This window comes from Microcoleus sp. Z1_B2 (genome assembly GCF_036700325.1).
Taxonomy (GTDB): Bacteria; Cyanobacteriota; Cyanobacteriia; order Cyanobacteriales; family Microcoleaceae; genus Microcoleus.
In genome coordinates this window covers 187,463-228,187 of the sequence record NZ_JAUBOQ010000003.1, presented here as the reverse complement: position 1 = coordinate 228,187, position 40,725 = coordinate 187,463, and the positions used below count along the sequence as shown (strand labels likewise).

Sequence of the window (40,725 nt, the reverse complement as noted above, 5' to 3'; positions counted from 1 at the left end):
GATTTTCGATTTTCGATTTTGGATTGATTCCACGGATAAATCACGTGGCGGATACCACATGAAGAAATTCTTGGTCATCACCTTGGTTTTTTTACGACCATACACTAGCTTAAAACCCTCAGTCTCGGTTAAAAAAGCCGGTTTCTTGGTTCTGAGTGCGTCCCCGACTAAATCTTTGAGAAATCGGAGGGGTAATTGTTTAGTCCCCTAGACAAATCCCTAAACCGCGGGCCGTTTTAACCAGAGTACCATCGAAGTCTACAGGTCTGTATTTGGCGATCGCATCTTCCAGAGGAACGCTCACAACTTCCCGCTTTTGCCAAGATACCATGCAGTCGTATTTCTCTTCGGCAATTAAATCAACTGCTGCGACGCCAAAAGCAGAAGCAATTAACCTTTCTAGCGATGAAGGAGTTCCTCCGCGTTGAATATGCCCCAAAACAGTGACGCGAGTTTCTGCACCGCTGCAGTCAGAAATTGTATCAGCTAAATACTGACCAATTCCGCCTAATCGACTTTGACCTAAGCGATTTGTTTGCATTACTAACTCGCCTTCTTCAGTGCGAACTGCCTCCGCTACTATAATTAAACAGTAGTTTTTTCCCCGGTCTTGGCGTTCTTGGATTTGGGCACAGATTTTGGAAATTGTGTAAGGGATTTCTGGAATCAAAATTATATCAGCTCCTCCAGAAATTCCGGCACTGATCGCAATATGTCCAGCGTCGCGTCCCATGACTTCGACAATCATGACGCGACTGTGACTTGCGGCAGTAAAATGCAAGCGATCGAGTGCTTCAGTGGCAATATTTACCGCAGTATCAAAACCGATAGAACGCTCGGTAATTCCAACATCATTATCAATAGTTTTAGGAATCGCAACTAAATTCAAATTACCTTGTTGAGCAATCTTCCTGAGAATGGCAAGACTACCGTCGCCACCAATCCCAATTAAAGCATCCAAACCTAATTGATGATAGCCTTCGATAATGTCGTCAGAACGATCGCGTAGAGTGCCATCAGGCATCGGGAAAGCAAAAGGGTCGCCCTTATTTGTCGTGCCTAGCATCGTACCGCCAATGGTGAGCCACGAGTCTACTTTCTCAATATCCAAAGGAATTGCTGCAGGGGGACGACTCATCAATCCGTTGGTGGCTTGACGAATCCCCATCACTTTCCAATTGTAAGTTCCCGTTGCGCGGTAGACAACGGCTCGAATAACTGCGTTTAAGCCGGCACAGTCACCCCCGCTGGTGAGGATACCGATACATTTTTGTTCTCCCATAATTGCCCGACTTTTGTTCATCAGAACATGAGTTGATATTTTTAGATCCCGATCGTCCAATCCTGATTTTCGACGTAAATAGGTAGGCGAAAATAAACTTTACTCTGTAACAGAATGTAAAGCTATCATAACTTTTGTGATTGCTTTGATAAGATATCGCTCCTTTGGGGAGCGTTTCACTCGTTTTTGACTACTTATGTATTTTCAAGCTTCATCGACCTAATTGAGTGCCTCATCTCTGAAGCATTCCACAAGTTCGATCGCCAACTAAGTAGCATCGCCAATCACCGTCTCCAACAAAACATCAATTTTACTTGGGATTGAGGCGTTTAGAAACTTGGTTAATTATACCGCTGAGAATAGCACCACCCATAAGAATTCCCAGGGCGGGATTAAATACGGGCTGCCAGAGACTGTACCACAAATCAAAACCGAGATTCACCCCGGTCGATCGACCCGCTACTGCGATCACAAACCACCCAAAAATGGCAAAGACGAAAAACACATCAGCTACTAAAATCAAGTTGAGAAAGTTAAGAAATTTATCTTTCATTGTCGAGGGTTCCTTTTGAGTGTATATGTGTCAAGTTTTGGCAAGCGGTTGGTAGTCGAGCGGATTGATAGCTGCAACTGGCGATCGAATAAAGATAAAATATCATTCAATTGTTTTCGCGCACAGGCTGTCAAAATATGGTTCGCTATACACTTCCTCAAAGCCCCGAAATTATTTTAACTGTCAAGGGGAAAGATTCAGCCAAAGCCCGGGAAGAAGCGATGGATCGGCTGATGGATCTCATGGATGAGGGCAAGCTGCCTACGGAACTCGTGGAGGGATTTGGGCCCAAGCAGTTTGTTGAAGTTAAGGATATCGAAGATGCTGCGTCTGACGGCGAGGATGCGATTACTGAAGCCGTCCAGATTTTGAGCAATTTGGCAAGTCTCAAATTGAAAGTGATGGAATCCCGCGAAGAAGCACTCAAAATCCGGGCTGCGATCGACATTTTGTTTACAGATGAAGCTGTGACTGCCGAGGAAATCGCCAGCCTCAAAGACGGTTTCAAGGTTCTCAAAAACTTCGCTCAAGCTAACGTTCGCTATCGAGATGCTAGGAGTAAAGCCGAGTCAGCCCGTGCAATTCTCGACGAAGCTTTGCAATCTGTCGAACCGGAAAACAAGGCGCACAAATCCGCGAAATAGTAGCAGGTTACATGGAAACTCACATCTTGCACCATTCTCAAGAACAGGCCGTCCAGCTTGTTCCACAAGAAAATTTACTATAGCAATCCCAAATCATTTGTGTAATTTTTGTAGGGGCAAACCCCCCGTGGTTGCCCCATGAGGCAGGGTAGGCACTCTTAGCACTACCCCTACATCTTTTTACTCCTGCAAGGATTGCTATATATATTGTGGAACAGGCCGAAAAGCCTGTTCCTAAAAAGCTGATTGACAATGGTGCAACATCTGAGTTAAAACCTATTTCTGTCATTACGATCAGAAACGAAGAAATAGCAAACCTCGGCGATTGCTTCGTTTCTTTATTCAAACATACAATATTCGGACATACAATAACTCGGCTGCAAGACATACTACAGCGGATTCCAGGTTTATAAAGTACACCCCAGAAACCGGGTTTCTTCTGGATTTCTCGCCAAAAACCGGTTTTATTCAAGAAACCCGGTTTCTCTGTACTTCACTTACCTGGAAAGTGCTGTATTAACTTTATCCACATTGAAATCTGGAAAAAATTGTGAACCAACAACAAACAGGAATTCTCAGAAACTCGATGTCAGGCAGCTTGCTGCTGGCTAAAGACTTAGGTTTTCAACCAAGAACTGTGATTGATGTCGGTGCCGCCTTGGGAACTTTTAATCTTTACGAAACTTTCCCCGATGCGCGACATTTGCTAATTGAGCCAATCGCCGAAAATGAACCTTATCTGGCCAAAATTTGCCGCAAACTCAAAAGTGCAGAATACATTATTGCAGCAGCTACCAAAGAATCGGGAGTTTTCACCCTCAACGTCAGTCCCGGTATGGTGCATTCTTCACTTTCTGAAAATCTCGTTACTGACAGCAGCAATCCTTATGTGAGAAACATACCAGCCATTACCTTGGATGGAATATGCAGGGAAAGAAACTTGCCAGGCCCGTATTTAATTAAAGTTGATGTAGACGGACAGGAATTAGATGTTTTAGCAGGAGCAACTGAGATTTTGCAGCAAACTGAATATGTAATTGTAGAAGTTACATTGTTCGGTCAGATGTATGATGTAATGAGTTTTATGAACTCCCAAGGATTCGCAGCTTATGATATTGTTGATTTGTCCTATCGCCCGATTGATAAGGCGTTGTGGCAAGTTGATATGGCTTTTGTTAAAGAATCGGGTCAATTTAGAAGAGAGAAAGGTTTCGCGACAGGAGAGCAGGATCTCGAAGCACTTAACTCGCATCTCAAAGCTTATCGGGAAAGTTTCATCAAACACATTGACACTCATTACAGCGACCCAGTAGAGCCGGAACCGCAGGTCAATCAAGCTGTTTTGGGCGAAGATTATGTCATAATTTAATCAGCTATTGTGCATTTAAACTGCATACTTGGGGCAGCGTCGGAGCAACGTCCCACAAGAGTTTGATTATTTGTTGACCTGCAATTTAAATACTGATCTAGCTTATGATGTCCAGTAGAATACCCCCTATAGGTTCGTAGTGAGGAATTCAATCTATGAGGAATAAAGTCCTCACTACAAACCCAAGCTTACAAACTTAAAAAAGGCAGGTTTACTACTTCCCCGGTCATTTCTCCTACCTGCACTTTCAGCCCTTCGCCCCCCGCTTTTGTGCGGATGTAAGCCAGACCAAAAAAGCCAGATTCAGTTTCCGTAAAACTGGTGAGTTTGCCGACTTTTTCTTCTCCGATTGTGACTGCTGTTCCGGGTTCAACAGCACCGCTCAACTGCACGCCCCAAAGTTCTTGTTTGACTCCTTTGTAGGTGTTCAACCGGGCAATTGTTTCTTGACCGATGTAGCAACCTTTGTCATAGGTAATCGTGTGTAAAAGGCGGGCTTCTAAGGGGTTGTAATCGTCTGTGAGTTCAAAATCGGGGGCGGGGCGTCCTTGTTCGATTCGCAGTTGTTCCCAAACTCGATCGCCCATCGGTACGGCCCCAGCTTTGACTAATTCCTGCCACAAGTTGGCGGCATCGCAAGCTTGGGCAATTAACGTGTATCCGGGAGTTGCTAAACCGCTACCAACCGCAACTCGAACCCCCCCTTCGTAAGGGGGGGAAAGAGGGGGGTTTTTTATCAATTTGTGAGTAGCGTAAGGTTGATTTTCGAGTTCGGTAACTCCGATTTTTTCTAATAGTTGAGTGCTTTCCGGGCCGAGGAGACTGAAAGCAACAGTTGTATCGGTTAAATCTGTTAACTCGACTCGATCCATTGGGAAAATATAGCGATCGAGCAATTCCAGTAGTTGGCGGCGGCGGTTGGGCGAAACTAACAGCAGTACGGCATCTTCTGTAGCGTAAGCGGTGGCGAGGTCGATCGTCCGGGCGGTGGATGTGACGAAAACGGTGTCGCAACCTTGACCGGGTTTGAGTATATTGAAGTTATTCGTACTTTGATTGTGCAAGAACCGGAGGCGATCGCTGTCTGAGATTTGAATGCGTCCCCAGTGAGTGCGATCGTACAAAGCTACACCTTGTTTCGTTGCTGCGATCGCTTCTGCGTCGTTACCAAAACTGACTGGGACAATTTCTTTGGTTGTTAACTCTGCAAAAGTAGCACCGGTGGCTGCTTGAATGTCGTGCAATTGCTGAATCATAAGATTTTGTTGACTGTTAACTGTTGACTGATAACTGATGACTGTTGACTGTTGACTATTAACTACTACTTTCCTGTCAACTGACAACTGACAACTGACTATTTGTCCAAATTAGCGAATATTTCTTGGATTAATTGGCTGGCTTTAGCATCAAGACGATTCCAATCTACATCGCCAGTCTCACCATCAATCAAGCTAGTATCAATTACAACTTCTTGGCTTTGGATTTGACTGTGGGCGGGCTGGTAGTTGACAAAGCAGACTCGATAGCAAAGTTCCCAAATATCGACACATCTTTGCTCGCCTTGAAGCTCTAAAAGTAGTTGATAGCCAGGAATGGGAATCTGGACTTCTTGATAAGTACCCGTCCAAACTGACTCCTCTAATTGTTTGCGGATGTTGTCGATCACTCGGATCATCGCTGGCTGCATGAGCAGTTCAGCTTGCTGCCACGCGATCGGGCTAGTTATTTTAGGCTTCATATACAAGGTTCTAAAAAAGAAAATCAATAAATTAATTTTCTAGCATTGGGTGCCAACTTTTGAGACATCCGCCCCAGAATGTTAAATTTAGTTGTCACCCAATTCAACAGTCAACCCCCAAGAGCAACAGCAACAGCCGTTCTCGGCTTGACGGCTAAAAACGGCTGAAACTTTTGATATTGAGTTATCGGATGGGTAATGTAGGATTTGAACCTACGGCATCCTGCGTGTAAAGCAGGCGCTCTACCACTGAGCTAATCACCCAATTGCACTCACAAGGATTTATCATATCACAGTAACTCAGAAAGATCAAGTAAAAAAAATCCTAAACTTTAAATGCCCTCTGGCCGCACCCACGATCAAATAACCATGTGGAGTTTGCCCTTGGTGGCAGCCCTCACCTTTGGCCAGACGAGCAGCAGCAACCTGACTTTGCTCGTTTCCGGCAGTTTCTTATTCGGCGGGCTGATGTTTGGCCCCGACTTGGATATCTACTCCTGCCAGTATCAGCGCTGGGGATGGTTCAAACCAATTTGGCTCCCGTACCAAAAAAGCCTGCGCCACCGCTCTTTTTTGTCCCACGGCCCTCTGATCGGCACTGCTTTGCGAATCCTGTACCTCGCTATCTGGATCGCGGTTCTCGGAGTGTTGGGATTGGCAATTGCCGAAAAAGTCGGAAACTTCGGCTGGAATTGGCAGGATGTGGTTTTGAGTTACGGGCGATCGATCTGGGAACACCACATCGAAATTTTAGCCGTTTACATCGGTCTAGAATTGGGCGCTATGAGCCACTATCTGAGCGATTGGGGCGGCTCGGCTTACAAAAGATTAAAAAAGAAAGGATTGAGCGGGTTGCGGCCTCCTGGGACAATTAAGAGGCGCAAACGCCAACCTACCCGCCGCACTTCCAGCAAATCTAAAAGGTAAATTCCGATGTCTAATTCCCACAATCGATCGCTCACAGCACTCGAAGAACTTATAGAAGTTGTAGCTAAATTGCGATCGCCCGACGGCGGATGTCCTTGGGATTTAGCTCAAACTCCCCAAACTCTAATTCCTCACATAATCGAAGAAGCTTATGAAACCGCCGATGCGATTCGCAAAGGAGATAAAGATGCGATCGTCGAAGAATTGGGCGACTTACTGTTACAGGTAATTCTGCAAGCTCAAATTGCCAGCGAATCCAATCAGTTTACCTTCGCCGAAATAGCTGCGGGCATTACAGAAAAACTAATTCGGCGACATCCCCACGTCTTTGGCGATGTCGAAATCAACAGCGTCGATGAAGTCAACGAAAACTGGGAAAAAATCAAAGCAGCAGAAAAAGGCACAACATCGGAAAAGCCGCCAACTTTAGCCTCGAAAATGAGCCGTTATGCCAGCACTTTGCCGCCAATAGCCGCCGGGATGAAAATCTCCCAAAAAGCTGCGGAAGTGAGTTTTGATTGGGACAGTGTAGACGGCGTTTGGGATAAATTTCACGAAGAAATGGCAGAATTTGAGCACGCTCTCAAACACGAGGATCAGGCAGCGCAGCAGTCAGAATTGGGAGATATTATGTTTGTGTTGATTCAATTAGCTCGCTGGTACGATTTAGATCCGTCGGCTGCTTTGCAAGGAACAAACGATCGTTTCGTGCAGCGGTTTGCGAAGGTAGAGGCTGCGTGCGATCGACCTTTGTCAGATTATGCCCCAGAAGAGTTAGAATCTCTGTGGCAGCAAGCTAAAGCTTTAATTGCTAAACAAAAGGGCGATGCGTAATATCAAATCCGTGGGTATCAGAATGATTAATCTCTCTCTTCTCTAACTCTGCGCCCTCTGCGCCCTCTGCGGTTAAAAACTCCCAATCTAACTAATTTTCTTTAATCAGACATCAAAAATCAACTACTCGTAGAGCTTCGCGTCATTGTACGGCGGATGTTCGCACGCGATGTAAAGCGCATTTGTCGGTTCCAGGGCTTCCCCAGTCACCGGATCGATCGGCTTGAGGACAAAGCATAACAGAGAGAGCGATCGCCAATCCAAATTATCCAGCTTCCCACGTTCGTAACGGTTGACTGTTGCGGCACTGATACCCACATCTTTGGGTACGGGTTGATTTGTAGCTGTGAACAGCGCCTCTTCATATCCCTTGGTTTTGAACTCTGTTTCGCTGACAGACCAGCCTGTTGTCTGTCTTGCTGCTTTTAAAATCTTCCCCAAACGCATCCGCCCCGTTTCAGTGAAGCGAACGGGACGCAATTCCTGCTCTTTGTCTACCACAGCTTTGTTAGAGAGTCCTGACATTTTTCCCACCTACGTTAACTCTCAAACTAGCACAGCATCAATGATTGAGGGTTGCACGAGCAACATCTGAGCTGAAGAAGTTTAAATTAATTTCATTGCACTTGTGCAATAAGAGTCTGATATAGTAATATGTAATTGACTCTAAACCGAACTTGCCTCTCAACCCCTGAGTATACAGCCATGACACCACTGTTTCGCCGCATCCAACCCTCGAAAAAGCTCCGCATCACCGTCAGGTCGTAGGCGTAAGCCGGGGCGTAGCCATCGCCCAACTGCTCAAAATCAGCCAAAATCAAATTAAGCGAGTCGAATCCTGGGCTTTCGTGGTTTTCGTGCACCGGCGGGACAGAGGCGGACAATTTCTCAGCTACCGGAAGCTGGAAGAATGGCAAAATGCGATCGCCCATCACATCCAAACCTGCCCCACTCTTGGAGAACTCTCGCAGCTCAAAACATCTATTCACTACGACAGCCGGAAATTCAAAAAACAATGTCTCCCAAAAACACTTGACTTTTTAAATCAAATGTGCATTGAAAGACAAGACATTCTCGAAATCTGGGAAAGCTCAAACTGCATTGCTTCCTAGCAGAAATTAGGCAGATTTCCTTGCCCAAAACAGAAGCGAAACATTTGCGAGCAATTGCGAGATCGAATCACCCCAAAAATCACCCGCGAATGCTCCGCCACATTCATGAAAGCGATCGCCAAAGCAATTAAGACATTGCCTGAGCAATATAATCAAAATAAGGAGCTGCTTCCTTAGCATCATCCTGATTGAGCAAAGCCAAAGAAGCTTCCTTCAAACAGCGGATAGCTTCGACCATGCCAGGAACAGGAACGCCCAGAGAATTATACATTTCCCGAACGCCAATCAAACCGATGCTTTCGATCGGCTCCTTGTCACCCGCCAAGATACCGTAGGTAATCAGGCGCAAGTACCAGCCGTAGTCGCGCAGACACAAAGCCCGTTCGCGTTGGCCGTAAGCATTGCCCCCAGGAGAGATAAAATCAGGTCGTTTTTTCCAGAGTTTTTTACTAGCTTCTTCAACAATTTTCTTCTCACTGTCAGACAGCGCAGTAGCAATACGCACCCGCTGTTCTCCGGTTTTAAAGAAATCATTGATACTTTGGAGTTCGCCGGTACTGGGATAACGAAGTTCGTCGTCGGCTTGGAGAATAAATTGGCTAACTACGCTCATTGTTATTCAAATTTGAGGATAACATTAATAAACATTCCCATCTTTTAGCGACGGGATTCTTGGTTCGCAGACTTGCCTTGCTCCTAACATTTATCAATCCTAGAAGTAGAGGGTAAATCTCCCCAAGCGTTATGCTTGATGTTCAAGCCAGTTTCCTTGTGTTCCAGGGTACTGCGGGAAAAACTCAAAAATTGCGAGTGAGAGTTTGGATGTCAGCAGACAGTTGGACTGTTTAACGAGTTTTTGCTACATCGCCCCAACAGCATATCGCACCGACGGGATCGAGGCAACTCGCGGCAAGCTCGACTCCCCGGTTGAAGCTTGGCTTTAGCAGCAAGACGTTCAGCAGCAGGAAGACAGCCTGCAATTGAGCTTGAGTGCGACGGCTTACGCCCCGCTTCTTCGCTACGACTTATCTCAGGAAAGAGAGAGCGATATTGCATTACCATATTAAATCCTACCACGACTACTTGTGACCAAATCTAAATTCCCCACCCCAAACTCGACGAAATTGGCAAACCCTTGCCAGCAAGGTCAACTGATTGAGATAGAGATTACCGACTTGACAGACACCGGCGACGGAGTTGGTCGTTTTGGTGAGTTAGTAGTGTTTGTGCCCGATACCGTGACGGGCGATCGAGTCCTTGTGCGCCTCGTCCAAGTCAAATCCACCTATGCTACAGGCAAGCTGGACACACTTCTCGAAACCTCCGAACACCGCATCCGAGCTAACTGCATTGTCGCCGACAAGTGCGGCGGCTGTCAGTGGCAGCACGTAGACTATCAATATCAGCTTGCAGCCAAGCAAAATCAAATCATTCAAGCCTTAGAAAGGATTGGCGGATTTAGCAATTTGCAAGTCGATGAAATTTTAACGGGAAAAATCGAGGGATTTCCCCAATTTTTGGGATACCGCAACAAAGCGACTTATCCCGTGGCAATATCTGCGACAGGTCAAGTTCAAGCGGGTTACTATCAAAAAAGCACGCACAAATTAGTCAATCTCAATCAGTGTCCGGTGCAAGACCCGCGCCTCAATCCTTTGTTAAAAGAAGTCAAAGAAGACATCCACTGGCGGGATTGGCAAGTTTACGACGAAAAGAAACATACAGGAGAATTGCGTCATTTGTCCTTGCGGATCGGACGGCGCACCGGCGAGATGCTGCTAACTTTAATAGTTCGCACTGGAGACTTGCCGGGAATCGAAGAGCAAGCATCAGAATGGCTGAAACAATATCCTCAACTGGCAGGGGTTTGTTTGAATATAAATCCCGCTCAAACTAATGTGATTTTTGGAACTGAAACTCGCTGCATTGCGGGTCGTTCTTATCTGCGAGAAAGCTTTGCTGGGATGAATTTTCAGCTAAGAGCAGATACTTTTTTTCAGGTAAATACAGAGGCGGCTGAAGCGTTGTTAGAGGTGATGGTAGGGGAATTGAATTTGCAGGGAAATGAGGTTTTGATTGACGCTTACTGCGGAATTGGTACTTTTACTTTACCCTTGGCAAAACAAGTAAAAATAGCGATAGGTTTAGAAGTGCAACCGGCGGCGATCGAACAAGCCAAATTAAATGCTGAGTTAAATGACGTGAGAAATGTCGATTTTCAGGTGGGAACTGTAGAGAGTTTGCTGCCTTCCTTGGGATTGACACCGGATATTGTGCTGCTAGATCCGCCGAGGAAAGGGTGCGATCGCGCGGTTTTGGAAGCTATCAAGGAAATTAAACCAAATCGTATTGTTTATGTTAGCTGCAAGCCGGCTACTTTGGCTCGCGACCTGAAGATTTTGTGCGAAAATGGGGATTATAAGTTAGCGCGAGTGCAGCCGGCGGATTTCTTTCCTCAGACTTCTCATGTTGAGTGTGCGGCGTTTTTGGTGCGGTAGGTAGGTGGACATGATGGCATTTATGTATGTTCATCTTGTATCAAGAAAGAGGTAGATTGCGATTTATCATTGGGTGGGGGCGGGTTTATGAGATTGTCGATTACAGGCAATTATTGTTGGTGAACCCGCCCCTACAGCATCAAAAACACTTTTCAACCGAAGCTAACAGGCACGATATAAAAGGTTGATTCGCGATCGAATAATTGGCGATCGCGTAGGGGCGGGTTTTACCCACCATAACTGCCTCATACCAATAACCTAGTAAACCCGCCCCGACTTAGGCTATAATCAAACAAAATTGTACAATTTGCTTCCTTTTCAACTTAACTACTTAGCGATTTTAGTTTGGATACCATTATGCTATCAATTGAGCAACTGATGAAAGAAGCTTTATCTTTGCCAAATGCGTTGAGAGCGCAGTTAGCAGAGATGCTAGTTGAGAGTCTTGAATTTGATATAGACGGAACAGTTCAAAAGTTGTGGACTGTGGAAGCTAAGCAGCGTCGCGACGAAATCCGAAGCGGTATGGTTGAGCCAATTCCAGGAGAAGAAGCGTTAGCTCAGATTAGGCAGATTATAGCACAATGAGGTACGTTTTTCACCCGGCAGCATTAACTGAATATGCTCAAGCTGTCCAATTTTATACAGAGCGTCGAGTTGAATTAGCGCAAGCTTTTATTAATGCCGTTGAAGATGCTATCTTCCGTCTTGTCGAATCTCCAACTCGTTCGCCGATAGTTGATGAAGATATTCGCCGTTGCCTAACGCGAAAGTTTCCTTATGGAATTCTCTACACCATAGAGGATGATTTTATTTTAATTGTGGCAGTAATGCACTGCAATCGAGAACCAGGATACTGGAAAGAGCGAGTTACAGAGAAACCACCAGATTAAGAGGTGATTGTGGAATGGATCGATTAGCTAAATATCGGCAAATTGTTCGCACTTTCCTGATGGAATATAGCAAGACTAAACCTATCAATGGCGACAGTGAAATCCAGGTATTGTTTGACACCGAACATGACCATTATCAGATAGTAGATTTAGGTTGGGACGGTCACAATCGGATTTATAGTTGCCCGATCCACTTAGATATTAGAGATGGGAAAGTCTGGATTCAACGCAATCAAACCGATGAACTGATTGCTGAGGAGTTAGTGCTGATGGGTGTGGCGCGGGAGGATATTGTTTTGGGGCTTCAGCCTCCCTATGCAAGGCAGTTTACGAGCTATGGTGTCGCTTAGGCTGTGGCGATCGCACTTATAATGTCTTGTCACAAGGGCGATCGCTTTTAGGGAATGAAAGGGCGATCGCTTTGTTTAATTATTTTCATTTTTGTTGACTGTTATAATACTATTTATGCTAAGCTCCTGTAGAGATAGATCCAAAAAGCAATGACATCAGCTTTAATTTATCCTCATATCGAGAAAGTAGCGGGTCAACCCGCACGGTTGCAGCGGATACCCCGCGTGCGGGTTGCTCAGATTGTGATGGATTATCTAGCTTACGGTTGGTCAGTGGAAGAAATGTGCCGCCAGCATCCTTATTTGATGCAGTCGGAGGCTCATGCAGCAATGGCTTATTACTTTGACTTTCAAGCTGAAATTGAGCAGGAGATTCGGACGGAATGGGAGCAGGTACAACAGGAAAAATCTCTGCTTTCGCCTTCACCATTTTTCGTGAGAATGCGAGCTAAGGGGTTGTTGTAAGTGGCATTGGAACTCATTGCTTTAGCATCAGAATCCGATGAATGGATGAATGCTGTTGAGTACATTCCTTTTTAGGGCGATCGCTTTTTGGGAATGAAAGGGCGATCGCATTTGCTACCTCTACTTCATCAGGCTCGTTGTAAAGCAAGAAATAGAATAATGTGGTAAATAACATGAATAATATATAGTGAGTTCTGAATTTGCGACATCTGCTAATTTTGGCTTGCTCCCAGCGTAAACGGTCGGATGCTGATCCCGTAACGACGTAAACCGCGCGCAATATTAGAGTCAATATGTTCGTCTAAATGAAAACGAATTTGCTGACTCACCTCTAATTGCCCTCAATTTTTCTTGTAACGGAGATGGTAAACTATTACGCTTTAATTCTTTCACAATAGCTCGACTTTCAGCAGTGTGACGATCGATTTCTTCTCGACGATCGTAATAATAGGTCATTGCAGCATGAACTGAGGCAAGTGGTAAGTCATACTTGCCGGCAATTTCTTCTATAGAAATTCCCATTTTCAGATACATTTCGGCGATGTGTGCTACAGCAATTCGATGGCCAGCAATGCGTGGCTTACCGCCAAGTACCCCAGGCGTAATTTCGATATGTTCTGTGATGACGGATTCCTTAGACATTATAGTTAAAGGCTATTAATTGGTAATTTTTAAGCTCTTTAATATTAGCACAAATAGTCACAGTTACAGGAAATAGTAGGGTGCGTTAGACATTAATTCTTTCGATTTCAACAAGTTTTTCGGATCTGACGCACCCTACGAACAGTATTTCGATCGCCCTCAGTGCCAACTAGATGCAAACTAGATCCAGTCCGGCCTGAATCGGGGGGAGTCCAGAAGTATAGAATAGAGGTTGCGGAACCGGCACACCGCCCGATCGCTCGCCCCCAGCAATTTGTTACCCTAAAAATAGAATCTCCCCTCCCTCAACTCCCTCCCATGAACAACGCTTCTCCCCTGATTCAAACCGTGACTCCAGAACGCTGGGCCGGGTTTAGTATGGACTTTATAGGGGCGGGTTACACGGGTTTGTTGGTCAAAAACGGCCGCGCCGTGCGTACCCTGAAATCCGGGCGGCATTTCAGCTTCGCCCTTCCCCTGCTGGAACAGTGTCAAATTGTCATCGTAGACACCAAACTCCGCAATTTGGATGTACAGTCGCACGGAGATTTTTTGTCTAAGGATCGGTTTTTAATTGATGCCACTCTGACTGTTATTTATCAAGTTATAGATCCGAAACGAGTAGCTTTGGAATTGTCCGATCCTCTAGCTGTTTTAGCAAGTGCAGTTAAGGATTGTATGGGATTAGCGATCGGGCAAATACCCCTACAACAGCTTATTAGTCAAGGACGGCTGTTGCTGCGCCAAAATTTGCTCGATCGCGTCCAAGATTTTTATACTCTAGGTTTTAACTTAGAAGACGTGCGAATTGGCGATGTCAGCTTTCCCGAAACCAACGGAGTTATTCGCCAAGTTGAGGGAATGAGTGCCCGACAGGAAGCAGAAAATGCCGCAGCCCTGCAAATGAGAATTGCCGAAGCAGGCCGTCCGATTGTTCCTCAATCTCCCGTACAGCAGTTAAACTTAATTTCAGGTAATTCTCCTGCGAGTCTTCCAGCTTCCGACACAGCAGCAGGGTTCGATCGCGATTTACAACAACTAACACAACAACTTGCTCAAAACAGCCTCCCTGCGGGGAGAAATCCTCCCCAACTTGCACCCACGGTACTCGCAAGCAGCGATCGCAAAACAACCGCATATTTAATCTACAAACTTTCTGGAGAAGCGATCGCCCTAACGGCCAATCCCTTTACAATTGGACGCGAACCAACCAACACTTTAGTATTACAAGATCCGCAAAGTTCGCGCTATCACGCTCAAATCCGCCGGGCCACTGACGAACTTGGCAAACAGCGGTATCAGCTTGTCGATAGCGGCAGTTCCAACGGCACTTTTGTAGGGGGGCAGAGGCTGGCTGCTAACGAGCCTTTTTGGCTGCCAAATGGCTGCGAAATTGCGATCGGCGACCAAAAATGGATATTTCAAAATTCGTGAGTGAGAGAGATGAAGATGTTTTTAAACAGCAGATAAACACAAATGAATCCCATCAGCGTTTATCTGTGTTTATCTGTGTTTATCTGCTGACATCTGCGGTTAAAAATCCCAATTTGAGTAACTTGCTTTAATCACGATATACAACTAATATCATGTCCGGTCGATTACCATGATTGCTGTAGGGGCGGGTTCACCAATAATATTTGCCAAAAACCGACAATCTCAAAAACCCGCCCCGGCCTGTGTATTATGCGCGATCGATCGGACATGATATAATAGATGAAGATGCTTTTAAACAGCAGATAAACACAGATAAATTCCATCGGCTTTTATCAGTCAGGTTTCTGTAGGGGCGTTGTCACGAGTCCCCGCCCTTCCCACACAGCTTGACCGAAAGCATCCAGGATACAAGCCCCCGCATTCATCCGTCCAGAAATAAAAAACCTGTATCCGATAAAGGAGCCCCGAATTTATCTCGCGCAAGTCAATGCTTCAATTCTAAAATCTAAAATCTAAAATCTAAAATCTAAAATCGATTGACACCTTCTCCCGCCCCAATTCCCTATACTCCCAGGTAGAAGTCTCTTGCCAACCCTAGGGGGGATATCTCCACAAGCATTTCGAGCGAGAATTTGTCAAGATTGAAAATATAAGTAGAGGACAACCCCATGAGCTTTTCTATACAATCTGTTTACAACTGGTATCGCGACACCCTCCGCAACCCCAAGTACCGCTGGTGGATTATTCTGGGAACCCTGGCATATCTGGTAAGCCCGATCGACATAGCCCCAGACTTTCTCCCCGTCATCGGACAAATTGACGACGTGGCAATTGCAGTCTTGCTGATTTCCGAAGTGTCGCAAATGGCGATCGACTACTTTAAATCCCGCCAAACAGAGACAGCTTCAGCATCCGAAGCCACCGGTGCCCCTTATTCTGAAGCCAAAGGCAGCACCGTTGACGTAGATGCAGTTTCTGTAAAATAATTTTTCCAAAAATAATCGAGCGCTACAACCCCGACTTCTTCAAGAAATCGGGGTTTTTGTTTTTTAAATGGCAACTGCTCAGATCGTGCTCCAAAGCTGGTAATTTTAACTATGGTCAATCTGTGTTAACAACAAATTTTTATAGATGAAGTTTAGCTACATAGTACGAAGACTTAATTTAGCCACCAGTCGCACCCTCACAGCGTCGGTTGCTACCGATCCAGAAATTACAGGCGCGGCCCCAGTTGATGAAGCTGCACCGGGCACAATCAGTTACATAGAAGGTGCTAAATTTGCCGTTCATACAGCCACTACAAATGCTTCGGCTTTAATTTTACCCTTAGATGAAAGCCTCCAAGCTCAATGTACCGATCGCAACATCGCTTGGATTGCCGCACCAGATCCGCGATTGCTGTTTGCTGAAACGATCGCCATTTTCTATCAACCGTTTCGCCCAGCATCCGAAATTCATCCCTCAGCCGTCGTTCACCCCTCAGCAGAAATTGGTGAAAATGTCTATATCGGCCCCCACGTCGTTATTCAAGCAAAAGTCAAAATTGGCAGCAACGTTTGCATTCATCCAAATGTCGTAATTTACCCAGATGCGGAAATTGGCGAAGGCACTGTTTTACACGCTAATTGTGTCATTCACGAACGTACTCGCATCGGGGCAAATTGCGTGATTCACAGCGGTGCGGCGATCGGTTCCGAAGGTTTTGGGTTCGTGCCGACAGCCACAGGATGGGTGAAAATGGAGCAGTCTGGCTGCACTGTATTAGAAGAGGGCGTTGAGGTTGGCTGCAACAGCACGATCGACAGGCCCGCTGTCGGAGAAACCCGCATCGGCCAAAATACAAAAATCGACAATTTAGTACAGGTAGGTCATGGCTGTCAAGTCGGGAAAAATTGCGCGTTTGCCGCTCACGTTGGCATGGCTGGCGGAGTAAAAATTGGCAACAATGTAATTTTGGCAGGTCAAGTAGGAATTGCTAATCAAGCCAAAATCGGAGATGGGGCGATCGCCACTGCTAAAGCCGGAATTCACAGCGACGTGCCCGCAGGTGCGATCGTGACGGGTGTTCCAGCAATTCCCCACAAACTATTTCTGAAAGCCGCAGCCGTCTACAACCGCTTGCCGGAAATGTACCAATCTTTGAGGCAAATTCAGCGCAAGCTCGATCGGTAGTCAATTGGCAGTTGGCAGTAGTCAGTTGGCAGTTGGCAGTAGTCATTAGTCATTAGTCATTAGTCATTAGTTAACAGTTAACAGTCAACAGCCAACAGTATTATAGTTGCAACCTATTAAATGTGGAATAGTATAAACAACCTGCAATTGATGTCGCCGTCAATACCAGCAATTGTCAAAATAATCTTCTTTTTCTCGACTTGGATGGTTGTGTGGCTTCCCGCAGCGATTGTGCTGGCGATCGCCCTTAAATGGCATCCGCCCCAACCCTTGGGAAACAAAAAACTACCTTTACTAGCTTCCCTCTACGTGATTGTCCCCTTCATTTTATGGGCGACAAGTTGGATCGAAAATACATCTTTTGTTAACTGGGGTTGGGATTGGCAACCCGCAACTTTGATGTCATTAATGCGGGGATTAGGATTAGGAATAATCAGCTTAGTAATTTTATTCGGCCTGCAATTAACCGCAGGCTGGATCGAGCTAAAAAAAAGCGAAACTTCCACCGAAACAGGCGAAAAAATTAATTTGTGGACTTTAATTTTTACCCCTGCTAGTCTGCTGACTCTGTTATTAGCACTGTGGATTAGCGCCACAGAAGAGTTAATCTTTCGCGGCTGCTTGCAAACAATCCTCCAGGAAGATTACTCAATGCTAATCGCAGCAGCGATCGCCAGTTTCATTTTTGCGATCGCCCACCTAATTTGGGCAGCCAAAGAAACTCTACCGCAACTGCCCGGATTGTGGCTGATGGGGATGGTTTTAACACTAGCCCGCATCGCCGACAATGGCAGTCTAGGATTGGCGATCGGCATTCACGCAGCTTGGATTTGGGGTATAACTACCGTAGATACAGAAGGCGCAATTAAACCTACTTCTACCGTACCAGAATGGATTACAGGAATAGCAGCAAAACCCCTAGCCGGTGCAGCCGGAATTCTGCTACTGCTAGCAACAGCAGCCGTAGTTTTGTTAATTTAAATAAGACTTACCCTAAAAAATCCGGTTTCTTATAAAAGATTGGCTCTCCTGGATTTGTGGTAGAAATGATAGTATAGCAATCCTAAATCCTGTGTGAATTTCTTACTCTCTCCCCTTACCAAGGGGAGGGTTGGGGTGGGGTTAAAAAATTTATGACTCCTGCAAGGATTGCTATATAAGCGTCTTCCTCATCCGGGATATGGGGCCCGCACCACGAGCATTTTTATTTTGCTGAGCACCATAAACTCAGGAGATTTGGATTATGAGATCAATTCCGGTTGCACTCCTCATAATAGTTGACTGTTGACTGTTAACTGTTAACTCTGGATCGCAAAACTCAATGATGCTTGAGTGTTGAATGTTGACTCGATTTTACGCCCGACGATCAAGCGCGGATTTGATATGATATCTACTCTCTTGAATCAAATATTCAAAGGACGCGATGGCGGTGGTGGCATTGGCGGTTTAGCGATCGCCAGAGACTTAGAATAGCGAGCCTCTAAAACACCAGTTCTAAACTGAGCCACTTTTTCTCCCTTCCTGTGAAATACTATCACATTAACCCGACTACTGTAAATAGTGAGATAGCGCTGTTTGACAATGAAGGCAAGAATAATAAAGACAACACCGATAAAAATACTGAGAGTCGGAATTCCTACCCAAAACAGCCACCAAGTACAACCCTCTCCTGTTTCAATCGCTCTAACATCCTCAATCGGAATAAACACTTCTTTTGTTTCTAACCCGAAAAAAGATTCCGAGCTGATTTGTAACATTTCGCCGGCCAATTTAACCGTAATTGTGCCATTACTTTGAACTGGAACAATCCCCACAATTTGACCAGGTGTACCGCTGATTTGGATGAGTTGATTAGATTTCATACTTATTGTCTATTGGCGGTTCGGAAAAGCTATTAGATCGCCTCCTTTTAGGATTTAGCACGTCCGAAAAATTGTATAACAACAACCTCGACCTATTTGTTGACTCAAACTTGCTCTACCTATCGCCACAAGTACCACTAAAACCTCCTGCGTATAATAGGAAAGCTGATGCCCATAGCTGTAAGGTAAATCTAACTTTCTGGCAACAGGTTTTAAGACATCTGCTGCTTCATCTTTATTAACTTGATGTCCCTTGAGTTGATTGTACAAATACTCCACTACTTCACAAGTAATGTTTTTTGTAAATACGATTGTAGGTCTTTGAGCCTTAATCACATCTACTCGATAGTTTGAGCCTTCACGGTAGACGAGGTGGCAGTTGCGTAATCTAACCTCTCCAATCAATTCGCTCTCCATCTGTTCCTCCTATTTGATTCTCTAAGCAATTAGCAGCGATTTATCTTGGGCAATTTACAAATAAAATTGCTCATCTCATATTTACTAAAACCCAAACTCTTCCCCAAGTCTCCGCCTCAAATCTCCAGATATTGGTAATTGGCGGATTTCTTTGCAAATTGCAGCATGAGATTCTCCATTTTGAATGCGCTGCCTGTAAATTCCAATTAACAGCGCTTCAAGACCGTATTTAGATAACATTTCTGTCGCTAAACCGATGATGCCCAGCAAAGCAATGCCACCGAACATTCCTGCTGGCCCACCTAACATTGCCAAAGCCGTCGTAATCGCGGCCGCTCCTGCAAAACCTGTAGTTGCCATCACAATTATAAGTAAAATTACAGGCAATCCTAGTCCAGCAGCTTTCCTAACAAACTCGTCCATAATGTCGCTCCTAGTCTGTATATAGAGGAATTAAAAATCAGAGATTTTTGTTTTTTTGCCTTAACTTCCCTTTAACAAAAGCCTTCAATGAAACAAGCCCAAAAATTTATTTACTCATTTCATGAATTTTTACTAATTTATTGAAGTATTTGGTAGGTGTTTAAGTTTGGTCTCTAGTCTCTTACCTCCTTCCACTCCAAAAACTTGATAGACAAATCATTGTTACTACGATCGCCTAGTTGAAGAGCATTATCCATAATTCTCCTGAATTCATAACCCTGATTGGGGGTTAATACACCGCCAAGCCCAACAGTCAAAAATTCGACTACAGCTCCGTCTCGTTTATCGATAAATTGGACGCTGATAGACTGAACTTTAGCCGTCTTACTTTGCTTGTTGGTCAACCGCCCTACAAGAAATCGCTGAGTTCCTGTATTTTCCATCGCTAATCCAGTTAACTCCAGTCCATTCACAAGCTGAACCCTAAAAGGGTCTGGCTTCCGCGGGTTTTCAGGTGGTTTGGGAAATCGACAAAGCCGATCGAGAGATTCATACTGTTTTCTTTCAGAATTCAACTGAAAACACCCCGGATATTCTTGGGCGATCGCCCTCGGAAACAGATTGAAAACAGACAGAAGCGCGATCGTAGGTAAAGCGGTTATCAACTTGACGCACCTAAACATGGCCTTTTACTCTCCAATCAGCAACGATGCTCGTAAGTTGTTTTAGTCCAGCAGTTTTCACAGGTAAATCTGGTTTCGACATCTACTGATTAACCAGGGTCAAACCCAAAAATTATGCAAAGCTGAGGGGGAAACTGTATTCAGGTTCGCTGAACTCAGAAAGCTCTCCGGCTGCGCCGACTTTCTGAAACATCCACCGCGCCTAACTGAGATTAATGTATCAACTATAGTTCTAGTTTGTCAAGCTAATGCTCAAAAAAAACTCATTAAGTGAGATGACGCTCTCAAAAGTCGATTGCAAAACGCTCTAGCCCCTTTAATGGCAGCTTAAACAAGCTCTAAACCTCTACCAATCAAGTATCCCGATCGAGCAACTGCTCCAAATTTCAGCCGATCGCCCCTCAATTATTCTGTTGTCTATCTCCTTTACCTACTTCTAAATGAGAAAAAAGCCCATATAATCAAGTTACAGCCCAGAAGTCTTAGCTTGCCCCACCCCTCAGTTCTTCTGTTGTCTATCTCGTTTATCGCGTGATAAGTGAGAAAAAAGCCCATATAATCAAGTTACAGCCCAGAAACCTCTGTTTCTACTGCCAAAATTCCTGTGTTCGCTGATTTCGCGCGATCGCCCCCTCCTTTCCCAGCTATCTTTGAGTAGAACCGCCAGCTTTGTAATACCTGTATTCAACGTAGTATGAAACTTCCCGAAGATTTTTTAATAACTTTAGCCACTAAAGTTGGCATTTCCGAAAACGAATTTGAAGTCTTATCAAGAGCAATCAAAGGCGAATCCATGTCTGATATTTCAGACCAGCTTCGCGTTCGCAAAGATGCCTTACAAAAACGCCTGGGAGAAGTGTATAAAAAATTTGAAGTTCAAGGTGCTGGGCCTGGAAAATTAGCCAAACTCCAGCAAATTCTCGTAACTGAATACCAGAAACAAGTTTCCACTAACCGTCACGATGCCACAAGCGACCGCGAAGTTGCTCCAACCGTAGAGAATACCCGCTTTCAAGACACAACTATCCCTCAATTCTCACCGCGTATTGATTGGGGAGAAGTCCCAGCTAAAGAACCTTTTTACGGACGCAATTCCGAAATAGAAACTCTCCAAAAATGGATAGTAACAAACCGTTGTCGAGTAGTCACAATTTGTGGCATGGGAGGGATTGGCAAAACAGCATTAGCTACCCAAACTCTACAACAAATTCAAGGGGAATTTCAAACCATAATATGGCGAAATATCGCCACCTCTGCCCCCCTTGAAAAACTCTTGCCAGAGCTATTGCAATTCCTATCTCATCATTCACAAATCGACCTTCCCAAACCCAGCAACTCACTTATCTCCCAATTAATAGAATATTTGCGTTTAACCCGCTGTTTATTAGTTTTCGATGAAGTCGAAACTATCCTCGAAAGCGGAAAGGTACTAGGACAATACCGCCCAGGATACGAAAGTTACCGGGAACTCTTCCAACAAATAGCACAAACCCCTCACCAAAGTTGCCTGCTTCTCATCAGTTGGACTCCCCCTATAGAAATCGATAATTTAGCAGAAGAAACCTTACATTGTCGAGCTTTAGAACTGAGTGAGTTACCAGAAAAGGATGCCAAACAAATCATTTTATCCGCCCCCCAAGTTTCTACTTCAGAGAGTAATTTACTATCAGAACTCATTTACCTATATGGCGGCAATCCCCTCCTTTTAAAAATAGCTGTCACTCACGCTCAAGATATGTTAGCGGGCAATTTAGCACAACTCATCAAAAAAACTCCCTCGGTTATTGAGGGCATTGTCCGAGATTATTTTGAGGAAAAATTTCAGGATTTTCATGAATTAGAAGTAAAAGTATTGTCTTGTTTGGCGAGCAATAAACCCGCCACCCTTAGCGAGTTGCAATCCAGTCTCCTATTTGCTGAAGACTTATCAGAATTGAAACGGGCTGTAGAAATTCTAATTGAGCGATCGCTCCTGCAAGCCCTCACCGAGTCTGGGGAAGAACGCCTGACAGTCAGCCCGCAGGCTAGGCGATTTGTCACCCATCAATTAATTGCTAAATACCTGAATCAAATTGGTTACAAGAAATACTTAGAGAGTGAGTTACAGACGGCAAAATGTTATTTAACACAAACCATTCGCTACAATCCAGAACTGCCAGCAGCTAACTACAATTTAGGGTCAACCTACGAAAAACTCGAAGATTTGCCCAACGCTCGCCAGCACTACAAAAAAGCAGCAGAATATAAAAACAGTCGCGCTGCCGGTGCTGCTGTCAATAATTTAGCTCGATTGGAAATTCTCAGCGAAAATTTTGACGTAGCGGTAGAACTAATTCTCTCCATTTTGCCACAAGTTAATGACAAAATGGTGCAAGTCACGCTCCACAAAAATCTGGGATGGGCTTATCTAGGACTGCAACTTTACAGTGACGCAGAGACTCACTTGGAAAAAGCAATTGAATTAGATAACTCCTATCCTATTGCACACTGCTTGCTAGCACAAGTTCTCGAAGCAAAAGGGGATACAATAGCAGCTCTTTCTTGCTGGCAAAAATGCCTGAATTGCTCTGCACAAGACCAACAACAAAAAGGTGTGGCGTGGAAACTTCCAGAATTAAGTATTTGGAAGAGTTTTGCCCGCGAGAGGCTCAGTGCTTCGGGCAGAGAACCTAATTAATTAAATTTTAATTAAATTACAGTAGGGTGCGTCAGTAGTTCTCAGTTTTTCGCTCCTACTTCACCATTTAACTAGCTGACGCACCCTACTGAACGATCGCTAGCAATTAAAGTTATTTAGTTCGGAGGAACTATCGGATCGTCCTCTTCAGAACTGCATTTTGTTCTGCGCTCAGCTTGGGCAATTTCCATCAATGGATAACTACCAACGGTTGATACTAAACTTGCCTCTATATTGGCGATGATTTTTCCCGCAGCATTGGGAACCCCCATTACTAATAATGTCAGGGGGGTAGATGAAACTATAGGTATCACAGCTCGTTTCTCCGTCAAAGAAAGGGATAAGGGAGAAGCTAGTTGGCCAACTGCGCTCTATTATTAACCAGGGGGTAGGGAAACAATTATGCAAAATTTTCAGAAAAAATTTCCCCTCATCAAGCTGCAAACCTTCTCAGTGCTTGCTTTACGGATTATTAAATTTTCTGTAAATCTTACATTGAGACGCAATTAAATCCTAGGCAGAGTACATCTCTGAGGTAAAATTCAGTCTAATCCTTTAATTGCTCAGGCATAGTCTCATGCCAATTCCCAAACTCAGTGAAGCGACGATCCAGCATAATACCTCTGCCGCCTCCCTCAAGCGCGGTGAAACTTACTATTTAGCGGGTAATGTTACTAGCGCTGTCCTGCGTGGCAATATCGTGCAAGCAATAGTGGAGGGTTCTGCTGTGCAACCTTACCGTATTACGATAAACTTTGATGACGCTAATGTGGCATCATCAAATTGCACTTGTGCTTACGATGGCGTTGGGTGGTGTAAACATATTGTTGCTACCATGTTATTATGTCTGCGACAACCACAAATAATTGAGCAGCGCCCCACACTGGAACAGTTACTCGATCGCCTCAACGATGTACAAACCCAGCAATTAATACAACATTTAGTAGAAAAAGAACCCTCACTCATCGATCCGATCGAACGATACGTTAACTTAATTGCTATTCCTACGCCTCCACAGCCACCTACTAAAACACCCCGCCGTACATCCATTAATCCGGCTCCTTTTCGACAACAAGTACGACAAATTTTGCGAAATGCTGTGCGTTATTTCGACGAGGGATGGGGGGAAGAAGACCCCATTACAGAAGAAGTTTTAGATGTGATTCAGCAAGCACAGGAATTGATTGCAGAGGGAGATGGTAACAACGCCTTAGTAATTTTACAAGCCATCACCGAAGCTTGCGTTAAAGATTGGGATGACGTAGAAGAATATGGCGCTGAAAGTTCTGATATAGCTAACGCTTTGGATGAAGCTTGGACAGAAGCCATTTTAACGGCTGAACTAACTGCTGAAGAAGAGATCGATCTCCAGGTGATGTTAAAAGCTTGGCAAGATGAATGGGATTGCGATTTCAGCATGAGCTTGAAAGCTTTACGCCAAGGTTGGGATGACCCCCTAATTCAAGAGGTACTTCAAGGAAATATTACGGGGCAAGAAATAGGAGCTAATGAGGCACCAGAATGTGCTAAAAGCTTAGCATTAATTCGCTTGCAAATCCTCGATCGCCAGGAACGCTATCAAGAATACTTATACTTAGCGCAAGCAGAAAACTGCTCTCAACAATACTTGACGATGTTAAGTCGTTTGGGGAGAGTAGAGGAAGCAGTGAAAGCTGCCGCTACTCAGATGAACTCAGCGGAAGATGCTTTTGCTCTCGCTCAAAGTTTACAAGCACAGCAAGCCCAAGCTGAAGCTCTAAAAATTGCTCAAACTGGGTTGAATTTGTCAGGCAATTGCCTTTATAAACTAGCAATTTGGACGAGTGAGTTGGCTGTTGAGTTGGGAGAAAACGAAGTTGCATTAAATTCTAGAATGCGCGTCTTTGAAATCAAACCATCCTTTGCCGATTATCTTTTAGTGAAGGAGTTTGCAGGAAACAGTTGGTCAACTGTGAAAGCAAATTTGTTAGCAACTCTGAAAAGTGATAGAAGTTGGGGAGTTTCTGAAGCACAGGTTGATATTTTTCTCTATGAGGGGCTTATTGAAGATGCGATCGCTGTTGCTGATGGTTTGAGTGGCTACGAATCGGCACTGGTTCACCGAGTAATGGGGGCTGCGATCGCCCACCGCCCCGATTGGACGATCGCCAATGCTTGTCGGCTTGCTGAATCGATTATGGATCGGGGGAAATCAGAGGAGTACGATCGTGCAATTAAGTGGTTGGAAAAAGCCCGCGCTGCCTATTTACAAATGGGGCAAAATCTTCAGTGGTGTGCTTATCGTTCTCAACTTATGCAAGTACACAATCGGAAGCGGAAGTTAATGGGGATGCTGAAGAGTCCAGATTTAGATTGAGGCGGAATTTTACCGTAAACCGGAACAAGTGAAAGCGGCCCAATAAAAAGGGTCAGCAAAAGGGAAATCTAAGCAACTAATTATTTCCAGTCGTTGCAAAGTTTTGTAATTGCGTGTTGCTGTTTCGGCCCGCTTTTCTTCCTCTTGTAGCCATTGCAGATAGTCGGGGGAACCTTCGGGATAGGAATTACGCTGGTTTTCTGCAAACTGGCGATCGCCCTCCGCCTCTTCAAATTTGCGTTCTAATAAATCACCAAGTTGGGGAGAATAGCAAGCGACAAATTCTGATCCAGAGAGCGATCGCAAATTTATTTGTGCTTGCTGCAATGCTTTTGGGCGGCTACTTCCTTGCTGCCGAAGTTTGTGATAAAAAATTGAAAATAAGGCTGTTGCTAAATCATCTACAGCCCACAGCGTACTCACAACACTCCGAGCCCCCGCACATAAAAAGCCCGTCGATAATGTCAAAATATCATCAGTAATTTCCGTAGTTCCTAACCCTGTTTCACAACAGGATAAAAACACATCAACTAAATGAGGAAGCCGCCAGCCCGGTGTCATTAACTGCCCCAAAGTAATGCTACCATCTGCCAATTGCAGTCGGGATTCTAACGGATTATCAAGGCGAGATTGAGCATGATGGCTAGAGATAATTCCCTGGACTTGTAAAGAAAGTTGCCGATAGTTGCTGACCGTTGCTTGGCTACGTCCTCGTAAGTGTTGTTCATGGCGAATATTATACAGTTTGGCAATTTGTTCACCCTCAAAACTTGCACAGGGTAAATCTTCCGTTGCATCTTCCACAATACCATACATTAGTCGATCGTTGACAGGTGGACGTTTGTGGCAAAATTCTAAAACTTGACAACTAGGACTGTAACGAATTAGAAATTTATCTCCTAAATATTGACCATTTTCTAAGGGTAAAGCAGCAAAAGGAATTTGGTGTAGGCAAAGGTGAGGAACAATAATCAGTTCCTCGATATTATTAAGGTACTGACGAATCAGGTTATCGATTTGCAGACGGCGGGAAAGTTTCGCTAAAAACTGCGGAATTCGCTTTCTCCAGTTAGCTTTACATTGTAATTGCTCTTGGGCTGATTTACTTGAATCGCCAGCCTCTAAGTAGGGTGTTAGCCAATTTTTATTAATCCATTTTTGTAAGTTGTTTCCTCGTTTTCTGGTTGTTTTGTACAAATTTAGTTCGGCTTGTCGCAAAACAAATATATATGTATCTTCATCAGTAGTGTAAAAATTAAGTATAGCTGTAGTAGGGCGATCGATGAGTTCTTGAATCGCGGTTAAATTAGGGGGAATGACTTGAATTTCGCCCGCTAAAACCGGATCTAAACGTCTTAGTTGTTCCCAAATTTGTTGTTTTTCACTTTCTAAACCTTGGATATTTTCACTAATGGCTTCTAAAGCTGCTCGATTGCGTGTACAATCCATATCAATTAGATCCTTAGCTCTAACTGCAATTAACTTCTGCTTTTTACTTGATTTATTTAAACCGGAACGTTCGCAATCTATCTGTCGTTGAATTCCTTCAAATTCTGCTAAATATTCTTCTACTTCAGAAGGTATATCTCCCTGAGAGTAAAGGTCATTACTGGCAATTAAATCTACTAACCGACGAGAGCGGGAACGTTCTACATATTCAAAAGCTTGTGGAAAATTTTTCGTATTAACTAATGCTTGTACAATATGTTCATAAAGATATATATCTTCTCCTAAAATTTCTTGGCGGCGTCGATCGGTATTAGCCCAAACTCGCAATTGTTCTAAAGCTTCAATAGCAAGACAATACCCTTCAATAGCTTCTCTCCATAGTCCTAATTTGAAGGCAATTTGACCTAAAACTTGTCCCGAAATCAGACAAAGTTGGGGGAAAGCTTGAGGAGTTCTGACTTTTAATGCTAACTTAAAGTATTGAATTGCTTCGGTAAACTGCTCTAAATTGTGGTAGAGATAACCTAAATTATTTTGTACAGTTGCCCAATTTTCAGGAAAATCTTTGAGAGTATAAACTTCTAAAGCAGCTTGGTAATAGTCCCGCGCCAGTTTTAGGTTTTCGTCAATACTTCCTTGAGTGCGATCGCTATAAGCATAACCTAAGTTTAATTGCACCATAGCCCAATCTTCAGGAAAATCTTTCTGAGTATAAACTTCTAAAGCTGACTTATAGTAAAAAATAGCCATTTCTACATTTTCAACTTCATTTTCAATACTGCGACTCCTATAGGCATTTCCTAAATTATTTTGCATCATTGCCCAATTTTCAGGGGAAATTTGACGGGTGTTTACTTGCAAAGCCATTTGATAGTAATCAATGGCTATTTCTAAGTTATTATCCTCATCTCCTAGCAGACGTTCGCTATAAGCAGCACCAATATTATTTTGAAGCATTGCCCACTGTTCAGGAAAATCTGAGCGAGTATATATTAGTAAAGCATTTTCATAACATTTGATAGCATTTTCTAAATTTTGTAAGGAATCGCCATAAATTCGTTCACTATGAGCAATTCCTAAATGCTGTTGTGTTTCCGCCCACTGTTCGGGATAATTTTCATAATTACGAACTTGCAAAGCATTATTAAAAGCTTCAATTGCTAATTCTATATTTTCGAGACGGCTACCATATTTGCGATTGAGGTAAGCAATCCCTAGATTATTTTGAATCATCGACCATTGTTTACGATTAAATGCTTTTTGATAAGATTCAAGACAGGTAAGATAAAGAACAATAGCTTCTTCTACATTTTCAGCTTGATTCCCTTGAGCATTTCTTAAATAAAAAGTTCCTAAGTTATTTTTGAGCAAACCCCAAATTTCAGGAAATTGACTATAACAGCAAGCATCTAAAGCAATTTTATAATAGCCGAGAGCTTTCTCAAGGTTATCAACTCGCTCTCCTTTAACTCTATTTTGATAGCCATACCCTAAATTATTCTGGATTTTCAACCAATTTTCTAAATAAGTCTCTGGATCGTAAATAGTTAATGCATTTTGAGAAGCAGCAATTGATGCTTCAATATTTTCGGAAAAATCTCCTTTTAGTCTCTCTAAATAAGCAACTCCTAAGTTAAGTTGTATCAATCCCCACACTTCTGTAAAAGTGTCAGAATTATACACTTGTAATCCTAATTCATAATATGCAATTGCCCGTTCCAAGTTATCCGAATATTTCCCCGTTGTAGAAAGGTAATAGGAAAATCCTAAATTATTTTGAGTGTTCGCCCAATTGTCGGGATAGTCCTCACGATTATAAACTTGTAAAGTAGCCTCTATCAAACTCCTACCTAATTCTATATTCTGTTCTTGAATTCCCTTGAATCTGCTGAGATATGTCGCCCCTAAATCATTATGAATAAACGCCCATAATTCAGGAAACTCTTCTTTCTGACAAATTTGTAGAGCAGTTTGATAACACTCAATCGCTTTCTCAAGATTATCAACCGGATTTTCTATTTTTTGACGGTAAGCATCTCCCATACAAAATTGGATCGTACTCGATTGTTCCGGGAATTCTTCAGCACTATAAACAGTTAAAGCTGCTTGATAACACTCAATTGCTTTTTGGAGATTGTCGTCTCGATTCTCTTCAATTGTAATATAAGCATTACCTAAGCTCTCTTGAGTTTCTGCCCACTGTATGGGATAATCAGTATAAGTACGGACTTGTAAGGCATTGTGAAAAGTGGCGATCGCCCTTTCAAGGTTATCTAATTTTTGCCCTTGAATACGATTATAATAAGCTAGACCCAAATTATTTTGAATTCTTGCCCAATCTGTAGGATTATCCTCTTTTGGATAAACAGCCAAAGCAGCTTGATAATATTTAATTCCTAGTTCTATATTTTCCGATTCATTTCCCTTGACACGGTGGAGATAAGCCAAACCTAAATCATGCTGAATTTCCGCCCATTTTAAGAGAGACTCTTGACAATTCCACACTTTTAATGCTAATTCAAAAGCAGCGATCGCCCTCTCCAGATTTTCTTCTGAATCACCTTCAACTCTGTCAAAATAAACTAAACCTAAGCGATGTTGAATCAAACTCCATAATTCCGGTTCATCGGTATCATTACAACATTGTAAAGCTAATTCATAACACTCAATTGCCATTTCTAAATTCCTGCTACGGTTCCCAGCAAGGCGATTTTGATAAGCAAACCCCAAATGGTTTTGAGTAATCAACCAATCCTCCTGGTAATCTTCCCGATTGAGCGCAGTCGCTACTTGTTGATATCCCGCGATCGCAATTTCAATATTGTTTACACAATCGCCCAGAGTAAATTCTTGAATAAGGCTACTAAAAGTGCTAATTACAGTGGCTATATCGTAAGCTTCTTTAGACTCTAATTTCGCTAAAATGTCAGTTGCCCAACTTCGCAAAAACCAATCAAAATTATCATCTAATTTCTCTAAATTTTTCTCTAAAATAGGATACACAACTTCTGCATCTCCTTCGCTTGCTTTGATTGCTTCTAAGACTTCTATGAAAAAAATTAATAAGCCTTGAGAATTAGCTAAGTCATATCTAATTTGAATTAAGTCTTTTATCTGCGCCACAGCACTCCGCAGCCAGTCAGATCCCTCTTCATTTTCCTCAACCAATAACTCATCGGCAACCTCTTCCATCACCTCTAATAAACCTTCATTAATGAGGTATGAATAGTCATCCAAAATATCTCGCTCTTCACCATCAGGACAGGTACGTAGCACTTCAATTAGGTGACGATAAGCAGAGTTGAGCTGTTCTTTCATGTTACATTTTTTGGGTTAATATCATGTTGGTTTTATATCAATTCCGGTTGCACTCAGACATGATATAGAGGAGACGGCAGTCCCCTTGGACTACCCGGATTAATTTTGGGGACACGGGGCACTGCGTCGTGTCGAAAGCTATGGGTAATATTAATTCCGATGGTAGGGGATTTGATATCACAGGAGTGCAAGTATCTGTATCGTTACAAATATATAGGCAAGCGAGCATGATACTCGCATTCCTAAAAAACGCTTTTTACAAAATGGGGATGTTCTCACTTTGTTGAAAAAAATATTTAATTTTTTGTTTCAACATCCCAAATCCCTGCTAATTTATTTAGCATTTTTTGGGCTAATTGTTGGATGTGGAAATCTGCGAAGATAACTTTTTCTTCTCGACCAATTTCTCCAATAAAAGCCTGTTTTTCAGCAGAAGACTCAACTATTTGATGATAAGGATTAATAGGAAGACTAGCGACTAATACATCTGCTCCTGCATACCGCCATTTAATGGGTTTAGTAGTTCGGTAAATGCGCTCTAATTGAGCCATAATTTCGGTAAAATTTTGTGTTTCTAAGAGTTGTCGCACTTCTACGGCTACTGGATCGTCACTTCTCAAAAACTGATTTCCTAATTCCAGACGATAGAGATGATCGATCAGATCATCTAAGTTTTGGAGTTGGGCAATCTGGATCTGGCTTGGCAATGCAGAATTATCCAGTGATGGGGTAAATCCTAGCAGTTTTCCTGAGTCTAATTTTTCCCCAAATTCCACTATTACATAGCCGATTCTGTCTTCTATGGCTGCTGGTGGAACTACGATCGCACTTTCTCCAAACCAAACCGGGCGGCATTCTAATTTACCCATCCCTGGTAACACTAAATCAGCAATATCCCACTGGGCACGGACGACTGGATGCCAACTATCGCCTTGAATTAAATCGGGTTCGTAGGCTTGCCATTTGAGGTAACTATAGACAACATAAACTGCTAAAGTATTCACATAAACTCGTTTGGCAGCCTCATGCTTTGTCAATTCAGGAGCGAGTTGCAGAGTTTCGGCAGCAAATTTTCGAGCGGTGCGGTGAGCATCAGTACCTAGTGGAACTGTCAATAGCGTTGGGTTTGTGCTTTGCATAATTTAATCTTCTCTTGTGTATCCTAGCTCTAATGCGATCGCTTGGAGCAAGGGGCGACAGTTCCTTTCCCAGTGTGATTTTAGAGTTTGGTAGTTGATGTTAAATTCTTTGGCGATCGCAGTAAACTTGTCAGGCGTGGTTTTAAACAGCACCTTTAATGTGATCACTTGACAGTTACACTCTGGATGATTTTTAGGATGACAGGAGCGAAATTTCCCATCGGGGTCTTCTTGGACGTATTGTTCTAGCTGTTGAATAATATTCTGATAATTTTCTTGCTCTAAAAGTGCGATATAGCCATCCAAACCACTGCGGGTAGGAGGGGAAAAACTTGTTTCTGAAAGCACATCCAGCAACGCGGTTGTAGTATCTGAGCCTCCTATGAGGGCATCTAAACTGTAGGTGGGCGGTTGAGAAGGTAAATTCAAATCCTTAATGCGCCACTCTAGGTAACTATTTATCCATTGTCGCAGTCGTCTTGACACATTCGGATCGCTAAGCTTGAAGTTCGAGCAAATGCTTTTGTTCACCCATACCCAGGTTTTATTTAAGGCGTCTAAATAATCGGGATGTGCAGATCGCAGTAGTCCGGGAAGTTCCTGCAGTTCGGCGAGCAATCGGTTCATCGCTTTGCGCCTTTGGGAGCTGTTTTGGGGATACTCGCATACCTCCTCAATTAGTTGGCGCAGCAGTTGATCCATAGGTGTTAAATTAATTATTTGAGTTCTAAAATCATTGTTGCACCGCTTGGAGATTCTCCGCTAACCAAAGGATGCTCTGTGTTCTGCGTAGACCCAAAAGTTAGAGTTAGATCGTGTCCGATCGATAAACCATAATATCCCGGTCGGGGCGGGTTTTTGAGATTGTCCATTATTGGCAGGTATTGTTGGTGAACCCGCCCTTACAAAAATCCCGATCGCTCGACCGGACAGGATATTATATCAATTGCGGTTTTCACTCCTCATGACTGTTAATTGTTGATTCGGGGTCGCAAAACTGAATGATGGTTGAGTGTTGAATGTTGACTCGATTGTACGCCCGACGATGAAGCGCGAATATCACAGATTTCAGATTAATTCAAGTGTCGATCGATCGTCACAATCGAAACAGGCCGCAACGCATCAAAACGAGTTGAATTCCCCCCAGCCACAGAACGCGATAACTGCACTTGCACGATTCGGTAACTCCAGTGCGGTTCCCGACGCACCCGATCGCCAATCCAGCTCAAAACAGTAGCAATATCCTCAAAAGCATCCAAAGCCAGCACGATCGAGCCTCCAGGAAGCAGCCGCAGCGCGCAAACGCCCAAAATTTTAGTCAACCCTCCGCCACTACCGCCAATAAAGATCCGGTGCGGAGGACGCAAGCGGTGCAAGATTTCCGGGGCAGTTCCGTGAATCGAGAACACATTTTGCAGCCCAAAACGGCCATAGTTGAACTCGATCGCAGAAGTACCAGAAACCGTTTTTTCGATCGCATACACCTCAGACTGCGGGAATAAACGAGCAATCTCGATCGACACAGAACCGTTACCAGCACCCACATCCCAGACAACTTGTCCCGGTTGCAAAGCCAATTGTGCCAAAACCAACACCCGCACTTCCCGTTCAACCGTCAAACCCGGCTTATCTCCACAACCGATAAAAGCTGCATCCGGTATTCCCAACAAAGGCAACTTTTCCAAATCCAAAGGTTCCGTCCCCGGCGGGGGTTCCCGCAGCATCACCACCACGCTCAGCGGTGCAAAAGACTCTCCCAGCAAAGCTTCCAGAGACTTGGGGCTTACCCGTTCCTCGGCAGCCCCCAAATTTTCGCAAACCCAAAACTTGTAGCGTGTCGGCAAATCTAGAGCTTTCACCAAACTTGCCAGTAAAGCCGGAGTATGAGCTTCGTCCGCCAGCACCGCAATCTTCTCCACACCGAGCTTCAGCTTCGCCGTCAGCTCCTCAAAATAGCGTCCTTGAGAGCCTACACAATGAGCATCTTGCCAAGGGATTTGCAAGCGGTTAAAAGCCAACTGCACAGAACTGACATGGGGGTGAAACGTCAATTTTTCTGCCGGCAATTGGGAAATTAACAACTTTCCCCAGCCGTAGAACAGCGGGTCGCCGGCCACTAAAATTACGATCGGTCGATCGCGGGGTTCCACCGTCCCCGCAGAGGGCTCTAATTCGGCTTGGGTCGCCCACCAGCGCCGAATTTCCAGAATTGCTTCGGTCAAATCTTCCAACGCCCAGCGCTCTCCGTCGTGCTGGGGAAAATAGCTCAAATGGCGCTCGCTCCCTATTAGCAGAGCGGCCATTTCTACAACCTGCCGCGCCGATTCGCTCAGCCCAGCAGCTCCATCTAAACCTATACCAACAACGTTTACTGTCACTTTTTAAGCAAAAAGTAAAAAACCAGAATTACTGATTTTTCCTGGTTTTTCATAAATTGTTTCCTTGACTTTAATGTCAAACAAAAATAATTAAAGCATTTAGGATCGTCAATTAAATAATTTCCCTTTTTTCTTGTGGGATGGGCCTAAGAGCCCGTCCTTTCTGGGCGGGCTCTTAGGCCCATCCCACAACAGTCATGAAAAGTGGATTTTATTTAATTCTGATCCCTTAATAGCCAATATCCTGACTATTGTCACAGGGGAGAGGGGGAGAGGGGGCGAAAGAGTGGGAGATGGGAAGAGTGGGAGATGGGAAGAGTGGGAGATGGGAAAAAATCTTCCTTCTTCCTTCTTCCCTCTTCCTTCTTCCTTCTTCCCTCTTCCTTCTTCCCTCTTCCTTCTTCCTTCGTTAAAACTCAAAAACAGGCCATTCCGGTTGCCGGAGATAGGTGGTCATGTCGTCAAACTTCCGCAGTTCCACTCGGTGTACGGACAGTTCTTGGGGCGTGTCCAGCCATTGCTCGTTTAACTCTGACAGCAAAGCGCACAAGCGATCGCGGTCAAGGTTCGGCCCGACATCCCCAAAATAAGCCAGAGTAATGTGTGCCGTAAAATGATATTGCTGTTCGATTCCCAAAGCCATTAAATCGGGATTTTGATAGATCGATCGGCGAAACTCCAGAATTTGCTTGTAAGAGTTTTCGTCCGTCGGTGCCAAACAAACACCCACAGCTCTAGTCATCACCATCAACCCCAGCACTATCCAGCGAATGGGAGCGCCGCCCGCCAAGGGTTTGCAGGCGGCAAAACGATCGGCCATGCGCGAGCGCAGTTGCTCCTCAAATTCGGGATTTTTATCAGAGGCATCTCGAAAAGCGCTGCTCCAGATCAAATCGGCTACGGTTAAATGGAAGGTATCAGGAGGCAGTGCCACGAGCGAACCCTCCGCTATTTCCTGCAATAGCCGTTGTTGGCTCGAGTGCAAATTACTATAAAATGCAGCATTTTCCGCATCTTCCCCCGCAGGGGGCGTAATCACCGAATAACCTGGAAAAGGTACAGGATCTCTGCGGCCAGTTTCGTCGGGCTTAAATTTTGGAGATTCCTGAATGTGTTCCACCTGGGACTTGTAGGAGTCCAGCAGCGTCATTCGCGCCACCCGATTTACGTAAGCTTGATAAGTATCATCCAATCTTGATTTCCTCGCGGTGACAAACTCCCACACCAAATTTTATATTATGGTGCGGGCTTCCAACAGTCCTATTCAGGATATGTTGGACTTGCGGAACGTGCAACTGTGATTTTTTGGGCTACTGAGCGTTCTTTATGCAAATTTACCTGTTTTGGGGGGAAGACGACTTTGCGATGGCCCAGGCTGTGACCAGTTTGCGCCAAACAGTCCTCGACCCCAACTGGGCTAGTTTTAACTATGACAAGATTATTGCCGATCGGGCCGACGCTGTGGTCGAAGGGCTCGATCGAGCCTTAACGCCGCCCTTCGGTACCGGCAGCCGTTTTGTCTGGCTGGCAAATACGACTGTAACGCAGCAGTGCTCTCCTGAACTGTTAGCGCAATTTGAACGGACACTGCCGGTGATTCCCCCTACCACCGTGCTGCTGCTGACATCCGTCAAAAAACCCGACAGCCGGCTCAAATCTACCAAGTTACTGAAAGAGTCCGCCGAATTTCGAGAATTTTCACCGATTCCGCCTTGGAATGACAAAGAATTAGCCCAGCGGGTGCGTCAAGTCGCAGGCGAAATGAACGTAAAATTGACCGCCACGGCGATCGAACTTTTGGCCGAATCCATTGGCAGCGATACTAGACAGCTATACAGCGAACTCGAAAAATTGCTGCTGTTTGCGGGCAACCGCAGCCAACCTCTGAACCCGGAAGAAGTTGCGGCACTGGTACACTGTCACGCCCAGAATACCTTCCAGCTAGCCGATGCGATTCGCGAGGGCAATACCTCCGCCGCTTTGGATTTATTGGCAGGCTTAACTGGCCGCAGCGAGCCTGGTTTGAGGATTGTGGCTGGCTTGACTGGTAAGTTTCGGATTTGGCTGTGGGTAAAGGCGATGATCCAAGCGGGCGATCGCGATGATAAAATTGCTCAAGCTCTAGAACTAGGCAATCCGAAACGAGTATACTATTTTCGTCAAGAAGTCAAGAACGCCAGCTTAGAAAAACTGCAAAAAAGTTTGCCCTTGCTGCTAGACTTAGAAGCTTCTTTAAAGCGGGGCCGGGAAGAAATCTCAACCCTGCAAACCAAAGTTATAGAACTTTCTAGCTTGTTTCGCTGATGCGCGACAGGGCACAGAATTGGCCCCTTACTGTAAATTTTTACAACAAATTTCGATAGTGGCTATGTGCTTGATGCCCGATCGCAGGCCAAAAGGTCAATAGATACTAGAAATACTCTCAGAATGCCAAAGTAGAAGTTAATGTGGTAAATAAATATTGTCCGCCGAATGCCGATCGGTTAATATTATTTGCCGGCTCTCCACCCCCCCAAAAAAAAGAGCGCTACCCATGACACAACACAACCCGCGGGAACTGCTCAAGCAAGGCGATCCAAAAGCGATCGCATCTAGCATCAACCGTACACTCAAACCCAAAGGCATCAACGCCGATGTGACGCGGGACAACGGCTGCCTCCACATAATTCTGGAGGCAGACAAAGTACCGGATCAAATGGTATTGGTCGATTTCATCCGCACCGGCATGACGAAGCTGGGACTCGAATCAATTCACACTGTAAAGGTTTACGGGCGTCGAACAGGTGACGGTGAGCCTGCGTGGGAAGATGAAATTGATCTGATGCCTGCAAATTCAATGCCTTACCCCTTGGATAGTGGAATGCCTGACGACTCTGTAGGTTTAAATGATGTCGAGCCCGAAGAGGAAGACTATTATCAAGAAGGAGAATTCGATCGAGATGACGACGAGGAAGACGAAGACGAAGACGAAGAGCAAGCCCCGCCTCCGAAAAAACAATTTCCCAAATGGGTAATACCTGTGGGTATCTTAGTACCTCTGGTGGCGATCGCAGGGCTTTTCTTTACTAAAACTTTCCCCTTCGGCGACTCTAACCCAGAACCGATAGCCCCCGAAGCTGCTTCCCCCTCCCCCCAACCCTCATCTCCCCCTTCTAAAGCCGCTGCATCCTCGACCGCCACATCTCCGGGCACCCCACAGGCAGCCTCCCCTGCACCAAAACCCGCTCCCACTGCTACAGCGCCAGCAAGCCCAGCTCCAGCCTCACCTGCACCAAAAGCCGCCGCGCCTAAGCCTGACTCTTGGAGGGAAGCCGTTAACACAGCTCAGAAGGCAGCAATTTCGGCCCAGACGGCTCAGTCTCAAAATGAGTGGATCGCAGTAGCAAGCCAGTGGCAACAAGCGGTTAAGCTCATGAGAGCCGTACCGTCAACCAGCCCTAACTATCAAAAGGCTCAGCAAAAAGCGGCAGAATATCAGGCTAACCTGATTGTTGCCAACCGCAGGGCAGCAGCAGCGCCTTAAGAGTTTTGAGTTTTGAGTTGAATACTCGATGTGCTAAAAGTCAAAAGTCAAAAGCCAAAAGTAAAAAAACTTGTTTTTACTGAAAGCTTTCTTACTTTTGACTTTTTTCAATTTTATTAAAATTTCATTTAACTTTACCTATTGCTCTGACGGCGTGACAACCCCGTCAGCCTGGTTGCTAAGGATCGCGAATTAAATAACTTACAATTTTAATTGTTATTGTGGGATGGGCTCTTAGGCCCATCCCACTTTCAAGAGTGGAAGTTATTTAATTCTCATTCCTAAACACAGAGCTTAGTTTAAATTTGTTCTTCCCCTTGATTAAAACGCTGAATTCCTTGATTTTTATCTACGCGCACAATAGCATCTTTGGGAATATTGAGGATGCCTGTAAATGAATTTTGGCTTACTTTGAAAGCTTCTTCCTTATTTTTGTAGTCGGCAAGTTCGCGCTGTAAATTGTCAATTGTCTCTTGAAACCGAGCGGCTTGTCTGAGCATTTCTTGTTCTGAAAAGTCCAGCAATTGAATCAGATTAGCCACCTGATATTCAAGTAATTGGGTTTCGGCAATATTGTTATTAGTAACAAAAAATTTAGAAATTCCTGAATAGTCAAAAACACTTTTTTTTTCGGGCATAGATAATGCGGTTTTGACACTAAGTGCCAAATCTTTAAACATTTCAGCCGTGCTTTGGGGAATTTTAACTTTGAGGAACATCACTACCGCAAACACACTTCCTGACGGCAGAAGTCCCCCAAATGCCAAGACAGACTTGACGTGGTAGGGGATAATTAAAGAATTTTGCTCAGGAATAAAGGGGCTGCCTTTTGCCTCTGATACGTGAAAAATATTTAATACTGCGGGTTCTAATTGCAGGAACCTTTCTCGCTCTATTCCGAGGAATGTAGGAATGTCTAAACCAAACTGCCGGATTATTTCCGAAATCGCCGGCATTTGAGCCACTAATTTTGTGCTAACTAATGGAATAGCTGTATTGTCTGCTGCGGTGTGCCGAGAATTCCACTGCGGTTCTGTGCCTGCGGCTGCTAGCAGAGTCCAACATTTCATGTCGGCGGCGGGGGAATTGCCCTTCATCAAGCGGCGCGCGGATTGTTGCAATGAGTCTTCTAACTCCCCGTAGGGATGAGTTTTGAACAAACGCACTAAAGCACAGGTATTTTCTCCAGTTTGCGAATCGCAAAAATGTCGGTAAATATAGTTAACAATCTTCTGGCTGCTGGCTTCCATACTAGCAGTATTTCTACCGAACTGGCGCAGGACTAAGCTGCATTTCGCCATGTCTTGCGGGGTAAATAAGGTAATATCGTACATTAAAAAATGCTCTCCAAGAGCTCAAACACTGTATTTCATTTATCGTTAAGGCCGCTAAGCCATCCGGAATCCTACTGAGAGTTTTGAACAACGTGTTATATCAAATCCGGTAGCATCGGAATTATTCCTCTGTGTATTCTCTCCCTCTGCGTTCTGGAGCGCCCTCTGCGGTTAAATCATTCCGATACAACCGGAAACGATATTAGTTAAAATATGTAGAAAATTTGCCCGCCAAATGCAGCGGTTGTATGCCAGGATACAGAAATTAAGATTTAAAAAAAATCTATCCCCTAGGGTAGGCCACAAGGACAGAAAAGCCGATGTATAATTTATGGAATAAATTTTGACGATGACTCGCCCATAGAAATTAAAAAAACAAGGTTTTTCAGCGGATATGCCTCGCGTTGTATTGGGCATTTTCGTAGATAAAAGTCGGTTTCTGGGTCAGCCATATTCACAGAAATCCTAGAAACTCAAGCTGCAATTTTTGTGGGGGGCGATCGCAAGCCGATCAATCAAAAATTGGTACAATTTCGTCAGTCTTGGACGCAAAAACCGGGTTTGCTTACAGAAAAAAAACCCGGTTGCTTTGTTTTGGCTAAGTAGATGCTGTGTTCAAAACTTTTAACAACCCCAAACAACTCTACTCAGCAGGTGGAGACTTTGCTTCCAGGGCATCTTTAGCAGACAATCCCTGATCTTGAACGCCAAAATACCACAAACTAGCAGCAGCTTCGGCACGAGTGACTGATTTCTTCGGCTGAAACAAAGTAGTAAAACCAAAAACCCGGCGAATATTCGCCAAATCTCCATTGTTAAAATCAGCTAAAACTGCCCGCGACGCCTGGGAATCAATCTTAGAAGCATCTTGAAAACCCCACTTTTCTTTCACTCCTTCAATGTTAGCTGTCGGTAAAACTTGACGACTATCTAAAGGCACTTTCCAGAGAATCATTGTTTCGCGAGTTAAAGGTGCATCCGGGCGAAATTTCACATCTTTAGTTTCTCCAGAAAGCGAACTGGGAATTACACCGGCTTCTGCTAAACCTTGAATTGCTGAAAAATCCGGATCAGTTTTGGGTACGTCAGAAAAAGCCGGTTCGCTAGAGTCTACTGCTAATCTAATTTGTTTGGCTTGACGGCTAACATAAATCTGATTGTTAGCTGCTACTAACCAGCGGGCGTATTCGCGGCGAGTGACAATTTTGTTGGGTTTGGGTAAAGTGCGGCCACTTTCTAAATTAGCACTTTCGGTCGTTCGCACTTTCAGCACTTCCAACTGACTTAAATCTGCCACAAACTGCCGCAACTGTTGAGGAATTTGGGTGTCTAGTTGGCTAACTTGTGCTGATTTTGGCGATGCGGATGGTGTTGGAATAGTTCCCTCTGAATTAGAGGGAGTTGGTGAAGCGGTTGGAGATGCGCTAGACTCGGAATTATTAGGTTGGGGACTGGCGGCAATTTCGGGGCTTTCTTTGCTGTAGTCGATCGCAAATTCTGTAGAACCCCCTACTTTTTGAGTAGGAGAAAGCGACACTGTTACCCGTAAATTATCTCGCGTTGCTACCAAAGAACCTTGTCCCTCGGCGGTGGGGCGGCTGACTATTTCCCAGTTGCGACGCCCAAACTCTGTAGAGTAAAAGTTCCCAACCGAATTAACCGGATCTGTGCTTTCCCAGCGCAGCCGCACATTTTTTTGCGACGGATCGGTTTGCCCAGTAACTTCGATTAACTCAGCGTTAGGATAGAGTGGAATCTCTGTCGGGAAATCGGGAGGAAGTTTGGCGGTAGAGTTTGTCTCAATTGCTGTCGCTGGTGGCGGGGAAGAGAAAACCACTGGATTTTGTTTTAATTTCGGATCGGCGGCTAAAGATTCTTCAAGTGCCTTGCTGTTGGGGCTGTTTGCACAACCTGTGACAGCAGCCAGCAGACACACAGCCAGCCAAGTATTTACAGCAGCGAGTATATTAGTTTTATTGGTTTTAGTGATTTTAGAGCGTCCTTGAGAGTTGCCTCGCCGTTGAGTAAATATAATATTCAGCATAAATCCCCCCTTTGCGGATATATTTCTAGGCTAGCGCAGATCGATCGGGCAAATATATTTATTACCCAAATGAAATTTCTGTATTTACTTCTAGTTACTGCTACATTACTTTCATACCCTGTCAAGTTTGCCCGTCCTGCTGCATCTCAACCAGCCCCGCTGCGGACAGCCATTCAGATGCCAGAGTGGCAGCCATTTTGCTCAGCGAT

At 44.4% G+C, this 40,725-nt stretch carries 41 protein-coding genes and 1 tRNA gene (1 of these 42 running past the window's edge); 19 read left to right on the top strand and 23 right to left on the bottom strand.

Annotated elements, in window-relative coordinates; translation table 11 throughout:
- Nucleotides 1-199: 199 nt before the first annotated feature.
- Entirely contained in the window at nucleotides 200-1,282 is a 1,083-nt protein-coding gene (locus tag QT984_RS02890; protein ID WP_333052682.1) for an ATP-dependent 6-phosphofructokinase, read from the bottom strand.
- Nucleotides 1,283-1,592: 310 nt separating this feature from the next.
- Complete coding sequence (locus tag QT984_RS02885; protein ID WP_333052315.1) at nucleotides 1,593-1,835, bottom strand: hypothetical protein; 243 nt, start codon at nucleotides 1,833-1,835, stop codon at nucleotides 1,593-1,595.
- A 137-nt stretch (nucleotides 1,836-1,972) separates the two neighbouring features.
- On the opposite strand from QT984_RS02885, the gene QT984_RS02880 reads away from it, so the two are divergent.
- Together QT984_RS02880 and QT984_RS02875 are read left to right on the top strand one after the other, a co-directional pair.
- Nucleotides 1,973-2,479: a hypothetical protein gene (locus QT984_RS02880; protein WP_333052318.1), complete on the top strand. Its 507-nt coding sequence runs from the start codon at nucleotides 1,973-1,975 to the stop codon at nucleotides 2,477-2,479.
- A gap of 550 nt (nucleotides 2,480-3,029) precedes the next feature.
- Nucleotides 3,030-3,848, top strand: coding sequence for an FkbM family methyltransferase (locus QT984_RS02875; RefSeq protein WP_333052320.1), 819 nt, complete (start codon nucleotides 3,030-3,032; stop codon nucleotides 3,846-3,848).
- 188 nt (nucleotides 3,849-4,036) lie between these two features.
- Here the strand turns inward: QT984_RS02875 and ygfZ are convergent, their stop codons facing one another.
- The 3 genes from ygfZ to QT984_RS02860 all read right to left on the bottom strand — a co-directional run bounded on the left by ygfZ (nucleotide 4,037) and on the right by QT984_RS02860 (nucleotide 5,850).
- Nucleotides 4,037-5,104 (bottom strand): CAF17-like 4Fe-4S cluster assembly/insertion protein YgfZ, encoded by a 1,068-nt coding sequence (ygfZ, locus tag QT984_RS02870; RefSeq protein WP_333263945.1) that lies wholly within the window; start codon nucleotides 5,102-5,104, stop codon nucleotides 4,037-4,039.
- Between the two features lie 98 nt (nucleotides 5,105-5,202).
- Complete coding sequence (locus QT984_RS02865; RefSeq protein WP_333052324.1) at nucleotides 5,203-5,586, bottom strand: hypothetical protein; 384 nt, start codon at nucleotides 5,584-5,586, stop codon at nucleotides 5,203-5,205.
- A gap of 192 nt (nucleotides 5,587-5,778) precedes the next feature.
- A tRNA-Val gene (locus tag QT984_RS02860) sits at nucleotides 5,779-5,850 on the bottom strand.
- Between the two features lie 72 nt (nucleotides 5,851-5,922).
- Between QT984_RS02860 and QT984_RS02855 the strand changes: the two genes are divergently transcribed.
- Together QT984_RS02855 and mazG are read left to right on the top strand one after the other, a co-directional pair.
- Nucleotides 5,923-6,513 carry a metal-binding protein gene (locus QT984_RS02855; RefSeq protein ID WP_333052326.1) on the top strand — a complete coding sequence of 197 codons (591 nt, stop codon included), beginning with the start codon at nucleotides 5,923-5,925 and terminating at the stop codon, nucleotides 6,511-6,513.
- A gap of 6 nt (nucleotides 6,514-6,519) precedes the next feature.
- Nucleotides 6,520-7,347, top strand: coding sequence for a nucleoside triphosphate pyrophosphohydrolase (gene mazG / locus QT984_RS02850; RefSeq protein ID WP_333212442.1), 828 nt, complete (start codon nucleotides 6,520-6,522; stop codon nucleotides 7,345-7,347).
- Between the two features lie 123 nt (nucleotides 7,348-7,470).
- Here the strand turns inward: mazG and QT984_RS02845 are convergent, their stop codons facing one another.
- The 3 genes from QT984_RS02845 to QT984_RS02835 form a co-directional block, all read right to left on the bottom strand.
- Entirely contained in the window at nucleotides 7,471-7,872 is a 402-nt protein-coding gene (locus tag QT984_RS02845; protein ID WP_172192721.1) for a helix-turn-helix domain-containing protein, read from the bottom strand.
- 92 nt (nucleotides 7,873-7,964) lie between these two features.
- On the bottom strand, nucleotides 7,965-8,336 hold the full coding sequence (locus QT984_RS02840) for a hypothetical protein (protein ID WP_333052333.1): 372 nt from the start codon (nucleotides 8,334-8,336) through the stop codon (nucleotides 7,965-7,967).
- Between the two features lie 250 nt (nucleotides 8,337-8,586).
- Nucleotides 8,587-9,072 (bottom strand): allophycocyanin subunit alpha-B, encoded by a 486-nt coding sequence (locus QT984_RS02835; protein ID WP_293336342.1) that lies wholly within the window; start codon nucleotides 9,070-9,072, stop codon nucleotides 8,587-8,589.
- Nucleotides 9,073-9,277: 205 nt separating this feature from the next.
- Here QT984_RS02835 and QT984_RS02830 point away from each other — a divergent pair, with 205 nt between their 5' ends.
- The 6 genes from QT984_RS02830 (at nucleotide 9,278) to QT984_RS02805 (ending at nucleotide 12,665) form a co-directional block, all read left to right on the top strand.
- Nucleotides 9,278-9,403 carry a hypothetical protein gene (locus QT984_RS02830; protein WP_333274661.1) on the top strand — a complete coding sequence of 42 codons (126 nt, stop codon included), beginning with the start codon at nucleotides 9,278-9,280 and terminating at the stop codon, nucleotides 9,401-9,403.
- 141 nt (nucleotides 9,404-9,544) lie between these two features.
- Complete coding sequence (rlmD, locus tag QT984_RS02825) at nucleotides 9,545-10,957, top strand: 23S rRNA (uracil(1939)-C(5))-methyltransferase RlmD (protein ID WP_333052338.1); 1,413 nt, start codon at nucleotides 9,545-9,547, stop codon at nucleotides 10,955-10,957.
- Between the two features lie 357 nt (nucleotides 10,958-11,314).
- A complete protein-coding gene (locus QT984_RS02820) occupies nucleotides 11,315-11,545 on the top strand; it encodes an addiction module protein (protein WP_333052341.1) in 231 nt (76 codons plus the stop codon).
- The gene (locus tag QT984_RS02815; RefSeq protein ID WP_242720111.1) at nucleotides 11,542-11,850 is read left to right on the top strand and encodes a type II toxin-antitoxin system RelE/ParE family toxin; all 309 of its coding nucleotides are present in this window, start codon (nucleotides 11,542-11,544) and stop codon (nucleotides 11,848-11,850) included. Before QT984_RS02820 ends, QT984_RS02815 begins: the two co-directional genes overlap by 4 nt.
- A gap of 14 nt (nucleotides 11,851-11,864) precedes the next feature.
- Nucleotides 11,865-12,200 carry a XisI protein gene (locus QT984_RS02810; RefSeq protein ID WP_333052345.1) on the top strand — a complete coding sequence of 112 codons (336 nt, stop codon included), beginning with the start codon at nucleotides 11,865-11,867 and terminating at the stop codon, nucleotides 12,198-12,200.
- A 150-nt stretch (nucleotides 12,201-12,350) separates the two neighbouring features.
- Complete coding sequence (locus QT984_RS02805; RefSeq protein WP_106331699.1) at nucleotides 12,351-12,665, top strand: DUF433 domain-containing protein; 315 nt, start codon at nucleotides 12,351-12,353, stop codon at nucleotides 12,663-12,665.
- Between the two features lie 13 nt (nucleotides 12,666-12,678).
- Here QT984_RS02805 and QT984_RS02800 read toward each other — a convergent pair whose 3' ends face one another.
- Together QT984_RS02800 and QT984_RS02795 are read right to left on the bottom strand one after the other, a co-directional pair.
- Nucleotides 12,679-12,840 (bottom strand): hypothetical protein, encoded by a 162-nt coding sequence (locus QT984_RS02800; RefSeq protein WP_333052348.1) that lies wholly within the window; start codon nucleotides 12,838-12,840, stop codon nucleotides 12,679-12,681.
- 113 nt (nucleotides 12,841-12,953) lie between these two features.
- On the bottom strand, nucleotides 12,954-13,307 hold the full coding sequence (locus tag QT984_RS02795) for a DUF433 domain-containing protein (protein ID WP_333052351.1): 354 nt from the start codon (nucleotides 13,305-13,307) through the stop codon (nucleotides 12,954-12,956).
- A 162-nt stretch (nucleotides 13,308-13,469) separates the two neighbouring features.
- Here QT984_RS02795 and QT984_RS02790 point away from each other — a divergent pair, with 162 nt between their 5' ends.
- The 4 genes from QT984_RS02790 (at nucleotide 13,470) to QT984_RS02775 (ending at nucleotide 17,894) form a co-directional block, all read left to right on the top strand.
- Nucleotides 13,470-14,741 carry an SPFH domain-containing protein gene (locus tag QT984_RS02790; protein ID WP_333052354.1) on the top strand — a complete coding sequence of 424 codons (1,272 nt, stop codon included), beginning with the start codon at nucleotides 13,470-13,472 and terminating at the stop codon, nucleotides 14,739-14,741.
- 668 nt (nucleotides 14,742-15,409) lie between these two features.
- Nucleotides 15,410-15,727, top strand: coding sequence for a YkvA family protein (locus QT984_RS02785; protein ID WP_333052356.1), 318 nt, complete (start codon nucleotides 15,410-15,412; stop codon nucleotides 15,725-15,727).
- Nucleotides 15,728-15,872: 145 nt separating this feature from the next.
- On the top strand, nucleotides 15,873-16,913 hold the full coding sequence (gene lpxD / locus QT984_RS02780) for a UDP-3-O-(3-hydroxymyristoyl)glucosamine N-acyltransferase (RefSeq protein ID WP_333340394.1): 1,041 nt from the start codon (nucleotides 15,873-15,875) through the stop codon (nucleotides 16,911-16,913).
- A gap of 120 nt (nucleotides 16,914-17,033) precedes the next feature.
- Nucleotides 17,034-17,894, top strand: coding sequence for a CPBP family glutamic-type intramembrane protease (locus QT984_RS02775; protein WP_333263897.1), 861 nt, complete (start codon nucleotides 17,034-17,036; stop codon nucleotides 17,892-17,894).
- A 422-nt stretch (nucleotides 17,895-18,316) separates the two neighbouring features.
- Here the strand turns inward: QT984_RS02775 and QT984_RS02770 are convergent, their stop codons facing one another.
- The 4 genes from QT984_RS02770 to QT984_RS02755 all read right to left on the bottom strand — a co-directional run bounded on the left by QT984_RS02770 (nucleotide 18,317) and on the right by QT984_RS02755 (nucleotide 20,298).
- A complete protein-coding gene (locus QT984_RS02770; RefSeq protein ID WP_333052364.1) occupies nucleotides 18,317-18,775 on the bottom strand; it encodes a hypothetical protein in 459 nt (152 codons plus the stop codon).
- 54 nt (nucleotides 18,776-18,829) lie between these two features.
- Complete coding sequence (locus QT984_RS02765; RefSeq protein ID WP_333052366.1) at nucleotides 18,830-19,192, bottom strand: hypothetical protein; 363 nt, start codon at nucleotides 19,190-19,192, stop codon at nucleotides 18,830-18,832.
- Nucleotides 19,193-19,276: 84 nt separating this feature from the next.
- Entirely contained in the window at nucleotides 19,277-19,615 is a 339-nt protein-coding gene (locus tag QT984_RS02760) for a hypothetical protein (protein WP_333373101.1), read from the bottom strand.
- A 173-nt stretch (nucleotides 19,616-19,788) separates the two neighbouring features.
- A complete protein-coding gene (locus QT984_RS02755) occupies nucleotides 19,789-20,298 on the bottom strand; it encodes a hypothetical protein (protein WP_333052369.1) in 510 nt (169 codons plus the stop codon).
- A gap of 694 nt (nucleotides 20,299-20,992) precedes the next feature.
- On the opposite strand from QT984_RS02755, the gene QT984_RS02750 reads away from it, so the two are divergent.
- Entirely contained in the window at nucleotides 20,993-22,975 is a 1,983-nt protein-coding gene (locus QT984_RS02750) for an NB-ARC domain-containing protein (protein ID WP_333373098.1), read from the top strand.
- Nucleotides 22,976-23,091: 116 nt separating this feature from the next.
- Here the strand turns inward: QT984_RS02750 and QT984_RS02745 are convergent, their stop codons facing one another.
- Nucleotides 23,092-23,289 carry a hypothetical protein gene (locus QT984_RS02745; protein WP_333373095.1) on the bottom strand — a complete coding sequence of 66 codons (198 nt, stop codon included), beginning with the start codon at nucleotides 23,287-23,289 and terminating at the stop codon, nucleotides 23,092-23,094.
- Nucleotides 23,290-23,552: 263 nt separating this feature from the next.
- On the opposite strand from QT984_RS02745, the gene QT984_RS02740 reads away from it, so the two are divergent.
- Complete coding sequence (locus QT984_RS02740) at nucleotides 23,553-25,331, top strand: SWIM zinc finger domain-containing protein (RefSeq protein ID WP_333373092.1); 1,779 nt, start codon at nucleotides 23,553-23,555, stop codon at nucleotides 25,329-25,331.
- 9 nt (nucleotides 25,332-25,340) lie between these two features.
- Here QT984_RS02740 and QT984_RS02735 read toward each other — a convergent pair whose 3' ends face one another.
- From QT984_RS02735 to QT984_RS02710, 6 genes are all read right to left on the bottom strand, one after another.
- Nucleotides 25,341-30,098 carry a CHAT domain-containing protein gene (locus QT984_RS02735; protein WP_333373088.1) on the bottom strand — a complete coding sequence of 1,586 codons (4,758 nt, stop codon included), beginning with the start codon at nucleotides 30,096-30,098 and terminating at the stop codon, nucleotides 25,341-25,343.
- Nucleotides 30,099-30,394: 296 nt separating this feature from the next.
- Nucleotides 30,395-31,237 carry a DUF1822 family protein gene (locus QT984_RS02730; protein WP_333052380.1) on the bottom strand — a complete coding sequence of 281 codons (843 nt, stop codon included), beginning with the start codon at nucleotides 31,235-31,237 and terminating at the stop codon, nucleotides 30,395-30,397.
- A 3-nt stretch (nucleotides 31,238-31,240) separates the two neighbouring features.
- Nucleotides 31,241-31,939 carry a hypothetical protein gene (locus QT984_RS02725; protein ID WP_333052382.1) on the bottom strand — a complete coding sequence of 233 codons (699 nt, stop codon included), beginning with the start codon at nucleotides 31,937-31,939 and terminating at the stop codon, nucleotides 31,241-31,243.
- A 14-nt stretch (nucleotides 31,940-31,953) separates the two neighbouring features.
- The gene (locus QT984_RS02720) at nucleotides 31,954-32,109 is read right to left on the bottom strand and encodes a hypothetical protein (protein ID WP_333373085.1); all 156 of its coding nucleotides are present in this window, start codon (nucleotides 32,107-32,109) and stop codon (nucleotides 31,954-31,956) included.
- A gap of 201 nt (nucleotides 32,110-32,310) precedes the next feature.
- Complete coding sequence (gene cbiE / locus QT984_RS02715) at nucleotides 32,311-33,615, bottom strand: precorrin-6y C5,15-methyltransferase (decarboxylating) subunit CbiE (RefSeq protein WP_333052384.1); 1,305 nt, start codon at nucleotides 33,613-33,615, stop codon at nucleotides 32,311-32,313.
- 409 nt (nucleotides 33,616-34,024) lie between these two features.
- Nucleotides 34,025-34,765: a DUF1868 domain-containing protein gene (locus QT984_RS02710; protein WP_333052683.1), complete on the bottom strand. Its 741-nt coding sequence runs from the start codon at nucleotides 34,763-34,765 to the stop codon at nucleotides 34,025-34,027.
- 176 nt (nucleotides 34,766-34,941) lie between these two features.
- Here QT984_RS02710 and holA point away from each other — a divergent pair, with 176 nt between their 5' ends.
- Both holA and QT984_RS02700 read left to right on the top strand, forming a co-directional pair.
- Nucleotides 34,942-35,919, top strand: coding sequence for a DNA polymerase III subunit delta (holA, locus tag QT984_RS02705; RefSeq protein WP_333052388.1), 978 nt, complete (start codon nucleotides 34,942-34,944; stop codon nucleotides 35,917-35,919).
- Between the two features lie 229 nt (nucleotides 35,920-36,148).
- Entirely contained in the window at nucleotides 36,149-37,138 is a 990-nt protein-coding gene (locus tag QT984_RS02700) for a hypothetical protein (RefSeq protein WP_333052389.1), read from the top strand.
- Between the two features lie 299 nt (nucleotides 37,139-37,437).
- On the opposite strand, the gene QT984_RS02695 is transcribed toward QT984_RS02700, so the two are convergent.
- Complete coding sequence (locus tag QT984_RS02695) at nucleotides 37,438-38,472, bottom strand: histidine kinase (RefSeq protein WP_333052393.1); 1,035 nt, start codon at nucleotides 38,470-38,472, stop codon at nucleotides 37,438-37,440.
- 643 nt (nucleotides 38,473-39,115) lie between these two features.
- Nucleotides 39,116-40,516 (bottom strand): S-layer homology domain-containing protein, encoded by a 1,401-nt coding sequence (locus tag QT984_RS02690; RefSeq protein ID WP_333052395.1) that lies wholly within the window; start codon nucleotides 40,514-40,516, stop codon nucleotides 39,116-39,118.
- A 69-nt stretch (nucleotides 40,517-40,585) separates the two neighbouring features.
- Here QT984_RS02690 and QT984_RS02685 point away from each other — a divergent pair, with 69 nt between their 5' ends.
- On the top strand, nucleotides 40,586-40,725 hold the 5' end (the start) of the coding sequence (locus tag QT984_RS02685) for a hypothetical protein (protein ID WP_333052397.1). It continues 415 nt past the right edge of the window; only the first 140 of its 555 coding nucleotides appear in the window; it begins with the start codon at nucleotides 40,586-40,588; its stop codon lies beyond the right edge, outside the window.

Excerpts from the sequence above, each read along its gene's own strand:
- QT984_RS02800 (WP_333052348.1), bottom strand. The coding sequence starts at position 12,840 with ATGTTATTTACCACATTATTCTATTTCTTGCTTTACAACGAGCCTGAT.
- QT984_RS02755 (WP_333052369.1), bottom strand. The coding sequence starts at position 20,298 with ATGTTTAGGTGCGTCAAGTTGATAACCGCTTTACCTACGATCGCGCTT.
- QT984_RS02770 (WP_333052364.1), bottom strand. The coding sequence starts at position 18,775 with ATGAAATCTAATCAACTCATCCAAATCAGCGGTACACCTGGTCAAATT.
- QT984_RS02735 (WP_333373088.1), bottom strand. The coding sequence starts at position 30,098 with ATGAAAGAACAGCTCAACTCTGCTTATCGTCACCTAATTGAAGTGCTA.
- QT984_RS02700 (WP_333052389.1), top strand. The coding sequence starts at position 36,149 with ATGACACAACACAACCCGCGGGAACTGCTCAAGCAAGGCGATCCAAAA.
- QT984_RS02690 (WP_333052395.1), bottom strand. The coding sequence starts at position 40,516 with ATGCTGAATATTATATTTACTCAACGGCGAGGCAACTCTCAAGGACGC.
- QT984_RS02760 (WP_333373101.1), bottom strand. The coding sequence starts at position 19,615 with ATGGACGAGTTTGTTAGGAAAGCTGCTGGACTAGGATTGCCTGTAATT.
- QT984_RS02820 (WP_333052341.1), top strand. The coding sequence starts at position 11,315 with ATGCTATCAATTGAGCAACTGATGAAAGAAGCTTTATCTTTGCCAAAT.
- QT984_RS02765 (WP_333052366.1), bottom strand. The coding sequence starts at position 19,192 with ATGGAGAGCGAATTGATTGGAGAGGTTAGATTACGCAACTGCCACCTC.
- QT984_RS02815 (WP_242720111.1), top strand. The coding sequence starts at position 11,542 with ATGAGGTACGTTTTTCACCCGGCAGCATTAACTGAATATGCTCAAGCT.
- QT984_RS02890 (WP_333052682.1), bottom strand. The coding sequence starts at position 1,282 with ATGGGAGAACAAAAATGTATCGGTATCCTCACCAGCGGGGGTGACTGT.
- mazG (WP_333212442.1), top strand. The coding sequence starts at position 6,520 with ATGTCTAATTCCCACAATCGATCGCTCACAGCACTCGAAGAACTTATA.
- QT984_RS02725 (WP_333052382.1), bottom strand. The coding sequence starts at position 31,939 with ATGGATCAACTGCTGCGCCAACTAATTGAGGAGGTATGCGAGTATCCC.
- holA (WP_333052388.1), top strand. The coding sequence starts at position 34,942 with ATGCAAATTTACCTGTTTTGGGGGGAAGACGACTTTGCGATGGCCCAG.
- QT984_RS02805 (WP_106331699.1), top strand. The coding sequence starts at position 12,351 with ATGACATCAGCTTTAATTTATCCTCATATCGAGAAAGTAGCGGGTCAA.
- QT984_RS02710 (WP_333052683.1), bottom strand. The coding sequence starts at position 34,765 with ATGACGCTGCTGGACTCCTACAAGTCCCAGGTGGAACACATTCAGGAA.
- QT984_RS02835 (WP_293336342.1), bottom strand. The coding sequence starts at position 9,072 with ATGAGCGTAGTTAGCCAATTTATTCTCCAAGCCGACGACGAACTTCGT.
- QT984_RS02865 (WP_333052324.1), bottom strand. The coding sequence starts at position 5,586 with ATGAAGCCTAAAATAACTAGCCCGATCGCGTGGCAGCAAGCTGAACTG.
- QT984_RS02885 (WP_333052315.1), bottom strand. The coding sequence starts at position 1,835 with ATGAAAGATAAATTTCTTAACTTTCTCAACTTGATTTTAGTAGCTGAT.
- QT984_RS02845 (WP_172192721.1), bottom strand. The coding sequence starts at position 7,872 with ATGTCAGGACTCTCTAACAAAGCTGTGGTAGACAAAGAGCAGGAATTG.
- QT984_RS02720 (WP_333373085.1), bottom strand. The coding sequence starts at position 32,109 with ATGGACAATCTCAAAAACCCGCCCCGACCGGGATATTATGGTTTATCG.
- QT984_RS02730 (WP_333052380.1), bottom strand. The coding sequence starts at position 31,237 with ATGCAAAGCACAAACCCAACGCTATTGACAGTTCCACTAGGTACTGAT.
- QT984_RS02740 (WP_333373092.1), top strand. The coding sequence starts at position 23,553 with ATGCCAATTCCCAAACTCAGTGAAGCGACGATCCAGCATAATACCTCT.
- QT984_RS02750 (WP_333373098.1), top strand. The coding sequence starts at position 20,993 with ATGAAACTTCCCGAAGATTTTTTAATAACTTTAGCCACTAAAGTTGGC.
- ygfZ (WP_333263945.1), bottom strand. The coding sequence starts at position 5,104 with ATGATTCAGCAATTGCACGACATTCAAGCAGCCACCGGTGCTACTTTT.
- lpxD (WP_333340394.1), top strand. The coding sequence starts at position 15,873 with ATGAAGTTTAGCTACATAGTACGAAGACTTAATTTAGCCACCAGTCGC.
- QT984_RS02775 (WP_333263897.1), top strand. The coding sequence starts at position 17,034 with ATGTGGAATAGTATAAACAACCTGCAATTGATGTCGCCGTCAATACCA.
- QT984_RS02855 (WP_333052326.1), top strand. The coding sequence starts at position 5,923 with ATGCCCTCTGGCCGCACCCACGATCAAATAACCATGTGGAGTTTGCCC.
- QT984_RS02785 (WP_333052356.1), top strand. The coding sequence starts at position 15,410 with ATGAGCTTTTCTATACAATCTGTTTACAACTGGTATCGCGACACCCTC.
- QT984_RS02695 (WP_333052393.1), bottom strand. The coding sequence starts at position 38,472 with ATGTACGATATTACCTTATTTACCCCGCAAGACATGGCGAAATGCAGC.
- QT984_RS02880 (WP_333052318.1), top strand. The coding sequence starts at position 1,973 with ATGGTTCGCTATACACTTCCTCAAAGCCCCGAAATTATTTTAACTGTC.
- QT984_RS02810 (WP_333052345.1), top strand. The coding sequence starts at position 11,865 with ATGGATCGATTAGCTAAATATCGGCAAATTGTTCGCACTTTCCTGATG.
- QT984_RS02795 (WP_333052351.1), bottom strand. The coding sequence starts at position 13,307 with ATGTCTAAGGAATCCGTCATCACAGAACATATCGAAATTACGCCTGGG.